At 72.1% G+C, this 55,385-nt stretch carries 59 protein-coding genes (2 of these 59 cut by a window edge); 24 read left to right on the top strand and 35 right to left on the bottom strand.

Annotated elements, in window-relative coordinates; translation table 11 throughout:
• From trpC to ABEA10_RS25000, 8 genes are all read right to left on the bottom strand, one after another.
• On the bottom strand, nucleotides 1–365 hold the start of the coding sequence (trpC, locus tag ABEA10_RS25035) for an indole-3-glycerol phosphate synthase TrpC (RefSeq protein ID WP_345468009.1). It extends 442 nt beyond the left edge of the window; 365 of the gene's 807 nt are visible here — the first part of the coding sequence; the start codon lies at nucleotides 363–365; the stop codon falls past the left edge of the window.
• A 189-nt stretch (nucleotides 366–554) separates the two neighbouring features.
• Nucleotides 555–974, bottom strand: coding sequence for a DUF2752 domain-containing protein (locus tag ABEA10_RS25030; protein WP_345468007.1), 420 nt, complete (start codon nucleotides 972–974; stop codon nucleotides 555–557).
• Between the two features lie 155 nt (nucleotides 975–1,129).
• Complete coding sequence (locus tag ABEA10_RS25025; protein ID WP_345468005.1) at nucleotides 1,130–1,783, bottom strand: winged helix-turn-helix domain-containing protein; 654 nt, start codon at nucleotides 1,781–1,783, stop codon at nucleotides 1,130–1,132.
• Nucleotides 1,784–1,881: 98 nt separating this feature from the next.
• Nucleotides 1,882–2,445 carry a Trp biosynthesis-associated membrane protein gene (locus ABEA10_RS25020; protein WP_345468003.1) on the bottom strand — a complete coding sequence of 188 codons (564 nt, stop codon included), beginning with the start codon at nucleotides 2,443–2,445 and terminating at the stop codon, nucleotides 1,882–1,884.
• Entirely contained in the window at nucleotides 2,442–2,810 is a 369-nt protein-coding gene (hisI, locus tag ABEA10_RS25015; RefSeq protein ID WP_329258502.1) for a phosphoribosyl-AMP cyclohydrolase, read from the bottom strand. Before hisI ends, ABEA10_RS25020 begins: the two co-directional genes overlap by 4 nt.
• A 333-nt stretch (nucleotides 2,811–3,143) precedes the next feature.
• Complete coding sequence (locus ABEA10_RS25010) at nucleotides 3,144–3,347, bottom strand: cold-shock protein (RefSeq protein ID WP_285566422.1); 204 nt, start codon at nucleotides 3,345–3,347, stop codon at nucleotides 3,144–3,146.
• A 306-nt stretch (nucleotides 3,348–3,653) separates the two neighbouring features.
• A complete protein-coding gene (locus ABEA10_RS25005; protein WP_425550957.1) occupies nucleotides 3,654–5,486 on the bottom strand; it encodes an ABC transporter ATP-binding protein in 1,833 nt (610 codons plus the stop codon).
• Nucleotides 5,487–5,604: 118 nt separating this feature from the next.
• Nucleotides 5,605–7,386 (bottom strand): ABC transporter ATP-binding protein, encoded by a 1,782-nt coding sequence (locus ABEA10_RS25000; protein ID WP_345467993.1) that lies wholly within the window; start codon nucleotides 7,384–7,386, stop codon nucleotides 5,605–5,607.
• A 99-nt stretch (nucleotides 7,387–7,485) separates the two neighbouring features.
• Between ABEA10_RS25000 and ABEA10_RS24995 the strand changes: the two genes are divergently transcribed.
• On the top strand, nucleotides 7,486–8,124 hold the full coding sequence (locus tag ABEA10_RS24995; RefSeq protein WP_345467991.1) for a TIGR03085 family metal-binding protein: 639 nt from the start codon (nucleotides 7,486–7,488) through the stop codon (nucleotides 8,122–8,124).
• 221 nt (nucleotides 8,125–8,345) lie between these two features.
• On the opposite strand, the gene ABEA10_RS24990 is transcribed toward ABEA10_RS24995, so the two are convergent.
• On the bottom strand, nucleotides 8,346–9,818 hold the full coding sequence (locus tag ABEA10_RS24990) for an MFS transporter (RefSeq protein WP_345467988.1): 1,473 nt from the start codon (nucleotides 9,816–9,818) through the stop codon (nucleotides 8,346–8,348).
• Nucleotides 9,819–9,924: 106 nt separating this feature from the next.
• Here ABEA10_RS24990 and ABEA10_RS24985 point away from each other — a divergent pair, with 106 nt between their 5' ends.
• Both ABEA10_RS24985 and ABEA10_RS24980 read left to right on the top strand, forming a co-directional pair.
• A complete protein-coding gene (locus tag ABEA10_RS24985; RefSeq protein ID WP_345467986.1) occupies nucleotides 9,925–10,902 on the top strand; it encodes an Lrp/AsnC family transcriptional regulator in 978 nt (325 codons plus the stop codon).
• A 41-nt stretch (nucleotides 10,903–10,943) separates the two neighbouring features.
• Nucleotides 10,944–12,173: a HEAT repeat domain-containing protein gene (locus ABEA10_RS24980; RefSeq protein WP_345467984.1), complete on the top strand. Its 1,230-nt coding sequence runs from the start codon at nucleotides 10,944–10,946 to the stop codon at nucleotides 12,171–12,173.
• Between the two features lie 140 nt (nucleotides 12,174–12,313).
• On the opposite strand, the gene ABEA10_RS24975 is transcribed toward ABEA10_RS24980, so the two are convergent.
• Nucleotides 12,314–13,453 (bottom strand): FAD-dependent oxidoreductase, encoded by a 1,140-nt coding sequence (locus tag ABEA10_RS24975; protein ID WP_345467982.1) that lies wholly within the window; start codon nucleotides 13,451–13,453, stop codon nucleotides 12,314–12,316.
• A 106-nt stretch (nucleotides 13,454–13,559) separates the two neighbouring features.
• Between ABEA10_RS24975 and ABEA10_RS24970 the strand changes: the two genes are divergently transcribed.
• Complete coding sequence (locus ABEA10_RS24970) at nucleotides 13,560–14,117, top strand: TetR/AcrR family transcriptional regulator (RefSeq protein WP_345467980.1); 558 nt, start codon at nucleotides 13,560–13,562, stop codon at nucleotides 14,115–14,117.
• A gap of 3 nt (nucleotides 14,118–14,120) precedes the next feature.
• Here the strand turns inward: ABEA10_RS24970 and ABEA10_RS24965 are convergent, their stop codons facing one another.
• Both ABEA10_RS24965 and ABEA10_RS24960 read right to left on the bottom strand, forming a co-directional pair.
• Nucleotides 14,121–15,170: a glucose 1-dehydrogenase gene (locus ABEA10_RS24965; protein ID WP_345467978.1), complete on the bottom strand. Its 1,050-nt coding sequence runs from the start codon at nucleotides 15,168–15,170 to the stop codon at nucleotides 14,121–14,123.
• Between the two features lie 119 nt (nucleotides 15,171–15,289).
• Nucleotides 15,290–15,880 carry a TetR/AcrR family transcriptional regulator gene (locus tag ABEA10_RS24960; RefSeq protein WP_345467976.1) on the bottom strand — a complete coding sequence of 197 codons (591 nt, stop codon included), beginning with the start codon at nucleotides 15,878–15,880 and terminating at the stop codon, nucleotides 15,290–15,292.
• A gap of 89 nt (nucleotides 15,881–15,969) precedes the next feature.
• Here ABEA10_RS24960 and ABEA10_RS24955 point away from each other — a divergent pair, with 89 nt between their 5' ends.
• Both ABEA10_RS24955 and ABEA10_RS24950 read left to right on the top strand, forming a co-directional pair.
• Entirely contained in the window at nucleotides 15,970–16,395 is a 426-nt protein-coding gene (locus ABEA10_RS24955; RefSeq protein ID WP_345467974.1) for a nuclear transport factor 2 family protein, read from the top strand.
• Nucleotides 16,392–17,240 (top strand): NAD(P)H-binding protein, encoded by an 849-nt coding sequence (locus ABEA10_RS24950; protein ID WP_345467971.1) that lies wholly within the window; start codon nucleotides 16,392–16,394, stop codon nucleotides 17,238–17,240. Before ABEA10_RS24955 ends, ABEA10_RS24950 begins: the two co-directional genes overlap by 4 nt.
• 14 nt (nucleotides 17,241–17,254) lie before the next feature.
• Here ABEA10_RS24950 and ABEA10_RS24945 read toward each other — a convergent pair whose 3' ends face one another.
• The 13 genes from ABEA10_RS24945 to ABEA10_RS24885 form a co-directional block, all read right to left on the bottom strand.
• Nucleotides 17,255–18,166 (bottom strand): helix-turn-helix transcriptional regulator, encoded by a 912-nt coding sequence (locus ABEA10_RS24945; RefSeq protein ID WP_345467968.1) that lies wholly within the window; start codon nucleotides 18,164–18,166, stop codon nucleotides 17,255–17,257.
• 410 nt (nucleotides 18,167–18,576) lie between these two features.
• Nucleotides 18,577–19,590, bottom strand: a complete 1,014-nt coding sequence (locus tag ABEA10_RS24940) for a protein kinase family protein (RefSeq protein ID WP_345467965.1) — start codon at nucleotides 19,588–19,590, stop codon at nucleotides 18,577–18,579.
• 281 nt (nucleotides 19,591–19,871) lie between these two features.
• Nucleotides 19,872–20,381, bottom strand: a complete 510-nt coding sequence (locus ABEA10_RS24935) for a hypothetical protein (RefSeq protein ID WP_345467963.1) — start codon at nucleotides 20,379–20,381, stop codon at nucleotides 19,872–19,874.
• Nucleotides 20,382–20,510: 129 nt separating this feature from the next.
• Nucleotides 20,511–22,085 (bottom strand): MFS transporter, encoded by a 1,575-nt coding sequence (locus ABEA10_RS24930; protein ID WP_345467962.1) that lies wholly within the window; start codon nucleotides 22,083–22,085, stop codon nucleotides 20,511–20,513.
• Nucleotides 22,086–22,181: 96 nt separating this feature from the next.
• Nucleotides 22,182–22,934 (bottom strand): imidazole glycerol phosphate synthase subunit HisF, encoded by a 753-nt coding sequence (hisF, locus tag ABEA10_RS24925; protein WP_345467960.1) that lies wholly within the window; start codon nucleotides 22,932–22,934, stop codon nucleotides 22,182–22,184.
• Nucleotides 22,931–23,653, bottom strand: a complete 723-nt coding sequence (priA, locus tag ABEA10_RS24920; protein ID WP_345467958.1) for a bifunctional 1-(5-phosphoribosyl)-5-((5-phosphoribosylamino)methylideneamino)imidazole-4-carboxamide isomerase/phosphoribosylanthranilate isomerase PriA — start codon at nucleotides 23,651–23,653, stop codon at nucleotides 22,931–22,933. Before priA ends, hisF begins: the two co-directional genes overlap by 4 nt.
• A 2-nt stretch (nucleotides 23,654–23,655) precedes the next feature.
• Nucleotides 23,656–23,988, bottom strand: coding sequence for a hypothetical protein (locus ABEA10_RS24915; protein ID WP_345467956.1), 333 nt, complete (start codon nucleotides 23,986–23,988; stop codon nucleotides 23,656–23,658).
• Nucleotides 23,985–24,617, bottom strand: coding sequence for an imidazole glycerol phosphate synthase subunit HisH (gene hisH, locus ABEA10_RS24910; RefSeq protein ID WP_345467954.1), 633 nt, complete (start codon nucleotides 24,615–24,617; stop codon nucleotides 23,985–23,987). The genes ABEA10_RS24915 and hisH overlap by 4 nt, the downstream gene beginning before the upstream one ends.
• Nucleotides 24,617–25,219: an imidazoleglycerol-phosphate dehydratase HisB gene (hisB, locus tag ABEA10_RS24905; protein WP_345467952.1), complete on the bottom strand. Its 603-nt coding sequence runs from the start codon at nucleotides 25,217–25,219 to the stop codon at nucleotides 24,617–24,619. The genes hisH and hisB overlap by 1 nt, the downstream gene beginning before the upstream one ends.
• Nucleotides 25,216–26,301: a histidinol-phosphate transaminase gene (locus tag ABEA10_RS24900; protein ID WP_345467950.1), complete on the bottom strand. Its 1,086-nt coding sequence runs from the start codon at nucleotides 26,299–26,301 to the stop codon at nucleotides 25,216–25,218. Before ABEA10_RS24900 ends, hisB begins: the two co-directional genes overlap by 4 nt.
• On the bottom strand, nucleotides 26,298–27,605 hold the full coding sequence (hisD, locus tag ABEA10_RS24895) for a histidinol dehydrogenase (protein ID WP_345467948.1): 1,308 nt from the start codon (nucleotides 27,603–27,605) through the stop codon (nucleotides 26,298–26,300). The genes ABEA10_RS24900 and hisD overlap by 4 nt, the downstream gene beginning before the upstream one ends.
• 81 nt (nucleotides 27,606–27,686) lie before the next feature.
• Nucleotides 27,687–28,511: a PhzF family phenazine biosynthesis protein gene (locus ABEA10_RS24890; RefSeq protein WP_345467945.1), complete on the bottom strand. Its 825-nt coding sequence runs from the start codon at nucleotides 28,509–28,511 to the stop codon at nucleotides 27,687–27,689.
• Nucleotides 28,512–28,563: 52 nt separating this feature from the next.
• Nucleotides 28,564–28,740 carry a hypothetical protein gene (locus ABEA10_RS24885; RefSeq protein ID WP_345467942.1) on the bottom strand — a complete coding sequence of 59 codons (177 nt, stop codon included), beginning with the start codon at nucleotides 28,738–28,740 and terminating at the stop codon, nucleotides 28,564–28,566.
• A gap of 326 nt (nucleotides 28,741–29,066) precedes the next feature.
• On the opposite strand from ABEA10_RS24885, the gene ABEA10_RS24880 reads away from it, so the two are divergent.
• The 4 genes from ABEA10_RS24880 to tuf all read left to right on the top strand — a co-directional run bounded on the left by ABEA10_RS24880 (nucleotide 29,067) and on the right by tuf (nucleotide 33,004).
• A complete protein-coding gene (locus tag ABEA10_RS24880; RefSeq protein WP_345467940.1) occupies nucleotides 29,067–29,729 on the top strand; it encodes an LON peptidase substrate-binding domain-containing protein in 663 nt (220 codons plus the stop codon).
• Between the two features lie 13 nt (nucleotides 29,730–29,742).
• Nucleotides 29,743–30,243, top strand: a complete 501-nt coding sequence (ybaK, locus tag ABEA10_RS24875) for a Cys-tRNA(Pro) deacylase (RefSeq protein WP_345467937.1) — start codon at nucleotides 29,743–29,745, stop codon at nucleotides 30,241–30,243.
• 635 nt (nucleotides 30,244–30,878) lie between these two features.
• Entirely contained in the window at nucleotides 30,879–31,562 is a 684-nt protein-coding gene (locus ABEA10_RS24870; protein WP_345467935.1) for a DUF6882 domain-containing protein, read from the top strand.
• Between the two features lie 260 nt (nucleotides 31,563–31,822).
• Complete coding sequence (tuf, locus tag ABEA10_RS24865; RefSeq protein ID WP_345467932.1) at nucleotides 31,823–33,004, top strand: elongation factor Tu; 1,182 nt, start codon at nucleotides 31,823–31,825, stop codon at nucleotides 33,002–33,004.
• A 71-nt stretch (nucleotides 33,005–33,075) separates the two neighbouring features.
• On the opposite strand, the gene ABEA10_RS24860 is transcribed toward tuf, so the two are convergent.
• The 3 genes from ABEA10_RS24860 to ABEA10_RS24850 form a co-directional block, all read right to left on the bottom strand.
• A complete protein-coding gene (locus ABEA10_RS24860) occupies nucleotides 33,076–33,801 on the bottom strand; it encodes a rhomboid family intramembrane serine protease (protein WP_345467930.1) in 726 nt (241 codons plus the stop codon).
• Nucleotides 33,802–33,915: 114 nt separating this feature from the next.
• Nucleotides 33,916–34,584: a GOLPH3/VPS74 family protein gene (locus ABEA10_RS24855; protein WP_345467927.1), complete on the bottom strand. Its 669-nt coding sequence runs from the start codon at nucleotides 34,582–34,584 to the stop codon at nucleotides 33,916–33,918.
• A 55-nt stretch (nucleotides 34,585–34,639) separates the two neighbouring features.
• Entirely contained in the window at nucleotides 34,640–35,923 is a 1,284-nt protein-coding gene (locus ABEA10_RS24850) for an MFS transporter (protein WP_345467925.1), read from the bottom strand.
• Between the two features lie 71 nt (nucleotides 35,924–35,994).
• Between ABEA10_RS24850 and ABEA10_RS24845 the strand changes: the two genes are divergently transcribed.
• The 8 genes from ABEA10_RS24845 to ABEA10_RS51260 all read left to right on the top strand — a co-directional run bounded on the left by ABEA10_RS24845 (nucleotide 35,995) and on the right by ABEA10_RS51260 (nucleotide 43,266).
• Nucleotides 35,995–36,963, top strand: coding sequence for a GlxA family transcriptional regulator (locus ABEA10_RS24845; RefSeq protein WP_345467923.1), 969 nt, complete (start codon nucleotides 35,995–35,997; stop codon nucleotides 36,961–36,963).
• Nucleotides 36,964–37,004: 41 nt separating this feature from the next.
• The gene (locus ABEA10_RS24840) at nucleotides 37,005–37,793 is read left to right on the top strand and encodes an RNA ligase family protein (protein WP_345467921.1); all 789 of its coding nucleotides are present in this window, start codon (nucleotides 37,005–37,007) and stop codon (nucleotides 37,791–37,793) included.
• Nucleotides 37,777–38,901 carry an AAA family ATPase gene (locus ABEA10_RS24835; protein ID WP_345467918.1) on the top strand — a complete coding sequence of 375 codons (1,125 nt, stop codon included), beginning with the start codon at nucleotides 37,777–37,779 and terminating at the stop codon, nucleotides 38,899–38,901. Before ABEA10_RS24840 ends, ABEA10_RS24835 begins: the two co-directional genes overlap by 17 nt.
• A 417-nt stretch (nucleotides 38,902–39,318) precedes the next feature.
• Nucleotides 39,319–40,764: an MFS transporter gene (locus ABEA10_RS24830; RefSeq protein ID WP_345467916.1), complete on the top strand. Its 1,446-nt coding sequence runs from the start codon at nucleotides 39,319–39,321 to the stop codon at nucleotides 40,762–40,764.
• 227 nt (nucleotides 40,765–40,991) lie between these two features.
• Nucleotides 40,992–41,426 (top strand): DoxX family protein, encoded by a 435-nt coding sequence (locus tag ABEA10_RS24825; protein WP_345467913.1) that lies wholly within the window; start codon nucleotides 40,992–40,994, stop codon nucleotides 41,424–41,426.
• Nucleotides 41,427–41,456: 30 nt separating this feature from the next.
• Nucleotides 41,457–42,356 (top strand): GTP cyclohydrolase I, encoded by a 900-nt coding sequence (gene folE, locus ABEA10_RS24820; RefSeq protein ID WP_425550956.1) that lies wholly within the window; start codon nucleotides 41,457–41,459, stop codon nucleotides 42,354–42,356.
• 40 nt (nucleotides 42,357–42,396) lie between these two features.
• On the top strand, nucleotides 42,397–42,879 hold the full coding sequence (locus ABEA10_RS24815) for a dihydrofolate reductase family protein (protein WP_345467910.1): 483 nt from the start codon (nucleotides 42,397–42,399) through the stop codon (nucleotides 42,877–42,879).
• Between the two features lie 18 nt (nucleotides 42,880–42,897).
• Nucleotides 42,898–43,266 (top strand): dihydrofolate reductase family protein, encoded by a 369-nt coding sequence (locus ABEA10_RS51260; RefSeq protein ID WP_425550955.1) that lies wholly within the window; start codon nucleotides 42,898–42,900, stop codon nucleotides 43,264–43,266.
• On the opposite strand, the gene dnaE is transcribed toward ABEA10_RS51260, so the two are convergent.
• Nucleotides 43,202–46,729, bottom strand: coding sequence for a DNA polymerase III subunit alpha (gene dnaE, locus ABEA10_RS24810; protein WP_345467907.1), 3,528 nt, complete (start codon nucleotides 46,727–46,729; stop codon nucleotides 43,202–43,204). The two genes, ABEA10_RS51260 and dnaE, sit on opposite strands and share 65 nt — an antisense overlap.
• Before the next feature lie 283 nt (nucleotides 46,730–47,012).
• Here dnaE and ABEA10_RS24805 point away from each other — a divergent pair, with 283 nt between their 5' ends.
• The gene (locus tag ABEA10_RS24805) at nucleotides 47,013–48,476 is read left to right on the top strand and encodes an amino acid permease (RefSeq protein WP_345467905.1); all 1,464 of its coding nucleotides are present in this window, start codon (nucleotides 47,013–47,015) and stop codon (nucleotides 48,474–48,476) included.
• Here ABEA10_RS24805 and ABEA10_RS51255 read toward each other — a convergent pair.
• The gene (locus ABEA10_RS51255; RefSeq protein ID WP_425550954.1) at nucleotides 48,412–49,293 is read right to left on the bottom strand and encodes a chorismate mutase; all 882 of its coding nucleotides are present in this window, start codon (nucleotides 49,291–49,293) and stop codon (nucleotides 48,412–48,414) included. The two genes, ABEA10_RS24805 and ABEA10_RS51255, sit on opposite strands and share 65 nt — an antisense overlap.
• Before the next feature lie 277 nt (nucleotides 49,294–49,570).
• Between ABEA10_RS51255 and ABEA10_RS24790 the strand changes: the two genes are divergently transcribed.
• The 3 genes from ABEA10_RS24790 (at nucleotide 49,571) to ABEA10_RS24780 (ending at nucleotide 51,584) form a co-directional block, all read left to right on the top strand.
• Entirely contained in the window at nucleotides 49,571–50,389 is an 819-nt protein-coding gene (locus ABEA10_RS24790; protein WP_345467902.1) for an AraC family transcriptional regulator, read from the top strand.
• A gap of 99 nt (nucleotides 50,390–50,488) precedes the next feature.
• Nucleotides 50,489–51,223: an AzlC family ABC transporter permease gene (locus ABEA10_RS24785; protein WP_345467900.1), complete on the top strand. Its 735-nt coding sequence runs from the start codon at nucleotides 50,489–50,491 to the stop codon at nucleotides 51,221–51,223.
• A 49-nt stretch (nucleotides 51,224–51,272) separates the two neighbouring features.
• Nucleotides 51,273–51,584: an AzlD domain-containing protein gene (locus ABEA10_RS24780; protein ID WP_345467898.1), complete on the top strand. Its 312-nt coding sequence runs from the start codon at nucleotides 51,273–51,275 to the stop codon at nucleotides 51,582–51,584.
• Between the two features lie 302 nt (nucleotides 51,585–51,886).
• Here the strand turns inward: ABEA10_RS24780 and ABEA10_RS24775 are convergent, their stop codons facing one another.
• Both ABEA10_RS24775 and ABEA10_RS24770 read right to left on the bottom strand, forming a co-directional pair.
• Nucleotides 51,887–52,066: a hypothetical protein gene (locus ABEA10_RS24775; RefSeq protein ID WP_345467896.1), complete on the bottom strand. Its 180-nt coding sequence runs from the start codon at nucleotides 52,064–52,066 to the stop codon at nucleotides 51,887–51,889.
• A 15-nt stretch (nucleotides 52,067–52,081) separates the two neighbouring features.
• Entirely contained in the window at nucleotides 52,082–52,252 is a 171-nt protein-coding gene (locus ABEA10_RS24770) for a hypothetical protein (protein WP_345467893.1), read from the bottom strand.
• Between the two features lie 45 nt (nucleotides 52,253–52,297).
• Here ABEA10_RS24770 and ABEA10_RS24765 point away from each other — a divergent pair, with 45 nt between their 5' ends.
• Entirely contained in the window at nucleotides 52,298–52,897 is a 600-nt protein-coding gene (locus ABEA10_RS24765; protein WP_345467891.1) for a DUF5666 domain-containing protein, read from the top strand.
• Between the two features lie 14 nt (nucleotides 52,898–52,911).
• Nucleotides 52,912–53,727: a MauE/DoxX family redox-associated membrane protein gene (locus ABEA10_RS24760; protein ID WP_345467889.1), complete on the top strand. Its 816-nt coding sequence runs from the start codon at nucleotides 52,912–52,914 to the stop codon at nucleotides 53,725–53,727.
• A gap of 134 nt (nucleotides 53,728–53,861) precedes the next feature.
• On the opposite strand, the gene ABEA10_RS24755 is transcribed toward ABEA10_RS24760, so the two are convergent.
• The 3 genes from ABEA10_RS24755 to ABEA10_RS24745 form a co-directional block, all read right to left on the bottom strand.
• Nucleotides 53,862–54,419 carry a hypothetical protein gene (locus ABEA10_RS24755; RefSeq protein ID WP_345467887.1) on the bottom strand — a complete coding sequence of 186 codons (558 nt, stop codon included), beginning with the start codon at nucleotides 54,417–54,419 and terminating at the stop codon, nucleotides 53,862–53,864.
• 201 nt (nucleotides 54,420–54,620) lie between these two features.
• Nucleotides 54,621–55,253, bottom strand: coding sequence for a TetR/AcrR family transcriptional regulator (locus ABEA10_RS24750; protein WP_345467885.1), 633 nt, complete (start codon nucleotides 55,251–55,253; stop codon nucleotides 54,621–54,623).
• A 38-nt stretch (nucleotides 55,254–55,291) separates the two neighbouring features.
• Nucleotides 55,292–55,385 carry the end of a class I SAM-dependent methyltransferase gene (locus ABEA10_RS24745; protein WP_345467883.1) on the bottom strand. It continues 743 nt past the right edge of the window, so 94 of the gene's 837 nt are visible here — the last part of the coding sequence; its start codon lies off the right edge, out of view; its stop codon occupies nucleotides 55,292–55,294.

Below are 55,385 nucleotides of genomic sequence, written 5' to 3'. Positions count from 1 at the left end.
GACGTGACGATGAAGTCCTTGCGCAGCACCGGCACGTCGACCCGGTTGCGCACCTGGGCGAGGTCGTCGATGTCACCGCCGAACTTGCGGCGCTCGGTGAGCACGCTGATGACGGAGGCGCCACCGGACTCGTAGTCGGCGGCGAGCGCGGCCGGATCGGCGATCGCGGCGAGCGCGCCCTTGGAGGGGCTGCTGCGCTTGACCTCGGCGATCACGGAGACGCCCTGACCGCGGAGTGCGCCGTAGCCGTCCTTGGCGGACGGCGTGTGGACGGCCATCTCCTTCAGCGCGTCGAGCGAAACCGCCTGCTGGCGCTCCGCAAGGTCGACACGAACCCCATCGAGGATCTCGTCGAGAACGGTCACTTGGCCTCCTCGCCTGCACGGGAGTGAGCGGAGCGAGCGATCCGGCGGGGGCGGCGCTCGCGGAGCCGACATGAGCGGGCCCGAACGGCCCTTCGGTCCGCTCCCAACGTGATCGATCCCCCTCGTTCGTGACGTCGTGTCTCACGATCGTAGCCCGGTCGGAACGCCGCCCCCGCCCCGGGTGCTCGGTCAGGGAGCGAGAGCGTGCCCGGCGGGGAGGTTACGGACGACCCAGAAAACGGTGGCGACCACCGAGAAGATGATGATCACCCAGGGACGGAGGACGCCGGCCCGCAGCGGCCGCCCGCGCCGTACGGCGACCGCCCACCGGACCCACAGGTAGGCGAGGAACGGCAGCGTCACGAACGTCAGCGCGTTGCGGCCGAACGCCTCGGCCACGTGCCCATGCGTAAGGGCGTGGATCATGCGCAGCGATCCGCAGCCGGGGCAGTAGTAGCCGGTGAGGCCGTAGAAGGGGCAGGTCGGGTAGTGGCCGGGCCGACTGGGGTCGACGAGCGCGAGGTAGCCGGCGGCGCCCGCGACGGCGGCCAGCACCGCGTACGGCGCCCAGCGGCTCTGGCTCCCTCGGAACGTCCGCACGGTGGTCACGCCCCAAGGTTAGGCCGCCGCGGCGGGCCATGGGCGGCGGTTCGCGCGGCGACCGGACCTGGCCGCTACGGCCGGCGGGGTAGCGGCCCGGCCGAAAACAGGGCCATGCCCGCGCACGAAGATCCGGCCGAAAGCGGCTTTCGTCCTGCGCTCGATCAGGGGTCGGCGGCGTAGCCGATGCCGCGGACCGTGCGCAGCGGGCTGAGGGCGCCCAGCTTGGCGCGGAGCTGGGCGATGTGCACGTCGACGGTGCGTGTGCCCGCCGACTCCGCCGAGCCCCACACCGCCGCGAGGAGCTGCTCGCGGGTGAACACGCGCCCCGGCCGTTCCATCAGGAACGCCAGCAGGTCGAACTCCGTGGCGGTCAGCGACTTGACCGAGCCGGCGGCCGCGACGGTGCGCGTGGCGGTGTCGAGCGTGACCTGTCCGGCGCGCAGGACTCCCTCGCGCGGAGCCTCGGGCGCCTGGCCGCGCAGCGCGCGGGCGACCATCGCGACGAGGACGCGCGGGCTGAACGGGCGGGGCACGGTGTACGGGCTCGCGCCCGTCTCACCGTCCGGGACGACGCAGACGACCGGTGTGGCACCCACCTCGCGGGTGAGCTCCTCGCGCACGCCCGTGGACAGGTCGAGCACGACGGCGTCGGGCCGCAGCCGCCGGGCCTCGGCGACGGCCCCCGCCGGCTCGGTCACCACGTGCACGTCGAAGCCTTCGCGGGACAGGTACAGCCGTGCGAGGTCGGCGACGCCGGGATCATGCTCGACGACGAGCACGACCCCGTCACGGTCGGTCTCCGCCGGGGTGTCCATCTCGGCCCTCCGTCCGGGTGCGGCCGGGCGGCGAGGCCTGAAGAGTACGCCCGGAACCCCGTGCTCTGCCGCGACGGGCGAGGGTGCCGGGCGGTCTCTCAGGTGGGGTCGTCGCCTCGGTCGAGTGCCTTCCACAGCGACGCGGGGTCGTCGCCGGCGGGTGGCGCGGCACCCGGGCGATCGTACCGGGCGGACATGCCCGGCCAGCGGCGTCCGCGCACGATCGTGAGCAGACCGGCGGCGGCCAGCAGGACGCCGCCCGCCAGCGACAGGATCCACCAGGCGCTGACGTGGACCGCGACCTCACCGCCCAGCCGGGCCAGGTTGCTCTTCTCGCCGGCGGCCGCGATGACGTGGGCGTGGCGTACGGCGGCCGGCGAGGCGATCGCGACGATCACGCCGAACGCCGCGAGCAGCACGCCGACGGCGACGCGCGCCCAGCCGCGTGTCGCCAGGAGCGCGGCGATCCCGGCGAGGCCCGCCCAGCCCAGGGCGGCGATGACGCCGCTGAGGGACCGCCCGGAGAGCCGCTGGTTCATGGCCTCCAGGCCGCCCGCGTGCTCGGCGACGGTCGCCCAGGTGCGGCCGGCGAACCCGACGATGACGGCCGCGCCCGCCGCGCCCAGCAACGTGGCGGCGGCGAGTTCGCGGCGGCCGGTCACTGGGGGCGCTCGCCCACGACCGGCTCGAGGACGTCGGCGTCCCAGCACGTGCGGTCGCCGGTGTGGCACGCGGCGCCGACCTGGTCGACCTTGACCAGGATGGCGTCGGCGTCGCAGTCGAGCGCGACCTCCTTGACCCACTGCTGGTGGCCGGACGACTCGCCCTTCACCCAGTACTCCTGGCGGCTGCGCGACCAGTAGGTGGCGCGGCCGGTGGTCAGCGTGCGGTGCAGGGCCTCGTCGTCCATCCAGGCGAGCATGAGCACCTCGCCGGTGTCGTACTGCTGGGCGATGGCGGGGACGAGACCGTCGGAGTTGCGCTTGAGACGATCAGCGATCTTAGGGTCCAGGGACATGACATCCATTGTGCCGGTACTCCGCGGGACAACGTCGCTGGGGTGCGCGGACACGAGATCACCGGGTGCCGTCACGAACGCCGGGGGCTTCCCGAACACCGCCAGAACACCAGATAATTCCTTACCGAAAATTAAGATCCGTGCGGATAGGGCGCGTGGCGAGCGGCGTTCGGGTGGCGTACGGCAAGGCGGAGGCGGAGCCGGCCGGGGGCCGACGACAACGCGGCCGGACGCCGCGCGGTGGCGCAGTTCCGATCCGCGTGGGCGCTAAGGAAGGCGCGCGGAAAATGAAGAGGCCCGCGCCGAGAACGGCACGGACCCCAACGGGTGGATGTCTGCGAACTACAGCGGGCGGACCTGGTCCGCCTGCGGGCCGCGGTCGCCTTGGACGACCTCGAACTCCACACGCTGATTGTCCTCGAGCGAACGGAAGCCGGAGGTGGCGATCGCCGAGTAGTGCACGAAGACATCCGGTCCGCCGCCGTCAATGGCGATGAAGCCGAAGCCCTTGTCGGCGTTGAACCACTTCACGGTGCCCTGCGCCATGCCTTACTCCTTGTGGGACAAACAGACCCACACTTCATGGGCCACTTAACGGTTGCTGCGGAAGCGCGTGTGTCCCTGAGAAGCAAACACGCCCGCTAGTCATCGGTCCGCGGGCGTCTGGCAAACGAACGCTGGAACTACGACTACAACCGCTGGGGAGCCTACCAACATCACGGCCCTCTCACACATGGCCGGGCGAAAATCGGCTTTTCGCCGTCTCTCCCCACCCGCGAAACCGGCCGCCCACCAGTCCCGATTTATATATCCGCAAATAGTTTTTTTCACCCCTGGACGACGGCCGCCCGGTCAGGAGCGGAGCTGGGCGGCCCAGGAGGCGTACAGCTCGGCGTACCGGCCCGGCCGCTCGACGAGCTCCGCGTGCGGCCCCCGCTGCACGATGCGGCCCCGGTCGAACACGATCACCTCGTCGGCGGCCTCGGCCGTGGACAGCCGGTGGGCGATGGAGATGGCGGTACGGCCGCGGGTGATGCCCTCCAGCGCCCGCTGGAGCCGTACCTCCGTGGCCGGGTCGACGGCGGAGGTCGCCTCGTCGAGCACCAGCAGGTCGGGATCGGCGAGGTAGGCGCGGGCCAGGGCGACGAGCTGCCGTTCACCGGCCGACAGCGACTCCCCGCGCTGGCCGACCGCGCTGCCGAGCCCGTCGGGCAGGCCCTCCAGCCAGTCGGCCAGGCCGAGCTCGGTGAGGGCGAGCAGGACGTCCTCGTCGGTGGCGCCGGGGCGCCCGTACCGGATGTTGTCGGCGAGCGTGGCGTCGAACAGGTATCCGTCCTGCGGCACCATCACGATCCGCTCGCGCAGCGAGGAGAACCGCACCTCCGGCAGTGGCACGCCGTCGATGCTCACCCGGCCCGACGTGGGGTCCATCAGGCGGGTCAGAAGTTTGGCGAAGGTCGTCTTGCCGGAGCCCGTCTCGCCCACGATCGCGACTCTCGCCCGCGGCGCGATGTGCGCGGACACCTCGTGCAGCACCGTGGGGCCGCCCGGATAGGCGAAGGAGACGTCCTCGAAGGCCACCTCGATCGCGCCGCGCGGCAGCTCGACGCCGTCCTCGCCGGGGTCGGCCACGTCCGGCTCGGTGTCGAGGACGTCGAGGACGCGCCGCCAGCCGGCGATGGCGTTCTGCGCGTCGGTGAGCACCTCGGTGGCCACCTGCATGGGGCTGACGAAGAGCGTGACGAGGAACAGGAAGGCGACGAGACGGCCGGCGGTCAGGTGGCCGCCGACGCCCATCGCGGTGCCGCCCACGACCACGGCGGCGGTCGCGAGCGCGGCGACCAGCTCGGTGGAGGGGAACGTCGCGGCGACGAGCGTCTGGGCCCGGGTCTGGGCGTCGCGGTAGGCGTCGACGGACGCGTCGATGCGGCGGGCGGTGCGGTCCTCCGCCCCGTACGCGCGGATCACCGGGGCGCCGACGACCGACTCGCCGACGGCCGACAGCATCTCGCCGACCCGCTCGCGCACGACGCCGTACGCCCGCGACAGCCAGCGCTGGAAGTACCGCAGCGCGACCGCCAGCGGCAGGAACACCGCCCACACGAGCAGCGCCAGCGGCCAGGAGTAGATCAGCATGAGGACGCTGGCCACCACGAGCTGCCCGCCCGCGATGATGATCATCAGTCCGCCGTACTGCATGAACTGGCTGATCTGGTCGACGTCGGTGGTCACCCGGGAGACCAGGCCGCCGCGCCGCTCCGCGCTCTGGGTCAGCGTCGACAGATCGTGGACGTGCCGGAACGCGCGGACGCGCAGGGCCGCCAGGCCGCTCTCGCTGGTCCGGTAGAGGCGGACGTTCATCCGGTACGCCGCGAGCGCGGTGACGAGGACGGCGGCGCCGCAGATCAGCACGGCGGTGCGGATGAAGCCGATGTCCGGGCCGCCGGGCGAGGTCAGCCCGCGGTCGAGCGTCTGCTGGACGGCCACCGGGACGACGATGCGTCCCACGGTGGCGACGAGCGCGAGCGCCAGCGTCACGCCGATCCCCCGGTGGAACTCCGGGGTCAGGCGCAGGCCGGTACGCAGCGTGGCCAGGCCGGAGACCGTTCCCGTCTCGATGCCGGGTCCGCCCCGGCGGTGCGCCGTCGTCTCGGCGTCGTCGGCCCCGGTATCCGTCACCGTCACGGCGCCTCCTCCGCCTCACCCCACGAAAACGCTCCGCAAGCTCCGCGTTTCCGCGGGGGCCCCAGGCCCGGGGGCGTGACGACCGTGCTGTGCTTGCCGGTTCCCTCGCTTCGCTCGCTCACGCGGGTACCCCTTCGCTCTCGTCGTCCTCGTCCCGCTCGTAGGCGGTCACGAGGTTGCGGTAGCCCTCGGAGCGTTCGAGCAGCTCCGTGTGCGGGCCCTGTCCGGCGACCCGGCCGCGTTCGAGGTAGATGACCTCGTCGGCGAGCTCGATCGTCGCCTTGCGGTACGCCACGACGACCACGGTCGCCTCCGAGTCGCGCAGGCCGCTGAGGATGCGCGCCTCGACCTGCGGGTCCACGCTGGAGGTGGCGTCGTCGAGGATCAGCAGGCGGGGCCGGCGTACGAGGGCGCGGGCCAGGGCCAGCCGCTGCCGCTGCCCGCCGGACAGGGTCGCGCCGCGCTCCCCCACCCGCGTGTCGAGGCCGTCCTCCATCGCCGAGACGAAGCCGTCGGCCTGGGCCAGCCGGAGCGCCTCCCACACGTCCGCGTCGGGGACGTCGAGGCCGAGCGTGACGTTGCCGCGCACCGTGTCGTCGAACAGGTAGGTCTGCTGCGGGACCACCGCGGTCGTACGGGCGAGGCCTCCGCGCTCCACGTCGCGCACGTCGACGCCGTCGAGGAGCACGTCGCCGCTCGCCGGGTCGACGAGCCGTACGAGCAGGTTCGTGAGGGTGGACTTGCCCGAGCCGGTCGGGCCGACCAGGGCGATCGTGTGGCCCGGCTCGGCGGTGAAGGCCACGTCGTGCAGGACGTCGCCGTCGGTGTAGCCGAACCGGATGGCGCGCACCTCGAGACGCGCCGGGCCCTCGCCGGTCAGCCTCCGGTCGCCGTACGGGAGCTCACCGGTGGCGTCCAGGACGCCGCGGACGCGGTCCCAGCCGACCACGCTGCGCGGCACCTCGGCGAGCACCCAGCCGAGCGCGCGGATCGGGAAGGCCAGCAGCGTGAACAGGTACGCCACGTGCACCAGGTCGCCGGCGTTCATGTCGCCGGCGCGCAGGCGGATCGAGCCGACGAGCAGGACGGCGAGGACGCCGAGGTTGGGCAGCGCCTCCAGGACCGGGTCGAACAGGCCCCGCACGCGCCCGACCGCCACGTTGGCGTCGCGCAGCTCGCCGGCGACCACGGCGAACCGCTCGGTCTCGGCGGCCTCGCGGCCGAGGGTCTTGACGACGAGGGCGCCGTCGAAGCTCTCGTGCGCGACCTCGCTGACCTCCGCGCGCAGCTGCTGGGCCCGTGCCGCGATCGGCGCGAGGCGCCGCTGGTAGACGACGTTGAGCCCGGCGATCGCGGGGAAGACGAGGAAGCCGACGACGGCGACCATGACGTCGGTGGCGAGGATCTCGATCGCAGCGATGAGGAGCATGAGGACGACGCCGGTGGCCATCGGCAACGGCGCGATCGGCGCCCAGGCGGCCTCCACGTCGGCGTTGGCGTTGGACAGCAGCTGCCCGGTGGGGTGGCGGTGGTGCCAGGCGAGCGGCAGGCGGAGGTACTGGCGGGTGACCGCGCGGCGGTAGGTCGCCTGCATGTTGTACTGCATCATCCCGGCGAACAGGCGCCGGCCGGCGACGCCGAGGGCCTTCAGCGCGGCCACGCCGGTGATGGCGAGGGCCCCGAGCGTCAGCGCTCCGGCGGTGGTGTGGCCGCGTTCGAAGGCCGGCAGGACGACGTTCTCGGTGACGCGGCCGAGGACCCAGGCGCTGGCGACGGTCATCGCGGCGTACAGGCCGCTGAAGACGACGGCGAGGACGAAGAGAAGGGGCTCGGCCCGGATGGCGACTCCCAGCACCCGCATCCCCTTGCGCAGGATGTCGGATGTCACCTTTTGCGGCATCAAATCCCCTCTCACGGCTGGTAACGGGGCCGATAAGACCTATCACGCGAAACGGCTCGGTTATTCCGCTGCCGGACGACGGGGCTTACGATCACGAGGGTGGCGAACCAGAACTGGGCACGCGCCGAGCGCGAGGCGCTGTGCGACCTGCTGGCCGAGACCGGCCCGGACGCCCCGACGCTCTGCGAGGGCTGGACCACCGGTGATCTGGCGGCCCACCTGCTGTTGCGCGAACGCCGCCCGGACGCGGCGCCGGGCATCATGGTGCCGCTGCTGGCCGGGTACACCGCGCGGGTCCAGCGGCGGATCACCGCCGAGACGCCCTTCCCCCGGCTGGTCGCCCTGCTCCGCCAGGGGCCGCCGGCCTGGTCGCCGATGGGGCTGCCAGGGGTCGAGGGCGCGGCCAACACGGTGGAGTTCTTCATCCACCACGAGGACGTACGCCGGGCGCGGCCCGGGTGGGAGCCCCGTGAGCTGCCCGCCGCCCTGGAGGACCAGCTGTGGCGCCGGCTGTCGGTGGGCCGGTTCCTCCTGCGGCGGGTCCCGGTTCAGGTCACCCTGGCCGAGCCGGAGGGGCGCACGCAGCGCCTGACCAAGAACGGCAAGCAGGCCCGCGTCCGCGGCCTGCCGAGCGAGCTGACGCTGTGGACGGCGGGCCGCGGGAAGGTCGCGCGGGTCGAGCTGACCGGCGAGGCCGAGGCCGTGAACGTGCTGTCGCAGTCGCGCTGGCGGATGTGACCGGCACCCGCGTGAGCGGTCCCGTGAACGGGGCACCACATAACCCGTGAACGGGGCACCACATCAACGGCCCCCGTGAGCAGCACCCACGCGAGCAGCCCCGTGACCGTGTCCCCGTGACCGGCCCGGCGCGGCGGGCCGGTCACGGGCCGGTCATGAGCCTCCTTCGTCGGAGGGAGTGACCACGGGCGCGTGCCTTTTGATTCCCTCGCTTCGCTCGGTCATGCGGCGACGGCCTCGCGGTCGGGTTCCGGCGCCGCCGACGGCTGCGGGGAGCGCACCAGCAGCAGGACGATGACACCAGCGGCCAGGCCCAGCCCGGCCGAGACCGCATAGACCGTGTCCAGGCCGGAGGCGGCGGCGGAACGCACGATCGGCAGGTGCGGCGCCCGCCCGCCGCCGACCGCACCGGCCATGCCGTGCGGGTCGGGCACGTGACCGGTGAGGACGTGCTCGACGCGCGCCCGCATGAGCACGCCCAGCACCGCGACGCCGAGGGCGTACCCGAGCTGGCGAGCGGTGTTCAGCGCGCCTCCGGCCATGCCGCCGCGCTCGTGCGGGGCCGCCGCCATCGCCGCCGACGACAGCGACGGGATCGCCATGCCCACGCCGACGCCACCGACGATCAGGCCCGGCGTGATCGCGGTCCAGGTGGATCCGGCCGACAGCACGCCCTGCAGGCCCGCCCCGGCGCCGATCAGCAGCAGGCCGATCCCGATGGTCAGGCGCGGCGGGACGCGGTGCAGGACCCGCGCGCCGGCGGCGGAGACGACGAACGACGTCGCCGCCATGGGCACCACGGCCAGCCCGGCCTTCACCGGCCCGAGCCCCAGGACGGCCTGGAGCCAGACCGAGGTGAAGGCCAGGCAGGCGAACGCCGAGGCCATCAGCAGCGCGCCGCCGAGCATGATCGCGCTGAAGGAGGGGCTGCGGAACAGCGCCAGGTCCAGCAGCGGACGGCGGGCGCTGCGCTCGACGGCGACGAAGACGACCAGGGCCACGGCGGCCAGGCCGAACATCAGCAGCGGGACCGCGGCGCCGAACCCGTCGCCGCCCGCGCGGATCAGCCCGTAGGTCAGCGCGCCCGCGCAGACCGTGAACGAGCACAGGCCCGCCACGTCCGGCCGCGCGCCGGGCGTGCGTCCGGTCTCCCGGACGCAGGCGAGCGTGAGGGCGATGGTCACGGCGGTGACCGGCAGGTTGACCAGGAAGATCGCCCGCCAGCTCACGTGTTCGGTGAGCAGGCCGCCGAGGATCGGACCGCCGGCCGCGGCGACGCCGTTGACCGCACCCCACACGCCGAAGGCCACGCCGCGGTCCCGGCCGTGGTAGGTGCTGCCGAGCAGCGCCAGCGTGGTCGTGAACATCGCCGCGCCGCCGACGCCCTGCAGGCCGCGGGCGGCGATGAGGGTCGCGGCGTTCGGGGCGAGACCGCAGGCCAGCGAGGCCGCGGCGAAGAGGACGAGCCCGGCCACGTACACGCGCCGCCGGCCCAGCAGGTCGGCGAGGGCGCCCGCGCCGAGCAGCAGCGCGGCGAGCGAGAGGGCGTAGATGTCGAGCACCCATTGCAGGCCGGAGAAGGAGGCCTTCAGGCCCCGGGCCATCTGCGGCAGCGCGACCGTGACGATCGTGACGTCCACGAGCAGCATGAACGCCCCCAGGCAGACCGCCACCAGGGGCAACCACTTGCGCATCGGTGTTCCTTTCCTCCGTCGGGGCTCCCACGATCCCGGCTTACGGCGTTCTTCCATAGCCAACTGACGTCCCGCGGCTGATTCCGACGCGAGATAGGCTGTCGCGGTGGAATCCGTCATATTGGATGAGCTCGATCGGTGCCTGGTGCACGCTCTGGCGATCGACGGGCGGGCGCCCTTCGGCCGCATCGCCGAGGTGCTCGGCGTCTCCGACCAGACCATCGCGCGCCGCTACCGGCGGCTGCGCACCGCCGACGTGCTGCGCGTCGTCGGCTCGGTGGACGCCCCGCGCCTCGGCTACACCTCATGGGCGATCCGGATGCGGTGCGCCCCGGACGCCGCCGGGCCGATCGGCGCCGCGCTGGCCCGGCGTACGGACACGTTCTGGGTTCATGTGCTGTCCGGTGGCACGGAGATCACGTGCGGCACGCTGACGCGCACCGCGGAGGAGCGCCGCGCGCTGCTGCTGCAGCGGCTGCCGCGCACCGGCCGGGTGTCGTCGGTCACCGCGCACTCGCAGCTCCACCTGTTCGTGGGCGGCCGGACGAGCTGGCCCGGCATCGCCGGCGCGCTGTCGGCGGAACAGGCCGAACGGCTACGGCCCGATCCCCTGCCGGCCCCGGACGACGGGCCGGTGATCCTCGACGACGGCGACCGGGCCCTGCTCTCCGCGCTGGCCTTGGACGGGCGTACCGGCCACGCCGAGCTGGCCGCCGTCACGGGGTGGTCGGAGTCGACCGTCCGGCGGCGCATGGACCGGCTCGTCACCAGCGGGGCGCTGTTCTACGACGTCGACATCCCGGCGGAGGCATTCGGCTACCACGTCGAGGCACGGCTGTGGATGTCGGTACGGCCGGCCGAGCTCGCCGCGGTGGGCCGGGCGCTCGCCGGTCATCTCGAGGTCACCTTCGCCACCGCGACGACCGGCCCGACGAACCTCATGGCGGGCGTCGTCTGCCGCGACGACCAGGCGCTCTACCGCTACCTGACCGAACGGATCGGCGCTCTGGAGGGGGTGGAGCGGCTGGAGACGGCGCCGGTGGTCCGTACGGTCAAGCGGGCGGGGACGGTCCTGAAGCCGTAATTTGCTTGCCCGTTTTGTAGTCGGGTGCGCATCCTGCGATCGTGACAGACATCGTCCTTCATCCAGCGGAATCGCTGCACGGCCGCCTGCAGCGCGGGCGGGGCTGCGCGGCACGCCGCGCCGCCGGCACACCCGGTACGGGCGAGCTCGTCTACGACTGCGTCTTCCACGATCCCCGGTGGGATACGCTCGAGGACCGCGGCCTGTACTACGCGCGGCTGATATGTGATCTCGAACTCGGCCTCGGCCCCCTCGTCGCCCACCTGTTCGATCCGGTGGACCACGACGACCCCGACGAGGACCGGACCAACCTGACCGTCGACGTCCTCGCCCGGCTGGTGCGGCTCGGCCGGCTGGAGGCGGCCGTGCCCCTGCGCCGGTACGCCCGCGAGGGCGGCAACTGGTACGCCGCGCTCGCCGAACTCGTCGAGCTGGACGACCCGACGCTGGCCGAAGGGCTGGACGAGGTCGCCGCGGCCCGGTGCGACGACCACGAACTGGCCTGGCTGTGCGGCGTCGACGGGGCGGTGACGCGAAAATGGGCCGCGCGCCACCCGCGCATCGCCGCCGCCCGCAGGCCCGACGTACGCCCGCACGAGCCACGGGCCGCGCTGTCCGGGCGTACCGACGACGACCTGGCCGCCCTCGCCCGCGGGCACGGCGAGGAGGTGACCGCGGCCATCCTCGAACTCGGCCGCCGCCGCAGCCCGCTCGTCCTGGACCTGGCCGAGGAACTCCTGCCGGGCGGCGCCCACGACGGCCCGCTGTGTCGGGCCGTACGCGACCTGGGCGCCCGCGCGCTCCCCCGGGCCCGCGAGTGGACCGCCGAGTGTCGCTCCTACCAGGACGTCGGCATCGACGTGCTCGCCGCGCACGGCACGGACCGGGACGTGCCGCCGCTGCTGGAGGCGCTGGAGACCTGCCTCGCCGACGAGGACTGGGACCTGGCCGCCGTACCCGCCGACGGGCTCGGCCGGCTGCGGTCACGCCGGGCGATCCCGCCGCTGCTGCACGCCTGGGAACACAGCGCGAGCTCGGGCCTGCGCGTCCACGTCCTCGGCGCGCTCACCGCGATCGACCCGCACATCGCCGAGCCGTACCTGCTGGAGGCCCTGTGGGACTGCGAGGACGGCGCGCGCCGGATCGCCGCCGGGGCCGTGCCTCTCGAGGGCGAGGCGCGGGACCGGCTGCGGCGCCTGCGGCATGAGGACGCCGAGGAGCCGTGCGTACGGTCCGCGGCGGCCGGCCGCCTGGTCGGCGGCCGGCGCTGAACCCGCGCGGACAGGGGCACGCGTAGCGAGCGGCGTTCGGGTGGTGCCTGGCGGACCGAGCCGGCCTGGGCTTGCGGTCAGGCGCCGCCTGAACGCCGCGCGGCAGCGCGGTCCCTGTCCGCGCGGGCTACGGGCGGTTCCTATCCGCGCGCGGTCTTGAGCTCGGACAGGCGCATCGCGAGCGTGCGGCGCACCGCGGAGTTGTGGCCGGCGACCGTCAGCAAAGTGTTGCGGATCGCGCGGGCGGCGGCGTTGTTCACGGTGGCGGCGCGGGTCATCCGGTCGGTCATGGCGACCACGTCCTCCGCGACCGGGCGGCGCACCGCCTCATAGCCGTCCTCGGTGCCGTCGAGGAGGCGCCGGGCGAGCTCGGCGGCGTCCTGGATGCCGGTGTTCATGCCCTGGCCGCCGGCCGGGCTGTGCACGTGCGCCGCATCGCCGGCGAGGATGATCCGCCCCTCGCGGTAGCGGTCGGCGATCCGGTGGTGGACGTGGAACCGCGAGGTCCACAGCACCTCCCGTACGCGCGCCGGGTCGGTGCGCGGGCCGCGGGCGTCCAGGAGCGCCTGCACGTCCTCCAGGCCGGGGTTCTCCGGCGCCTCGTCGACGGTCGCGACGAACCGGTGCCGGCCGCCCGGCATCGGCGCGACGACGACGAGCCCCTCCGCGCCGAAGAAGAGCTGGACCTCGTCGCCGGGGAGGGCCCAGTCCAGGCGCGTGTCGGCGAGCACGAACGTCTGTTCGTAGCTGCCCCCGGCGAAACCGATGCCGGCCTGCTCGCGGACCACGCTGTGCATGCCGTCGGTGCCGACAACGTGACGGGCGCGGATCCGCTCCCCGGTGGCGGTCGTGACCGTGGCGCCGGTGTCGTCCTGGGTGACCGAGACCACCTCGTGCGGCCGGTGCACCTGGCCGCCGAGGGCGTGCAGCCGGGCGAGCAGCACCTGCTCGGTGACGTTCTGCGGGATCATCAGCGTGTACGGGTACGCGGTGGGCAGCCCGTCGAAGGGCACGGTCAGCAGCACGCGGTCCCGGTCGCGGACGGTGAAGACCGGCGTGATCAGCCCGCGGGCGACCAGCTCCCCGGTGACGTCCAGCCCTTGCAGGACCTCCAGTGTGCGGGCGTGCACGACGGCGGCGCGCGAGGTGTTCGCGCCCTCGGCGACCCGGTCGAGCAGGACCACGTCGCCGCCTGCCTGGGCGAGGAACGCGGCGAGCGTGAGCCCGGTGGGGCCGGCGCCGACGACCACGACGTCGGCGGTGGCGGGAAGCTTCGACATCTCGACTCGACCTCCTAAGGCCAACCGTTGGTGGCCAACGCTTGTTGGCATTGACTGTACGCCTGGTCCCGGCGTTTGCCAACACGTGTTGGCCTACACTTGTGGCATGGCCTTCACCCAGCGCTCGGAGGACACCCGCAACGCGATCCTCACCGCCGCACGCCGCCGCTTCGCCGCGGACGGCTACGAACGCGCCACGATCCGCGCGATCGCGGCCGACGCGGGCATCGACCCGTCGATGGTGATGCGCTACTACGGTTCGAAGGACGGCCTGTTCGCCGCGGCCGTCGACGTCGACCTGGAGGTGCCCGCCGTCGGCGACCTGCCGCCCGAACGCCGCGCCGAGGTCCTCGTACGGCATTTCCTCTCGATGTGGGAGGGCGAGCGCTCCAGCGGTGTGCTCACCGTGCTGCTGCGCTCGGCCATCACCAACGAGGCCGCCGCCGAGCGCATGCGCGCCGTCTTCGCCACCCAGGTCGGCACGACGCTCGGCCCGCCGACGGAGGAGGGCCCGGTGCGCGCGGCGCTCGTCGCCACCCAGCTGCTGGGCGTCGCCCTGTGCCGCTACATCCTCCGGCTGCCCCAGATCGTCGCCCTGGACACCGAGGAGCTCGTCGCCTCGCTCGCGCCCACCGTCGAGCGGTACCTCACCGGACCGCTGTAGTGATCACTGAAGGTCGATGACGACCTTGATCTCTTCCCCGCCCTGCTCGAACGCCTCCTGGGCCCGCTCCAGCGGGATCCGGCGGGTGACCAGGCCGGACAGCCACGCGTGGTCGGCCTGCCCCAGGGCGCTCACGGCCTGCCGGTAGTGGCGGTGGTTGGCGTTCACCGTGCCGAAGACCACGTCGTTCTGCAGCACGATGTCGCGGTTGAGCGAGCCCGCGTCGACCTCCACCGGCCGCCCGGTCGGCGACACGCCGGTGAGGCAGACCACGCCCGCCGCCGCGTTGTTGGCCATGGCGTCGAGCACCAGCCGCGGGACTCCGGTGGCCTCGATGACGATGTCCGGCTCGGCCTTCGCCGCGGCCTCCGGGATCGACCCCGTGTGGTACGTCGCGCCGAGTGCGGACACCAGCTCCGGTTTGGGCCCGCGCTCCACCCGGTCCAGGACGTGGACGTCCAGGCCGCGCTGGGAGCCCAGCAGCGCGGCGAGCAGCCCGATCGGCCCCGCGCCGGCGACGAGCACCGAGCGCGGCTCGAACCAGGCGCGCCGCCCGATGTGCTCGATGTGCTCCCACGCCTTGGCCACCACCGTGGTCGGCTCGACCAGCATCCCGACGTCTTCCAGCGACGGGTCGAGGCGTACGGCGTAGTCGGCCTCGACGGTCCACCGTTCCGAGCCGTAGCCGTGGATCTCCTTGATGCCGTGCTCGCTGTACCGGCCGTTGCGGCACATGTCGAACTCACCGTGCGCGCACGCGCCGCAGGGCACCGGGTCGGGCCGCCGTACGACGCCGACGACCAGGTCTCCGGGGGCGAATCCGCTCCCGGCGGGCGCCTCACGGACCCGGCCGAGCGACTCGTGGCCGAGGATGAGACGCTCCTCGCCCGCCGGCGCCCAGCCGTACTGCCCGCCGGCGATCTCCCGGTCGGTACCGCACACGCCGAGCGCGAGCCCGTCGACGAGCAGCTCGCCCTCCCCCGCCACCGGGTCGGGCACCTCCGCCACGGCGAGCGAACCGGCCTGGTGCGGCACGATGGTCAGAGCACGCATGATGATCCCCTCCGCGCTTCATCATCCCGAACCGCCGAACCTAACGCCCACGGGGTACCCGGGATGGCCGACTTGGGAGATTCGTGACTCTGCTCGGCGAGCGTCCCGGCGCCGGGCCGTCAGTCGGTCGCGGGTGAGCCCAGCACTCTGGCGGTGAAGTCCGCCAGCCGGGCCCGCATCCTCTCCCGGGGCACACCTTCCCGGCCGGCCAGATGTTCGACGAGGTCGGCTCGGACGGCGGCGAGCAGCGCGTGGGCGGTGAAGTCGCCGTCGGCCGGCTCGGGAATCCGCTCCAGCACACCCCGGAGCAGGCCGTGCCACCGCTCGTAATGCCCGGCCTGGTAAGGGCTGCCGCCTGCGGTTCCCTCCAGGGCCAGCGCGAGGGGACGGTTGTCGAGCTTGAAGCACAGGAGGGCGTCGAGCAGGGCGGGCACGCGCTGAAGCGGCGGGGTGGCGGGCCCCAGGGGCGGGGGACCCGCTTCGACGGCGTCCATGATTGGTTCCAGCCGCGCCTCGTACAGTGCGCGAATCAACCCGGTGCGGTCGCCGAAGGCGCGGAAGAGCGTCCCCTTGCCGACGCCGGCCGCCGCCGCGACGTCGGCCATGGTGACGTCCTCCGGACTCTCGCAGCGGGCGAAGAGGGCGTCGGCGGCCGCGAGGACGGCCGTCCGGTTACGAACGGCGTCCTTGCGGGGTTTGCGCTCGGGCACGAGATTCCTCCGGTTGCAATGCGGACCCCGGGTCCGTATCGTGCAAGTTCCGGACCCAGGGTCCGGATATTACGAGATGGAGGATACCCGTGTCCGCACACACCTCTCCCGCCGATCTGTACCGCCACGGTTTGCGACTGCTGCTGGCCAAGGACATCCCCGGCTGGGTCGGCCTGTGGGCCGAGGACGGGGTCATGGAGTTCCCCTTCGCCCCGCGGGGCTGGCCCGAGCGTCTGGCGGGCAAGGAGGCCATCGCCGCCTACATGCGCGACTACCCTGACCACATCGACCTGCACGACTTCCCTGACCTGCGAATCCACCAGACCACCGACCCACGGACCATCGTGGTCGAGATGCGCGGCGTCGGCCGCCTGGTGCAGACCGGCGATCCCTTCGACATGACCTACATCGCCGTCGTGACCGTCCAAGGCGGACGCATCACCTTCTACCGCGACTACTGGAACCCCCTCGCCGTCCTGCGGCCCGGCGCCGACTTCGCCGGGAGCACCCGATGACCGTCACCGGCACCACTCTGGTCATCGGCGCGACGGGCACCACCGGCAGCCGCGTCGCCGCGCGGCTGACCGCCGCCGGCCACCGGGTCAGGGCGGCCGGCCGTCGCGCCGCCCCGGTCCCCGGCGCCGAACCGGTCCGCTTCGACTGGTACGAGCCCGCCACTCATCTCGACGCCCTCGACGGAGTCGACCGCGTCTACCTCATACCGCCCCTGGGCGACTCCGACCCGGCGGCGGTCATGCTGCCCTTCCTCCGGCGGGCCCGCATCGCCGGAGTACGCCGCGCGGTGCTCCTCAGCTCCTCGGCCATACCCGAGGGCGGCCCGGCGGTCGGCAGGGTGCACCAGGCCCTGCCCGGCCTGTTCGAGCAGTGGGCGGTGCTGCGGCCGTCCTGGTTCATGCAGAACTTCACCGGTACGCACGCCCACGCCCTCAGCATCCGCGAGGAAGGCGTCATCTGGACCGCCACCGGGAGCGGTCGTGTCGGCTTCGTCGACGCCGAGGACATCGCGGCCGTCGCCGTCCACGCCCTGACCGACGACCATGCCCCCGGAACCGACCTCGTCCTCACCGGACCGGAGGCGCTGAGCCACGACGACATCGCCACGGTCATCACCGAGGTCACCGGCCGGCCCGTGATCCATCGCCGGCTGTCGCCTGAGCGGATGCGCGATCGGCTCGCGGCGCACGTCCCGCCGGAGTTCGCCGCGATGCTGGCCGGCATGGACCGCGCCATCGCCGAGGGGGCCGAGGACCGCACCACCGACGTCGTCCAGCGCCTCACCGGCCGGCCGCCGCGCGGCTTCCGCGCGGTCGCCGAACGAGAGATGACACGAAGCGGATGAGGCGTGCCACCGGCTCATGCCTTGGCGCGGATCTCGGTGGCCGTCTGGCCGAACTCCCGCCTCAGGGCACGGCTCAGGTGGGCGGCGTCGCGCAGGCCCCACCGGGCGGCGATCGCCCGGTCGGTGCGGGTGACCATGGCCGGGTCCCGCAGATCCCGGCGGACGCGGGCCAGACGCTCGTACCTGACCCACGCGGCGAAGGCGATGCCCCGCCGCCGGAACAGTTCGTGCAGGTGACGCGGGGAGATGGCGAACCGGCGGGCGACGGACTCCACGCACAGCTCCGGATCGCCCAGGTCGGCGAGCACGTGGGCGCGGATCCGGTCGAACAGGTCGGTCGTCGCCCCGGCGCGTTCGGTCGTCGCCCCGGCGCGTTCGGTCGTGGTCTCGACGCGTTCGGTCGTGGTCTCGGCGACGGCCGTGACGAGCATGCAGACCAGCGCGTCCGCCAGGTGCTCGCCGGCCGTGCCGGGCAGGTCGTCGAGGTGATCGGCCAGCCTGGACAGGAAGGCGGCCAGGACCGCGCGCGTCCCGGACTCGCACGGCTGCGGCCTCCCCACGGTGCGCCGGACGAGGCCGGCGCCCGCGCCCAGCATGGTCCCGGGCAGGGCGACGACCACGACGTCACGAGCGTCGATGACCGCGGGGTCGTAGGGCCGGTCGTGGTCGAAGACGACGAGGTCGCCCGGCTTCGCCCGGGGTCTGTGCTCGTCTCGTCCGGCCTCCGCCAGGCCGGCGTGGTACAGCGCCGCCGTGAGCAGGTCACGGTCGACGGCGCCGATCCGGCGCACCTCGTCGGCCACCAGGCGTGGCAGGCCACGAACACGGGCGACGGTCACCCTGCCGGCCCGCATCGTGACCACCTCCGCCCGCGCCTTCGCATCCGCGGGCGTGGCCGCGCTCGTACGTGCCAAGGCCGATGACACTCGCGACTCCTTGATCTTCCGGCGCTCCAGGCGGAGGACGACAAGGGATCATCATGGGCGGGTGCGGGCGTACCGACATCGGTAGTACTACCGAGTCCGATACCGATCCGAACCTTCGCCGCGACACCGCCTGCCGCCGGCGGTCCGCCTGCCGCCCGGCTCACCGTCCTGGCGAAGGCCGGGCTTCAGCGCCCGCCCGGAGATCGCGCTCGGAGCAACGCCGCTGAGCCGCCTCCGGCCCAGCGGCGACCGGCAGTTCGAGAACCAGACGAGTAGTCCCGTTGTCCGAGCCGTCGCGCGGGTTCGATGTCGAGTGCGTCCGTGGTCGGGCCGGGGCCGTGCGCCGGGGTGCTGCCGGAGGCCGACGTAAGTTGACTGATCCATGTCGAGCGCCGGCCTCCCGGCGTCCGTCAGTGAATGGAGGAGCCGGCCGTCCCGCCAAGCCGGCGGATCTCCTCCAGCGGGTAGGGGGTCTGCCTGCTCTGGCGCTGGAACTTGCGGTTGAAGTCGGACATCACTGCGGCGATCGGCGCGTGCCGGGCGAGGATCGCCGCGGCCTCCTCGGGGATTCCTGTGGGGCGCTTGCCCTCCGCGTAGGCGCGCACCAGCGCGTAGCGGCCCTCACTCTGGCATCCGTACAGAGCGGTGACCAGCCAGTTCACCAGATACGTGACGGTGTAGCAGCGGTCGTAGGTCTGGTGCCGGTCGAAGAAGCCGGCCTCGTCCTGCGACAGCTCGAACCCGGAGGAAATGGCGAGGCCATAGTCCGCGAAGTAGAGGCGCCGGCCGTCGGTCAGGATGTTCGCAAAGTGCGCGTCGAAGTGAAGGAGCCCGCGGTCGTTCATGAATGAGGTGCCGACCGCCAGTTCCCTCTCCACCATGGCGCAGGCCCGGTTGGCGGTTTGGTCTCCCGCGGCGACCTGCGTGCCCAGCCACTGGTGCAGGTTCTGCGGAATGTACTCCAGGAACAGCGCGACGCTCGCCGAGGACTGCTGGAGAGCCCGGATCCGGCGGCGCACCTGCGATCCGCCGCCCCAGTAGGCGACGGCCCGTTCGATGTCGGCCAGTTCTTCGGGCAGGGGCGTGGAGTCCGGCAGCACCCGCCAGTGGTACATCAGGGGGAAGCCCTCATGCTCCGCCGCGAGCACCCAGTTCGTCGTCATGGTGTGCACGGCGAGCTCTCTCCAGGCCCCGAAGCCCGGCCCGCCAATGGTGCCGATGCCGTACTGGCAGAAGACGGGCAGATCGAACAGATTCGCCGTGGACCGGACGTGCTCAGGTTGCCTCTCCGGATCGGTGAGGGGCACCCGCTTCACGAAGACGGGGGTTCCGGCGACCTCCAGCAGGCCCGACTTCCCGCCGATGCCGGATCCGATCGGCACGGCCGCGTCCACGAGTTCGCGCAGGGCACGATCACTGCGCAAGGCCAGGGATGTGGAGACGGCGCTGTGGGCGGTCAGACGCGCACCGCGCGACATGTCAGGGCACTTCGCCGCGACCTCCACCTGGGTGCCGACCTCGATTCTGCAATGGCTACGCAGTCCCGCCGAGCGTAACGACGCCGGCTCTGCGGTTCGGCCGCCGGAGCGGGCAGAGGGCCTTGGCCAACTCGACGATCGGCGTCACCCGCTCGCTGATCGCCTATGACCACTACTGCGCGGCGCCCAGGCGGCGCTCGCTACGGACGGGGACTCTGAGGCACGACCTACACGGACACGGCGGGCCGCTGACGTGAGCGCCTGGCCAGTACGGTCAGGTGGACGGCGTGCGCCGCGCCGAGCACCGTCGCGCAGATGACCAGGACGAGGCCGACGGTGCCCCCGTCGCTCAGGTGCGGCTTGGGAGTGTCGGTCCCCGGCTTGGTGATGAGCAGCAACACGATCAGCGCGGCGACGACGGCGATCGCCGACGGCAGCCCGGCGGACCGCGGCGGCGCGAACGTGGCGACGGCGAGCATCGCGACCAGCCCGAACAACAACGCCATGCCGATGACCGCCGGGCCTCCCCCGGGCCGGCGCGCCATGTCGAACACCGTCCCGTACGTATCCCGGACGGTGGCCGCACCGTCGTTGAACGTCACGTCGTCGAAGAGCGGCAGGAACGCGAGCGCCAGCGCCCCTAACGCCATCACCGGGTAGAACCTGGCGTAACGGTCGGCCACCGCGTACCCGTCCTGGACGGAGCGCACGTCCTCCGTCATTCCTCGGGGTGTCATCGCACTCTCCTCGCGGGGGATGGTGAGGAGCACACTAGGCCTCCGGGCCGCCTCGGGCGACCGCGTCATGCCGATCGGCGGTGGACCGGTGCCACGGGCTCGTCCCGCCCGGACGGCCGGATCGATCTCTCAGCCGGCCGGTGCTTCGGCGGCCTCCGCCTCCAGGGCGGTCGGCGCCTCGGACGGCTCCGGGGTCTCCCGCTCGCCGGCCGGGTGGACGTCCCGGAGCAGGGTCGCCACGGTCACGGCGACCGCGACCAACAGAAGCGCGCTGACGGTCGCGGCCATGTGCATGCCGCTCATGAACGCCTCGCGGGCGGAGGTGAGCAGTCCGGCGCCGACGCGGCCGGGCAGGTGGGCGGCCGCGGTGGTCGCGCCCGCCAGCGTGTCGTGGGCCGCCCGCGCGGCGCCGGCCGGAACGCCCGCCGGGACGGAGACGCGGGCCCGGTAGACGGCCGTGCCGAGGCTGCCCAGCGCCGCGATGCCCAGGGCGAACCCGAACTCGCCGCTCGTCTCGTTCAGCGCACCCGCCGAGCTCGCCCTCTCCAGCGGCGCCGAGCCGATCACCAGGTCCGTGCCCAGCGTCACCATCGGGCCGGCACCGAGGTTGGTGATCGCGAAACCCAGCATGACCGCGGCGAGGCCGGACGCCGCGCCGGCCTGGGCGATCAGCAGCAGGCCGCACACGGACACGCCCATGCCGCCGCCGATGAGGTACGCGGGCCGGACCCAGCGCGTGAGGTGCGGTGACACCAGGAAGCTCACCAGCGAGCCGCCCACGCCGGGCAGCATGCACAGCCCGGCCGTCAGCGGCGTGAGCCCGTGCACGAGCTGGAAGTACTGGGCGATGAACATCATCATCGCGCCCATGAGCATGGTGCCGAACATCATGCTGCCGAGCGCCGCCCCGAACGCGCGGCGGGCGAACAGGCGCACGTCCAGCAGCGGGTCCTCCAGCCGGCACTGGCGCCGTACGAACACCCAGCCGAAGACCGCACCCGCCACGACGGAGGCGGCCGGGACGGCGTGCCAGCCGCTGCGGGCCAGCTCCTTCAGGCCGTACACCAGGGGCAGGATCGCGGCCAGGGACAGGCCCACGCTGGGCAGGTCGATCCGCCCGGCCCCGGCGTCGCGGAACTCCGGCAGCAGCACCGGGCCGAGCACGAGCAGCAGCACCATCGCGGGCACGCCGACCAGGAACACCGACCCCCACCAGAAGTGGTCCAGCATGACCCCGGCGACGAGCGGGCCCAGGGCCGCGCCGGACATGAAGCAGGCCATCCACACGCTGATCGCCACCGCCCGGCGGCGCGGGTCGGTGAACATGTTGCCGATCAGGCCGAGCGTCGAGGGCGCCAGCGTCGCCCCCGCGACGCCGAGCAGCGCGCGTGCGGCGATGAGCATCGCGGCGCTGGTGGAGTAGGCGGCGAGCACCGAGGCGGCGCCGAACCCGGCGGCCCCGATGAGCAGCAGCCTCCGGCGCCCGATCCGGTCGCCCAGCGTGCCCATGGTGATCAGGAAGCCGGCCACCATGAAGCCGTAGACATCCATGATCCACAACTGCGCGGTGCTACCGGCGTGCAGGTCGGTGCTCAGGCGCGGCAGCGCGAGCAGCAGCACGAACACGTCGATGGAGACGAGAAGGGTGGGCAGCGCGAGAACGGCCAGCGCGATCCACTCCCGCCTCCCGGCGGTGGTGTTCATCGTGAGGACTCCCGAACGATCCGGCGCCCCGGTTGGGCGCTTTCACGAGGAAGTCGGAGCCCGCCCGGGAGTCTCGACACGTCCCGGTAGGGAATTTCAGCGGACCGGGTGGCCCGCCTGCCGCAGGGAGTCCTTGACGTCGGAGATCTTCAGCTCGCCGAAGTGGAAGACGCTCGCGGCCAGGACCGCGTCCGCGCCCGCCGCGATCGCCGGGGCGAAGTGCGCGACCGCGCCCGCTCCCCCGCTGGCGATCACCGGCACGCTCACGACGGAGCGTACGGCCCGGAGCATCTCCAGGTCGAAGCCGGCCTTGGTGCCGTCGGCGTCCATGGAGTTGAGCAGGATCTCCCCGACGCCGAGCTCCTCGCCGCGCCGGGCCCACTCGACGGCGTCGATCCCGGTGCCGCGCCGCCCTCCGTGCGTGGTCACCTCGAAACCGTCGCCGGAGCGGCGGGCGTCCACCGACAGCACGATGCACTGCGAGCCGAACCGGTGCGCGGCCTCGCGCAGGAACTCCGGCCGGGCGATGGCGGCGGTGTTGACCGACACCTTGTCCGCGCCGGCCCGCAGCAGCCGGTCGATGTCGTCCACGGTGCGGATGCCGCCGCCGACCGTCAGCGGGATGAACACCTGCTCGGCGGTACGGCGGACCACGTCGTAGGTGGTTTCGCGCTCGCCGCTGGAGGCGGTGATGTCGAGGAAGGTCAGCTCGTCGGCGCCCTCGGCGTCATAGCGGCGGGCCAGCTCGACCGGGTCGCCCGCGTCCCGCAGGTTCTCGAAGTTGACGCCCTTGACCACGCGCCCGGCGTCCACGTCCAGGCACGGGATCACGCGTACCGCGACACTCATCCCGCCACCGCCGCGAGGGCCTCCTGGAGCGTGAACGCTCCGGCGTACAGCGCCTTGCCGACGATGGCGCCCTCCACCCCGTCCGGGACGAGCCCGGCCAGCGCCCGCAGGTCGTCGAGCGAGGAGACCCCGCCGGAGGCGACCACGGGCTTGTCGGTACGGCCGCAGACCTCGCGCAGCAGGTCGGTGTTGGGGCCGCGCAGGGTGCCGTCCTTGGTGACGTCGGTGACGACGTAGCGGGGGCAGCCGTCGGCCTCCAGCCGGTCGAGCACCTCCCACAGGTCGCCGCCCTCGCGGGTCCAGCCGCGCGCCGCGAGCGTCGTGCCGCGCACGTCGAGGCCGACCGCGATCCGGTCGCCGTGCTCGGCGATGATCTTGCGGCACCACGCGGGGTTCTCCAGCGCGGCGGTGCCGATGTTGACGCGCGCGCAGCCGGTGGCGAGCGCGGCGGCGAGCGACTCGTCGTCGCGGATGCCGCCGGACAGCTCGACCTTCACCTCCAGCTTGCCGGTCACCTCGGCGAGCAGCGCGTGGTTCGAGCCGCGCCCGAACGCGGCGTCCAGGTCGACGAGATGGATCCACTCGGCGCCTGCGCTCTGCCAGGCCAGCGCGGCGTCGAGGGGCTCCCCGTACGACGTCTCGGTGCCGGCCTCCCCCTGGACGAGGCGCACCGCCTGCCCGTCGGCGACGTCGACGGCGGGCAACAGGACAAGCGACATATCTACGACCTCCGGTCGAAGGCGAGCGTGATGAAAACCGGGACCAGGAACACCGACAGCACGAACACGGCCAGGCGCGCGGTCCACGATGAGAGTGACATCCAGGCCAGCACCTGGACGAGCAGGAACGCCACCGCGACGATGGCGTTCTGCTCACGGCGACGGCGCGCGAGCAGCCCGCCGGGCCGCCCGGAGCGCCGCGGCAGCAGGCGGGAGATCCGGGCGACGCGCGCCCGGCGACGCGCCCGGCGGGCGTTGCGACGGTCGTTCTCCGCCGCCGCCCGGGCACGCTCGGCCTCCAGCGCGGCCCGCCGTCGCTGGCGCTCCTTGCTCATGACAGTGTCGAGAGCCAGTTCTTGAGCACCTCGGCTCCGGCGTCGCCGGACTTCTCCGGGTGGAACTGCGTCGCGCACAGCGGGCCGTTCTCCACCGCCGCGACGAAGCGCTCCCCGTGCTCGGCCCAGGTCACCAGCGGCGCCTCGAACCGGCCCGGCTCCATCTCCCAGTGCCGGGCGGCGTAGGAGTGCACGAAGTAGAACCGCGTGCCGGCGTCCAGGCCCCGGAACAGCACCGAGCCCGCGGGCACCTCGACGGTGTTCCAGCCCATGTGCGGCAGGATCGGCGCGTTCAGCCGCTCCACCGCACCGGGCCACTCGGCGCAGCCGTCGGTGGTGATGCCGTGCTCGACGCCCTTCTCGAACAGGATCTGCATGCCGACGCAGATGCCCAGCACCGGGCGGCCGCCCGCGAGCCGGCGGCCGATGATCTGCTCGCCGCGGACCCCGCGCAGGCCGTTCATGCACGCGGCGAACGCGCCCACGCCGGGCACGACCAGCCCGTCGGCCTCCAGGGCGGTGTCGAAGTCGGCGGTGACGGTCACCTCCGGGCCGAGCCGGGCGATCGCCCGCTCGGCCGACCGCAGGTTCCCCGACCCGTAGTCCAGCACGGCGATCTTCGGAGACATCAGAGCGCGCCCTTGGTGGACGGGATGCCGTGCGCCCGCGGGTCGTGCGCGCACGCGTCACGCAGGGCCCGGGCCAGCGCCTTGAACTGCGCCTCCACGATGTGATGCGCGTTGCGCCCGTACGGCACGTGGATGTGCAGGCAGACCGCGGCGTTGAAGACGAACGCCTCGAAGATGTGCCGGGTCATGGTCGTGTCGTAGTCGGGCCCGATCATCGGCGCGATGCCCTCGGGCTCGGTGTGCACGAGGTACGGGCGGCCGGACAGGTCGACGGTGACCTGCGCGAGCGTCTCGTCCAGCGGCACGCTCGCGTTGGCGAACCGCTGGATGCCCGACTTGTCGCCCAGCGCCTCGCGGAACGCCTGGCCCAGCGCGATCGCAGTGTCCTCGATCGTGTGGTGGCTGTCGATGTGCAGGTCACCGGCGGTCTTGACGGTCAGGTCGAACGATCCGTGCTTGCCGAGCTGGGCCAGCATGTGGTCGAAGAACCCCACCCCGGTGGCCACGTCGACCTGGCCCGTGCCGTCGAGGTCGATCTCGACGCTGACCTGGGTCTCCTTGGTCCCCCGCTCGATCCGGCCGGTGCGTTTCCGCTCGCTCAAAGACTCTCCTTCAGGGCGGTACGGAACGCCGCCATCTCCTCGGGGGTGCCCACGCTCACGCGCAGCCACTCCGGCGGGCCGACCTCGCGGATCAGCACGCCACGATCAAGAATGCCCTGCCAGACCCGGTGCCGATCGGGGAACCGGCCGAACAGGACGAAGTTCGCGTCGGAGTCGGCCACCGTGAGGCCTTCTCCGCGCAGCCAGGCGACCAGGGCGTCGCGCTCGTCCCGCAGCGCCCGGACCGCGCTCAGGAGTTCCTCCTGGTGGGCGATCGCCGTGCGCGCGACCGCCTGGGTGACCGCCGACAGGTGGTACGGCAGGCGGACGAGCAGCAGTGCGTCGACCACGGCCGGGTCGGCGGCGAGGTAGCCGACCCGCGTGCCGGCCATCGCGAACGCCTTGCTCATCGTGCGGGTCACGATCAGCCGCGGGTTGCCGGGCAGCAGCGACAGCGCGCTCGGCGTGCCCTCGCGCCGGAACTCGGCGTACGCCTCGTCCACGACGACCATGCCCGGCGCGACGCGCAGGACCGCCTCGATCGCCTCCAGCGACAGCGCCGTGCCGGTCGGATTGTTCGGCGAGGTGAGGAACACGATGTCGGGCCGGTGCTCCTCGACCGCGGCGACCGCGCGCTCGGCCTCCAGCCCGAAGTCCTCGTCGCGGTGGGCGTTGATCCACCGGGTGCCGCTCACGGCGGTGATGATCGGATGCATGGAGTACGACGGCTCGAAGCCGAGCGCCGAGCGCTCCGGGCCGCCGAACGCCTGCAGGATCTGCTGGATGATCTCGTTGGAGCCGTTCGCCGCCCACACCTGCCGCCCGGTGACGCCGTACCCGAGGTAGTCGGCCAGGTCCTTGCGCAGCTCGACGGCGTCGCGGTCGGGGTAGCGGTTGAGGCCCCCGGCGATGTCCGCGATCGCCTCCGACAGGGCCGCGACCAGGCGCGGCGACGGCGGGTAGGGGTTCTCGTTGGTGTTGAGCCGGACCGGCACGTCGAGCTGGGGCGCGCCGTACGGCTCCTGCCCGCGCAGGTCGTCGCGGAGCGGAAGGTCGCTCAGCGAGATGGTGCTGTCGGTCACTCGGGGATCCCCCACTCGAACCTCGCTTTAAGGGCGGCCCCGTGGGCCGGCAGGTCCTCGGCCTCGGCCAGGGTGACGACCCGGCGGGTCGCCTCGGCCAGGGCCGCCTCGTCGTAGTCGACGACGTGGATGCCGCGCAGGAAGGTCTGCACGGACAGCCCGCCGGAATGGCACGCGCAGCCGCCGGTCGGCAGCACGTGGTTGGAGCCGGCCAGGTAGTCGCCGAGCGACACCGGCGCGTGCGCGCCGACGAAGATCGCGCCGGCGTTGCGCACCCGGGCGGCGACGGCGGCGGCGTCCGCGGTCTGGATCTCCAGGTGCTCGGCGGCGTAGGCGTCGACGACCTTCAGCCCGGCCGCGACGTCGTCCACGAGCACGATGCCGGACTGCCGCCCGGCGAGCGCCGCGGTGATGCGCTCGGTGTGTTTGGTGCGGGCGACCTGGTCGGCGAGCTCACGCTTGACCGCGTCGGCGAGCTCGGTGGAGTCGGTCACCAGCACGGAGGCGGCCAGGGTGTCGTGCTCGGCCTGGCTGATCAGGTCGGCGGCGACCAGCACCGGGTCGGCGGTGGCGTCGGCGAGGATCGCGATCTCGGTCGGGCCGGCCTCGGAGTCGATGCCGATCACGCCCTTGAGCAGCCGCTTCGCCGCCGCCACGTAGATGTTGCCCGGCCCGGTGACCAGGTCGGCCGGGCGGCACTCCTCGGTGCCGTAGGCGAACATCGCGATCGCCTGCGCGCCGCCCACGGCGTACACCTCGTCGACACCGAGCAGCGCGCACGCCGCAAGGATCACCGGGTGCGGCAGCCCGCCGAACTCACGCTGCGCGGGCGAGGTCACCGCGAGCGAGCCGACACCGGCCTCCTGCGCGGGCACGACGTTCATGACCACGCTGGAGGGGTAGACGGCCTGGCCGCCCGGGACGTACAGCCCGACCCGCTCGACCGGCACCCACCGCTCGGTGACCGTGCCTCCGGGCACGACCTGGGTGGTGACGTCGGCGCGCCGCTGGTCGCGGTGGACGAGGCGGGCCCGGCGGATGCACTCCTCGAGCGCGTCGCGCACGCCCGGGGTGAGATCGTCGAGGGCGCGGCCGATCGCCTCCGCGGGCACCCGCGCGGACGCCAGGGCGACGCCGTCGAAGCGCTCGGTGTAGTCCCGCACCGCCGCGGCTCCGCGATGTCGAACGTCGTCGCAGATCGGCCGGACCTTCTCCAGGGCGGCCTCGACGTCGAGCTCGGCTCGCGGCAGCACGGAGCGCAGGTCGCCGGGGAGGGACCCGCGCAGATCGATACGGGATATCACCTGATCAGTCTACGGAGGACGCTCGGCGGCCCGGGCGCCGGTCTCAGGTATTGAGACCGGATTGCCGGAGTTTTCGAGACATTAACCGCATTCGGGAACTCTTCCGGACGGCTCCGCGCGGAGCGTGCCCTCGATCATGGTGACGGCCTCGCCGAGGAGCAGGACGCGGTCGCCCCGCACCCGGACGCGGACGTCGCCTCCGCGCGCCGAGGCCTGGTGGGCGCGCAGGTCCGTACGGCCGAGGCGCTCGGCCCAGAACGGCGCCAGCATGCAGTGCGCCGACCCGGTCACCGGATCCTCCGGTACGCCGACGGCCGGGGCGAAGAACCGCGAGACGAAGTCGTGGGAGGAGTCCGGCGCCGTGACGCAGATCCCCCGGGCGTCGTACCCGGAGAGCGCGGACAGGTCCGGAGCCAGCGAGCGCACGGCCCCGGTGTCGTCCAGGACCGCCAGAATGTCGTTCTGGACGTTACGCCCGGTCCAGGACGGCGTCGCGCCGAGCGCCTCGGCCAGGCCCGCGGGCGGGTCGATCTTCTCCGGCGGGCAGGCCGGGAAGTCCATCACCAGCAGGCCGCCCTCCCGCCGTACGGTCAGGACACCGCTGTGCAGGGTGCGGAAGCGGATGGGCCGGTCCGCCGGCACGGTGCCCGTTTCGTACAGCACGTGGGCGGCGGCGAGCGTCGCGTGCCCGCACAGGGCGACCTCGACCGCCGGGGTGAACCAGCGGAGTTCGAAGTCGGCGCCCGGGTCCTCGACCGGGCGCGGGAACGCGGTCTCGGACAGGTTCAGCTCCATCGCGACCCGCTGCATCCAGGCGGGGTCGGCCGGTCCCGCGAGGACGCAGACCCCCGCGGGGTTGCCGGCGAACGGCCGGCCGGTGAACGCGTCGACGACATGGATCCGCATGCCGTCACCGTACGGCTCGCCGCCTCGGAGGAGAACCGCGCTCCCCCGCAGGTCAGGCTCGCCGGGCGAAGGAGCCGGCGTCCGTCTGGTCGTCGTCCGGCTGGGGAACGGTCGTCCGGGGGGCGTTCGCGACGAAGACGCCCCAGCGTCGCGGCCGGGCCACCACCCAGCCGAGGATGAAACCGACGCACAGGCACGCGATGACGAGGAAGATGAAGTTCAGCCACATGATGGGCCTCCCAGCGGGAGAGCAAGCGGCGGTGTCGTCTTCGGCTTCGACCCGCCGGGCCGCGCGCCGCCTGCCGCGCGGACGGTCCGACGTTAACTCCGCGGCTTCCGGGGCTGTGTGCAGGTTGACGCGATCTAGCTCAAGGTGACTAGCGTCACACCACCCGGTGATAGCGCCGCCCGCCCGGACGCCACTCACGCGGGCCTCGCCCGTACACCGCCGGGGCGTTCGGACGGCGTCGCCGAGGGTCCTTCCGCGCCCGCGCCTTTACATTGTAGATCAATAAGTGAGCAGCGGAGATCGCCGAGAGGTCGTACTCTGGCGCGGTGACCGAACGGCTGCCGATCTTCCCGCTGGGGGCCGTGCTCTTTCCCGGGCTCGTCCTGCCCTTGCACGTGTTCGAGGAGCGCTACCGCCTCCTGATGAGCGATCTGCTCGCCCGCGAGGAGCCGCGCCGGTTCGGAGTGGTCTCGATCGAACTCGGCCACGAGGTCGGCCCCGGAGCCGCCCGCCGGCTCGCCCCGGTCGGCTGTACGGCCGAGATCCGCGACGTTCAGGAGCATGAGGACGGGCGGTACGACGTCGTCGCGACCGGCGGCACCCGGTTCCGCGTGGAGGACGTCGACGACTCGCTCGCGTACCTGTGCGCCGAGGTCACTCCCCTGCCGGAGGAGGACGGGCCGGGCGCGCAGGACGCGGTCGCGCCGGTGACCGACCGGTTCCGGCGCTACTGCGACCGGCTCGTCGCGCACGGCGCGCAGGTCGCCGACCTCGACGACCTGCCGGCCGAGCCGGGTCCGCTGTCCTACCTCGTGGCGGCCTCGCTGGTCCTGGACCGCACGGACAAACAGCGCCTCCTGCAGGCCGACCACGCCGCGGCGCGGCTGCGGCTGGAGTACGAACTGCTGAGGCGGGAGAATCTTCTGCTCGAGACGTTTCCGACCGTGCCGGCGTCGGAGTTCCTCGGCGGAGGCGTCAGCCCGAACTAAGGAGTCACGGCCGGTGGGATCGAAGAAGAACGGCGGCAAGGGCACGCCCGCGACGGTCGCGGCGACCCGTGCCGGGGTCGCCTTCACCCTGCATCCGTACGAGACCGGCGGCGGCGAGGAGTCCTACGGTGAGGCCGCCGCCGACGCCCTCGGCGTGCCGCGCGACCGGCTGTTCAAGACGCTCGTGACCGAGGTCGACGGCGATCTGACCGTCGCGGTTGTGCCGGTGTCGGCCACGCTCGACCTCAAGGCGCTCGCCGGCGCGGCGGGCGGCAAGCGCGCGGCCATGGCCGACCCGGCGGCGGCCGAGCGCGTGACCGGGTACGTCCGCGGCGGCATCAGCCCGCTGGGGCAGCGCAAGAGGCTCCCGACGGTCGTGGACTCCTCCGCGTCAGGGTTCTCGACGATCTATGTCTCCGCCGGGCGGCGGGGCCTGCAGATCGAACTGGCCCCCGCCGACCTGGTCACGCTGACCGGGGCCACCACCGCGGGCATCGCCCGCCGTCGCGCGTGACTCGCGCCGGGCGACGTCCAGCGCCTCGAGCAGTCCGAACACCACGATCGCGATCAGCGGCCAGGCGATCACCACGCCCACCGCGTGCAGGTCGAGCGCGCCCTTGGCCGCCGTGCCGTCGCGGGCCGTCCGCACCATGTGCTGGAAGGATGACCGCCCTATCATGCTGCCGGTCCACCAGGCGATGAGGCCGGCGGCGACGCCGCCGGCGCCGAGCGCGGCGAGGAGCCCCATCTCGCGCAGGCGTCCGGCCAGGACGTAGGCGACGACACCGCACAGCAGCCCGGCGCAGGCCGTCAGCACGGCGAACCAGCCGTCCGCGGCGATGAGCGTCTGGCTCTCCGGATCGCCGAGGAGCGCCTTGCCGCCCGCGATCACGTACGTCGTGCGCGGCGCGACCGTGGTCCACAGCAGCCCGGCGGGAACGCCGAGTACCGCGATCACGAGAGTCGCCGCCACTCCGATCCGAAGCTGGCCGGCCATCCGTACTTCCCCCCGCCTCTCGCCGATGATCGCAGCGTAGCGCCTGACCGAGGCGTGGCCCGCCGTCGCTCCACGGCGCGACGCCACGCGGCCCCCGTCCGTCACACGGGAGGGCATGGGGCTCGACCGGTCTCTGAGATAGTGTGCCCGCCATGTCTGGATTCAGCCCGGCGTTCGACCGGCTGGGAGCGGCGTACGCGGCGATCTCGGCCCAGCAGCAGGAGGCACTCGTCGACTTCCTGCCCGCCGCCGACTGGAGCGCCGACCTGGCCACCGGCACGTACACGCAGGGCGAGGTCACGCTGAAGGTCGCCCTTCTCGGCAGCTACGCCGAAGAGAACCGCAGCTGGCTGTGGGGGTGGGCGAACCCGCAGTTCGGCCCCGACCACCCGGCGGTCGTGAACCCGACGGAGATCGGGGCGCGCCTCGCCATCGCCGAACTGACCGCGCGGGAGCTGGACCTGTCCTGGTACGACGGTCCCGCGCGGAGCGGCGGCGACATCGTGGCGATGGCCGCTACCGGTCTGATCGGCTCGCCGGGCACGATCCCCGGCAGCTACGAGGGCGGCGTCGCCTACTTCGCCATCCAGGACGCCTCCGCGCCGGTGCCCGGGTGGGACTCCCTCACCGCCCCCCGGATGATCACCAGCGGACTGACGCTCTTCCCGGCCGACCACCGGCTGACGGTGGCGCGGTTCTTCAGCCACCACCGGCTGGCCTTCCGCGAGGACGAGACCTCGATCGTCGCGACGCTGCCCGAGGGCGGCGCGTGCGTGGCCCGGTTCGACGCCGAGGACCGCTTCGTCTCCCTGTCGATGGAGCTGGTCGCGCGCTGAGAGAGGCGCGTACCGGGAAAAATCGCTGGACCGTTCCGTACGGGCGGCCGTACCGTACCTGGCATGTTCGGCATGGCCGCGTTCTGCTCGCCCGCGCACCTCGATGCGCCGGGCGCCGCGACCGTGCTCTCCGACGGCCTGCGACGCTGACCCTCCTCCGCCCCGTCCTTCGAGAACCCGCGGAGGAGGGTGGCACGGCGGTCCCCTGCGCGGGACCGTCCGGGTTCTCACGTCCACTTCTTCCGACGCGAGGACACATCATGGCCAAGCGGTTGTACGAACGCGGCAAGCCGCATCTCAACATCGGCACCATGGGGCACGTCGACCACGGCAAGACCACGCTCACCGCGGCGATCACCGCGGTGCTGGCCCGGCAGGGGCTGGCGAAGGTCGTGCCGTTCGAGGGCATCGACCGGGCTCCGGAGGAGCGGGACCGCGGCATCACCATCAACATCGCGCACGTCGAGTACGAGACGCCGACCCGGCACTACGCCCACGTCGACATGCCCGGCCACGCCGACTACGTCAAGAACATGGTCACCGGCGCGGCCCAGGTCGACGGGGCGATCCTGGTCGTGTCCGCGCAGGACGGCGCGATGCCGCAGACCCGCGAGCACGTCGTGCTCGCCCGGCAGGTCGGCGTCCGTCACATCGTGGTCGCGCTCAACAAGGCGGACACGGTCGAGGACGCCGAACTCCTGGACCTGGTCGAGCTGGAGGTACGGGAGCTGCTGACCCGGTACGGGTTCCCCGGTGAGGAGATCCCGGTGGTCCGGGTGTCCGGGCTGCGGGCGCTCGAGGGCGACCCGTACTGGGTCCGGCGGATCGAGGACCTCCTCGCCGCGGTCGACGCGTACGTGCCGGTGCCGGCCCGGATCCTGGACCGGCCGTTCCTGCTGCCGATCGAGAACGTCCTGACCATCACCGGCCGCGGCACCGTCGTGACCGGGGTGGTCGAGCAGGGCACCGTCCGGCTCGGCGACCACGTCGAGGTGGTCGGCCTGGGCGCGACGGTCGCCACGGTGGCGACCGGCCTGGAGACGTTCGGCCAGACGATGGACCACGCCGAGGCCGGCGACAACACGGCCGTGCTGCTCCGCGGCGTACGGCGCGAGCAGGTGCGCCGCGGCCAGGTCGTGGCCGCGCCGGGCGCGATCCGGCCGCACACGCGGTTCCGAGCCGAGGTGTACGTGCTCGGCACGGACGAGGGCGGGCGCAGCGGCCCGTTCTTCACCGGGTACCGGCCGCAGTTCCACCTCCGGACGACGGACGTGCCGGGCGAGATCGAGCTGGGCGAGGGCGGCATGGCGCTGCCCGGCGACACGGTCACGATGACCGTGAACCTGGGCCGCGCGGTGGCGCTGGACGAGGGGCTGGGCTTCGCGATCCGCGAGGGCCGCCGCACGGTCGGCGCCGGCACCGTGACCGCCTTGCTCGCCTGAACCGGCCATGGGGGACCCCTCTTCGGCGGGGTCCCCCACGCGCCGAACACCGACGCGCGGCGGGTGGGGTGCTACAGGCCGAGGTCGTCCAGTTCCTTGAGCAGGTCCGCGCGGGAACCGGGGGTCGTCTGGCCCGCACCGGACGGGAGGGGGCGGGTGCCGCCGTCCGTGGCGGCGCGGGGGCGGCGCTCGCGGAGGATCCAGCCGCCGGCGATGCCCGCGACGAAGCCGAACAGGTGGCCCTGCCAGCTGATGCCGCGGTGCGGCAGCAGCACGGCGAACTGGTACGCGAAGCACAGCGCCATGACGAGCCCGACCACGATGTCGATCCGGTGCCGGTCGAAGAACCCGCGCACGATCACGTACCCGAAGTAGCCGAACACCACGCCGCTCGCGCCGGCCGTCACGGTGTTCGGCCCGGAGGTCAGCCAGGCGCCCATGCCGCTGACCAGCACGATCAGCACCGTGAGGCTCAGGAACTTCTTCACGCCGCGGAAGGCGGCCAGGAAGCCGAAGATGAACAGGGGCCCGGAGTTGCCCTCGATGTGCGCCCAGCTCAGGTGCAGGAACGGCGCCGTCACCACGCCCGTGAGGCCGGTGACGTCCCGCGTGTGGATGCCGTAGTGCAGGCTGAGCCGGTAGCCGTCCGCCCAGTTGACCGCCTGGACGACCCAGATGACCGCGAGCACCCCGACCATCACCCAGAACGCCCTCAGCGCCTCGGCCAGCACCGCCTCGGCGTCACCCGGCCGCCCGTCCCCGCTGCCCATCTTCACCGCGCCCCTCCGGCCGAACATGTCCTCCCCGAAAGATAGCCCCGTCGGTGACGGTCGCGCGCGTGGAAGGGAGGACGACCGGCCGGCGTGGTCGCGCCGACGGAGAGGCCGGACAGGTCACACCGCGCGCACGGGTCAGACGGTGGCGTTCCGGTGCTCGGGGAGGAGGGCTCGGCGGACGGCTTCGGCCGCCCAGTCGTCCGCGGTCTTCTCGCGGATGCGGCTGCCGAGGACCTTCCAGTCGCCCGAGGTGGCCAGCAGGACCTTGGCCAGGCCCGCCGCGGCGGAGAGGGCGCCCAGGGCGAGGGTCCGGCGGTCGGGCGCCAGGCTCGCGGTGGCGGCGTCCACCACCCGCTGGTGGGCCTCCCAGAGCGAGACGATGTCGCGCACCGGGTACCAGGTCTCGGGGAACAGGCCGTAGTTCCGGTGCTGGTCGATCTCGACCTGGCCTCCGTCGACCATCCGCGTGAGCAGGCGTTCGGTCAGGCCGGTGCCGCGCAGCCGGGTCACCCACGCGAGGGGCGTACGGGGCGTGGCCGCGATCGCGTCGAGCAGTTCGTCGAGGACGGCGTCGCCGGTCGGCGATTCACCGGACGCCACGACGCCGGGGCCCCCGGTCCGCGCGTCACCGACCGGTACGAGGACGGACCCATCGGCCCGGTCCACCGTGACGCGGCCGGTCAGGGCGAGTTCGGACAGCAACCCGCCGACCACCCCGCAGTCCATCGCGTTGGGGGCGATGCGGCACTTGCCGCGGATGTCGTGAGCAAGGAGCAGCAGTTCCTCTGCCAGCGTCTCGGGCACGTTCGGAACGCTAAACGCCCCGATTGTCGGCTCGGTGAACAGAGGGCGAAGTGTTTCAGGCGGGGTCCGCGGCCAGGGTATTGACCCGCCGTACCCGGATCGACAGCACCGCCGCGATCAGGCAGAGCGCGCCCGCGCCGTACCACGCCGCGGCGTAGTCGCCGAGCCGGTCCCGTACGACACCGGCGGCCTCGGCGGCGATCGCCGCGCCGACCTGGTGCGAGGCGAACACCCAGCCGAACACCACCGGCCCGGACATGCCGAAGTTCTCCCGGCACAGCGTGACCGTCGGCGGCACGGTCGCCACCCAGTCGAGGCCGTAGAAGATGATGAAGACCAGCATGCTGGGGTGGGTCGTCCGGGCGAACAGGCTCGGCAGGATGAGCAGCGAGCAGCCGCGCAGCGCGTAGTAGACGCCGAGCAGCACCCGCGAGTCGACGCGGTCGGTGAGCCACCCGGAGAAGATCGTTCCGACGACGTCGAAGACACCGACGAGGGCCAGCAGGCTCGCTGCCGTGGTCTCCGGCATGCCGTGGTCGTGCGCCGCGGGGATGAAGTGCGTGCCGACCAGGCCGTTGGTGGAGGCTCCGCAGATCGCGAAGCTCCCGGCGAGCAGCCAGAACACCGGTGTCCGCGCGGCCGTGTCGAGCGTGCCGAGCGCGCGCCGGGCCGCACCGGTCGACCGCACCTTCGGTATCTGCTCCGTCGCACCGTACGGGAGCATGCCGACGTCGGCGGGGTGGTCGCGCAGGAACAGGACGACGAGGGGCACGACGGCCACGGCGGCGACGCACACCGTCACCGAGGCGGACCGCCAGCCGTACGCGTGGGTCAGGTGGGCCAGGACCGGCAGGAACACCAGCTGACCGGCCGCTCCCGCCGCGGTGAGGACGCCGGTGACGATGCCGCGGCGCGCGACGAACCAGCGGCTCGTCACCGTCGCCACGAAGACCATCGCCATCGACCCGGTGCCCAGGCCGATCAGCACGCCCCAGCAGGCGATGAGCTGCCAGGGCGCGGTCATGAAGACGGTCAGCCCGCTGCCGACCGCCACGAGCAGGAGCGCGACGGAGACGACCTTGCGCATGCCGAACCGGTCCATCAGCGCGGCCGCGAACGGCGAGGTCAGGCCGTACAGGACCAGGTTGACCGAGACGGCGGCGGAGATCGTGCCGCGCGGCCAGCCGAAGTCCTGGCTCAGCGGGTCGATGAGCACCCCGGGGGTGGCGCGGAATCCGGCGGCGCCCACGAGGGCCACGAGCGCGACCGCCGCCACGATCCAGGCACGGTGCAGACGCGGGCGAGTCTTGGGCGGTGTGTCGGGGATTGTCGCAGTCACACGATGATCCTGGTGGAGGCGGCGTTCGCCGGGCGAGTGGCCCGAGAGCCATCATCTGAAATAATCGGGCCATGATCCACCATGAGATCGCCGTCCTCGCGCTGAACGACGTCGTGGCGTTCGACCTCGGCGTGCCGACGCAGATCTTCGGCGCGGCCCGTGACGACGACGAGCGGCGGCTCTATCGCGTACGCGTCTGCACGCCGGACGGCGCGCCGGTCCGTACGTCGGGCGGGTTCCTGGTCCAGCCCGGCGAAGGACCGGAGGTGCTGGCCGAGGCCGACACGGTGGTCGTGGCCGGCATCCATGGGGGCGCGCCGATGACGGAGGGCCGGCTGGAGCCCGTCGTGGCCGAGGCCCTGGCCCGGCGGCGCCCGGACGCGCGGCTGATGTCGATCTGCACGGGCGCGTTCGTGCTCGCGGCGGCGGGCGTCCTCGACGGCCGCCGCGCCGCGACGCACTGGTACCACGCCGACCGGTTCCGTGCGCTCTATCCCAAGGTGCGCCTGGACGCCGACGTGCTGTTCGTCGACGACGGCGACGTGCTCACCTCGGCGGGCGTCGGCGCCGGCATCGACCTCTGCCTGCACGTGGTCCGCCGCGACCACGGTACGGAGGTGGCCAACCGCGCCGCGCGGCGCTCGGTGGTGCCGCCGTGGCGCGAGGGCGGGCAGTCCCAGTTCATCGAACGCCCGCTGCCCGACCCGACCGGCACGTCGACCGCCGCCACCCGCGCCTGGGCACTGGGCCACCTGGACGAACCCCTGAGCCTGACCCGGCTGGCCCGGCAGGCGGGCATGAGCGTACGGACGTTCACGCGCCGGTTCCGCGAGGAGACGGGGGTCAGCCCGGCGCAGTGGCTGCTGGGCCGGCGGGTGGAGGAGGCACGGCGCCTGCTGGAGACGACGGACCTGCCGATCGACCGTGTCGCCGCCCGCGCCGGCTTCGGCACGGCGACGTCGATGCGCCAGCACCTGCACGCGGCCGTGGGCGTCTCCCCGACCGCCTACCGCCGGACGTTCGGCCGTACGGGCGGATAACCCGTTGGTGGGGCGGGGACCGATCCGTTACAACGGACGTCATGCTCCGCAAATACCCGAGAACCCCTCATATCGAGGGTTCTCGGCTACAGCCCGGCGACTTCGACCTGGCGGCCGTGCCGTTCGTGGAGATCGCCGGTCGGTACCTGGTCGTGGAGGAGAAGCTGGACGGGGCGAACGCCGCGATCAGTTTCTCCGCCGACGGCGGGCTGCGGCTGCAGAGCCGCGGCCACTACCTGACCGGCGGCCCGCGGGAGCGCCAGTTCGGTCCGCTGAAGGCGTGGGCGGCGACGGTCCAGCACCTGCTCTGGCCGCGGCTCGGCGACCGCTACGTCATGTACGGCGAATGGCTGTACGCCAAGCACACCGTCTTCTACGACGCGCTCCCCCACTATTTCTGCGAGTTCGACGTCCTGGACCGGCGGGAGGAGGTGTTCCTCTCGACCGAACGCCGCCGCGCACTGCTGGCCGGCACCCCGGTGGTGTCGGTGCCGGTCCTGCGCGCCGGTCCGATCGACCGGCTGGAGACGCTGACGTCGCTGGTCGGCCCGTCGACGTGCCGGACGCCGGGCTGGCGTGACGCACTGGCCGAGGCGGCCGTGGAGGGCGGCGCCGACCCCGGTCAGGTGCTGGCCGAGACCGACCTGTCGGAGGACATGGAGGGCCTCTACATCAAGGTGGAGGAGGACGGCGAGACCGTCGGCCGCTACAAGTGGGTGCGCCCGGGCTTCCTCACGGCGGTGCTCGACTCCGGCAGCCACTGGCTGGACCGGCCGATCGTGGCGAACCGCCTGACCGACCCGGAGGCGCTCTATGCCACCGTTCGATGACCTGTGCCCCGCGCCGCCGCTGTGGACCGTGCCCTGGGCGCGGATCGAGGCCGCGTTCGCGTGGGTACGGCGCATGTCCGGGGTGCCGCAGGACAAGGAACATCACGCCGAGGGTGACGTCGCCACCCACACCCGGATGGCCTGCGAGGCGCTCGCCGCGCTGCCGGAGTGGCGGGCGCGTCCGCCCGCCGAGCGGGTACGGCTGTTCGCGGCCGTGCTCCTGCACGACGCGGCCAAGCCGGACTGCACGAGCGAGGACCCCGACGGGCGGATCACCGCCCGCGGCCACTCCCGGCGTGGCGACCTGATCGCCCGGCGGGTGCTGTGGGAGCTGGGCGCCCCCGTGCCCTGGCGGGAACACGTGGCCGCGCTCGTCCGGCATCACCAGGTCCCGTTCTGGGCGCTGGAGCGGCCCGACCTGGAGCGCATCGCGTTCCGGTCGAGCCTCGTGGCGCGCAACGACGATCTCGCGATCCTGGCGACGGCCGACATCCTCGGCCGGATCTGCGGGGACGCCGCCGAGGTGCTGGAGAACATCGCCCTGTTCCGGGAGTACTGCGCCGACCAGGGCTGCCTGGACCGGCCGCGCCGGTTCCCCTCCGAGCACGCGCGCTTCTGGTACTTCCGCACCCCCGGCCGGGATCCGGGCTACGCGGCGTACGACGACACCCGGATGACCGTGACCGTCCTGTCGGGCCTGCCGGGCTCCGGCAAGGACCACTGGATCACCGAGCACGGCGCGGGGAGACCGGTGGTCGGCCTCGACGCGCTGCGCGCCGAACTCGGCGTGGACCCGGCCGGCGACCAGCGGCCGGTGGTGGACGCGGCGTACCGGCTGGCGCGGGAGCATCTGCGGGCGGGCCGGGCGTTCGTGTGGAACGCCACCAATGTGTCCCGGCAGCTGCGCGAGCGGTGCGTCGGCCTGGCGGCGGGCTACCGCGCCCGCGTCGAGCTGGTCGCGCTGGAGGCCCCGCCCCAGGTGCTGCGGAGGCGCAACCGGGAACGGCGCAACCCCGTGCCCGAGCCGGTGGTCGACCGCCTGATCGGCCGCTGGGAGACCCCGGACCCGACCGAGGCCCACACCGTCCGCTGGGTCGTCACCGGCTGAGAGACCGTCCGTGCCCCACCCGTCGCGCGGCGGCGCGTGAGGCGCGGGCGGGGGGATCCGCGGTGCGAACCGGCGGGCCCGTCCAGGGTCCACGGCATGACCGCCCTCCTCGCCTACGGGCCGTACGACCGCCACCGGCCCGGCGGTTACCGGCTGGGAGCGGGTAGGGAGATCCCATAACTGGACTGATGCCCGAGAAGCCATGCCGTACTGGGGTAGGCGAGGAGACGAGACCAACGGCCGAATGGTGAATTGCCTTCGTGCGGGAGCCCTCAGTCCATTCCGGATGGTCGGAGGATCTTGAGTACGTATGGAAGGGGTTGACTCGGTGTGGTCTTACGGTGGAAATAGTCAGCGGCACGTGACGCCGCCGGGGCGGGATGGGGGTAATGGTGCGTTGCTCGGGTGTTTGATCAGATGAGTGACGGCGCCCCCGCAGACGGGGCGCCCGGCGTGCACGGGCGGAATCCTGCGCACCCCCGCCGGTGGAAGGCGCTGGCCGTCTGCCTGATCGCCGGTTTCATCACATGGTTGGACATCAGCATCGTCAACGTGGCACTGCCCTCTATCCACATCGCGTTGCACGCCTCGACAAGCGACTTGCAGTGGGTCGTTTCCGGATACGCTTTCGCCTTCGGGCTACTACTGATACCCGCCGGACGGTTCGGCGACACACACGGCCGGCGCAACGTCTTCGTCTTCGGCATGGCGCTTTTCACATTGGCCAGCGCCGCGGCGGGAGCCGCCCCCGGAGCGGATTGGCTGATCGTGACGCGGGTCGCACAGGGGGCTGCCGCAGGTGTGACCGCTCCGCAGATCAGCGGCCTTATTCAGCAACTTTTCCGGGGGGCGGAGCGGGGACGGGCGTTCGGACTGCTAGGCGCCACGATCAGCATCTCCACGGCAGTCGGCCCACTACTCGGCGGTCTGCTCATCCAATTCAGCAGTGCAGGGGCAGGCTGGCGTCATGTCTTCCACGTCAGCATACCGATCAGTATCATCGCCATGTTCTTGGCGTACCGCTACATACCTGGACGGGAAGGCGAAAGGCGGCAACTGGAGAGCATGGATCCTGCTGGAGTATTACTGCTGGCCGCCGGCGTGTTCATCCTGCTATTGACGATCGTGGAAGGACGGGAGTGGCGGGCACAGAGCAGGTGGCTGTCGGCGCTGGCCGCCTCCGCCGTACTGGCCGGGTTCGTACGATGGGAGCGCTGGTACGGGCAGCGGCACAACCCGATAATGGACCTTTCTCTGTTCCGTAGGGCCCCCTATGCCCTTGGCGCATTGCTCGCGACGCTGTATTTCGGCGGATTCACCGCAATCTTCTTCATCGTCACCCAGCACCTCCAAGAAGGCCTACATTATTCCGCTCTACGGGCAGGTTTGGTGAGTGCGGCTTTCGCGCTGGGATCGGCGCTCAGCGCCGCACTGGGCGGTCAACTCGTCATCCGGTTCGGCCGCCCGCTCGTCGCATTCGGACTAGTGCTGGTCACGGTTGGATTGGTCGCCACCGAACCGGCCGTGCGTATCGCTCCCGGTCACAACGCCGCCTGGGTGATCGCCGGCGCGTTGTTCGTCGCAGGACTGGGAAACGGTCTGATCGTCTCGCCAAACCAGACGCTCACCTTGGCGGCGGTTCCCGTCGTGGAGGCCGGCGTTGCCGGCGGCATGCTCCAGACCGGACAGCGGATCGGCGCCTCCGTCGGCCTTGCGGCGGTGGGCTCGGCTCATGGCATTTATGGGAGGGCGTTCCAGCATGCTCTACTGGTCAACATCATGTTCGTGTTGGCCGCGCTGGCCGTGGCCCTTGTGGACGTGCTGGTGGAGCGTCGCGCCAACCGGGGATCGGACCGTCGCTGAGCGGGGAGGCTCTGGCGGGCATCCGGTCGGCGTCAGCGCCGCGCGGTCCGAGTGGGATCTGTCCGGTTATCGGCGACATGCCACCGCGTGGATGACGGCGGACCCGCGCCGAGCGTGTCAGGCAAACCACCCAAGGGTATTGATGCCCCGCCCGCGCCGCTCACGCCGTCGCGGCCTCATGACGTTGGGCGTTCGACAAAAGACCCGCTATCAAAGAAAGCCTTCCGATGTCCCGCCAGATCCCGCCACCCGTTGTCGATGGTGTCCTTCTATTCGCACGCGTAGCGGTCGGGATCATCTTCTTCGCCCACGGCTGGAACCACCTGTTCACCACGGGCATCGAGGGCACGCAACACGAGTTCAAAAGCTTGGGCGCTCCCGCCCCGTCGTTCTCCGCATGGTATGCGGGCATCGTGGAACTGATCGGTGGAGTCCTGCTGATCGTCGGCGTACTCATACCTCTCGCCGCCGTGCTGCTCTTCCTGGACATGGCCGGCGCCTTCTTCTTCGTGCATTGGCGCAAGGGCATCTACGTGTCCAACGGTGGTTACGAACTCGTTTTGGCCCTCGGCGCCGCCGCCCTGGCCCTCGGCGCGGTGGGCCCAGGACGCTACAGCATCGCGGGCCTGCTCGGCCACCTGCGAGGTGGCCGCCGTGGATAGCTCCGCCGACTTCCCAGGCGATGCGTAGGCGTGCGACGACGCCAGGATGTATCGCTGCTGACGCGCCGCCCGACGCCGTCGTTCATTTCGCGCCCCGCATTGGCGGCGAGCGCCGTGTTCGGGGACGGCGCCGATGCCGACCACGACCCGCATCCGTACCGGTCCGGGGGCTGGATGGTCCAGCGTTGGGGCGGTGGGCCCACGGGGAAGGAGAGGGAGGTGGGTAACCAGCGGCGGTCATCCGGCGAAACGCCGAAGGTCAGGGGCCTTGCCGGTGACGACATGGGGTACGACGGCAACGAGTGGTCCGGGGTCCACCCCCGGCGGATCACCCCGGATCAGTGGGAGCGGTTCGAGGGGCACATGCGGGAGATCTTCACCGCGCTCGGCATGCCGGCTGACATGGCCTCTACCGCCGACACCCCGCAGCGGTTCCTGCGCGCGCTGTATGAGGCGACCAATGGATATGAGGGGGACGAGAACCTGGTCACGGCGTTCCCGACCGAATGCCGCGGCGGCCCGGACTGCCGCATCAGCCAGGTCGTGGAGGGGCCGATTCCGTTCTTCTCCCTGTGCGAGCATCACAGCCTGCCGTTCTTCGGCGCCGCCTATGTCGGGTACGTCGCCCATGAGCACATTCTGGGGCTGTCCAAACTCACACGGCTGGTCCGGTTGTTCGCGCGCCGCTTCTCCGTGCAGGAACGCATCGGCCAGCAACTGGCGGACGCCCTTGAGCGCATCCTGGCCCCGCATGGCGTCGCCGTGTACCTGGAGGCGGTGCACCTGTGCATGCAGATGCGCGGCGTGCGCGAGATCGAGTCCAGCGCCCGCACTACGTACTGGCGCGGCATCTACGACACCGAGGACGCGCTCCGTACGGAATTCTTCGGGCTCTGCGGGCCCGCAGGCGTGACGCGTGGCCGGGCGTGACAGACCACCGGGCACTGGACCACCGCAGGCCGAGCCCTTGGTGCCGCTGTCCGAGGAACCCAGCCTGCCGCGCTGGCGCCCGCCACCGGCTCTGGCCGCCCTCTACGGCGGCGACCTGGGATTCACCGAGCCGTGCGTCTACGCCAACCTCGACGGCGTTGTCGCTCTCGGCCCCGAGCACCCCCATTCCGGCTCCACCATCAGCGGGCGGGAACCCGCCGACCGCTTCGTCATGGACCTGCGGCGGGCCTGCGCTGATGCCGTCGTCATCGGAGCCGGGACGCCGCGTGCCTCGCCCCGCCACCATTGGACGCCACAACACGTCTACCCGGCCGCCGCGAACCACTTCGCACAGTTGCGCCGAGGACGCCACCGAGCCGCCGACCCGGAACTCGCCGTGGCCACCACGCGCGGCGACCTCCCGATCAACCACCCCGGCCCCAGACAGGCGCTCTCGTCATCACCACCGCCGCAAGAGCCCAGAGCCGGCACGGTCGCCTTCCGGCGAGTTGCGCCCTCCTGACCGCCGGGCAAAGGCCCCGTGCTGTCGACGACCGACGTGCTCGACCTCATGCGTGCCCGCGGACACCGCATGCCGCTCACCGAAGGCGGCCCTCACCTGGTCGGACAACTCACAGCAGAAGACCTGCTCAATGAGCTGTTCGTGACCATCGCGCCCTCCTTGCCGACCGCGACGACATACCCCGGCCGGGCATCGCCGCGCAGGAGATCCTGCCCGCACAACATCACCCGGCGGACCTGGTCACGCCAGACGACGAAGGTCTTACCTGTTCCTGCGCTACCAGTTCCACCGCTCCCTCACCCGCTGAGCGCCCGGCCGTGCCTCAGGTCAGGCAGGCCGGGCCGAGGAGCTGCTTCAGGTCGCCCATCAGCGCCGGGGACGCGGTGACGCGGAGCTTGTCGTCGAGGCGGACGACCGTCGTGCGGGGGCCGTTCTGCAACTGGAGGTGGACCTCCGTCTGGCCCGGGTGGGTGCCCAGGACCTCCTTCAGCCGCTGCACGACCGGCGGGGTGACGCGGGTGACCGGCAGGGACACCGTCAGGGGACGGCCCGCGTCGCTGACGGTGAGATCCGGCTGGGTGACCTCCATCGCGATCAGCTTCGCGGTGTCCTCGCGCTTGTCCAGACGGGCCTTGACGACGATGATCGCGTCTTCGGCCAGGAGCGTGGAGCACAGCTGGTACGCGGACGGGAAGATCATCAGCTCGATGGCGCCCTCGAGGTCCTCCAGGACGGTCAGCGCCCACGAGTCGCCCTTCTTGGTGACCTTGCGCTGCAGGCCGGTGATCAGGCCGCCGACCGTGACGATCTGGCCGTCGGGGCGCTCGTCCGCGGTGAGGGCGGCGATGGAGCAGTCGACGTTGGCCGACAGGATGTGCTCGATGCCGAGCAGCGGGTGGTCGGAGACGTACAGGCCGAGCATCTCGCGCTCGAAGGCCAGCAGCGTCGTCTTGTCCCACTCCCCCTCCGGGATGGCGACGTCGAAGGTCGTGTCGACCACGCCGTCGTCGGCCCCGCCGAACAGGGAGTCCTGGCCGATCGCCTCGTTGCGCTTGATGTCGATGATCGCGTCGATGGCGGCCTCGTGCACCATCACCAGGCCCTTGCGCTCGTGGCCGAGGGTGTCGAAGGCGCCGGCCTTGACGAGCGACTCGACGACGCGCTTGTTGCAGACCTGCGGCGGCACCTTGCGCAGGAAGTCCTGGAAGTCGGTGAAGCGGCCCTTCTCCTTGCGGGCGGCGATGATCGCGTCGACGACGTTGCCGCCGACGTTGCGGATCGCGGTCAGGCCGAACAGGATCTCGGTGTCGCCCTTGGGGGTGAAGTCGGCGTCGGACTCGTTGACGTCGGGCGGGAGCACCTTGATGCCCATGCGGCGGCACTCGTTGAGGTAGAGCGCGCTCTTGTCCTTGTCGTCCTTGACCGAGGTCAGCAGCGCCGCCATGTACTCGGCCGCGTAGTTGGCCTTGAGGTAGGCGGTCCAGTACGAGACCAGGCCGTAGCCCGCGGTGTGCGCCTTGTTGAAGGCGTAGTCGGAGAAGGGCAGCAGGATGTCCCACAGCGCCTTGATCGCCGCGGGCGAGAAGCCGTTCTCCCTCATGCCGGACTCGAAGGTGGCGTACTGCTTGTCCAGCTCCGCCTTCTTCTTCTTGCCCATCGCGCGGCGGAGCAGGTCGGCCTGGCCGAGCGTGTAGCCCGCGACCTTCTGCGCGATCGCCATGACCTGCTCCTGATAGACGATCAGGCCGTAGGTCGTGTCGAGGATCTCCTTGAGCGGTTCCTCCAGCTCGGGGTGGATCGGCGTGATCGGCTGCTGGCCGTTCTTGCGCAGCGCGTAGTTGGTGTGGGAGTTGGCGCCCATCGGGCCGGGCCGGTAGAGCGCGAGGGCGGCGGAGATGTCCTCGAAGTTGTCGGGGCGCATCAGGCGCAGCAGCGAGCGCATGCCGCCACCGTCCAGCTGGAAGATGCCGAGCGTGTCACCGCGGGCCAGCAGCTCGTAGGCCTTCTTGTTGTCGAGCGGCAGCTCGAGCAGGTCGATGTCCTCGCCCTTGTTGAGCTTGATGGCCTTGAGACAGTCCTGCATGATCGTCAGGTTGCGCAGGCCCAGGAAGTCCATCTTCAGCAGGCCGAGCGTCTCGCAGGTCGGGTAGTCGAACTGCGTGATGATCACACCGTCGCTGTCACGGCGCATGATCGGGATGTGGTCGGTCAGCGGCTCGGCCGACATGATCACACCGGCGGCGTGCACGCCGGTCTGGCGGATCAGGCCCTCCAGGCCCTGCGCCAGATCCATGATCTGCTTGACGTCGGTCTCTTCTTCGTACAGCTTGCGCAGCTCACCGGCCTCGCCGTAGCGGGGGTGCTTCTCGTCGAAGATCCCCGACAGCGGGATGTCCTTGCCCATGACGGCGGGCGGGAACGCCTTGGAGATGCGGTCGCCGAGCGCGTACGGGAAGCCGAGGACGCGGCCGGCGTCCTTGATCGCGGCCTTCGCCTTGATGGTGCCGAAGGTGGCGATCATCGAGACCTTGTCGGCGCCCCACTTCTCGGTGACGTAGCGGATCGCGTCGGCGCGCCCACGTTCGTCGAAGTCCACGTCGATGTCGGGCATGGAGACACGGTCGGGGTTGAGGAACCGCTCGAAGATCAGTCCGTGCGGCAGCGGGTCGAGGTCGGTGATGCCCATGGCGTACGCGACCAGGGAGCCCGCCGCGGAGCCACGGCCCGGCCCGACCGCGATGCCGTTGTTCTTGGACCACATGATGAAGTCGGCGACGACGAGGAAGTAGGAGGGGAACCCCATCTGGCAGATGACGTTCATCTCGTACTCGACCTGCTTGCGGTGCTCCTCGTCCACTCCCTCGGGGAAACGCCGCTCCATGCCCTTCCAGACCTCTTTGCGGAACCACGACTCCTCGGTCTCACCCTCGGGGACCGGGAAGCGGGGCATGAGGTTGCGGTATTCGAACATCCCCGAGGAGTCGACCTTCTCGGCGACCAGCAGCGTGTTGCGGCAGCCCTCGACCCAGATGTCGGAGGTGTCGACCGCCCGCATCTCGTCGGCGGTCTTGAGGTAGTAGCCGGACCCGCTGAACTTGAAGCGGCCCGGGTCGGACAGCTGCTTGCCGGTCTGGATGCACAGCAGCGCGTCGTGCGCGGAGGCCTCGGCCTCGCGCGTGTAGTGGGAGTCGTTGGTGACGACGGGCGGGATGCCGAGCCTCTTGCTGATCTCGATGAGGCCGTCACGGACCTGCTTCTCGATGTCCAGGCCGTGGTCCATGACCTCGAGGAAGTAGTTGTCCTTGCCGAAGACCTCTTGGTATTTGGCCGCCGCGGCGAGCGCCTCGTCGAACTGGCCGAGCCGCAGCCGGGTCTGCACCTCGCCCGAGGGGCAGCCGGTGGTGGCCATCAGGCCCGCCGAGTGCTCCTGGAGCAGCTCGAAGTCCATGCGCGCCCACTTGCGCACGAACCCCTCGGTGTAGGCGCGGCTGGTGAGCTTGAAGAGGTTGTGCAGGCCCTCTTTGTCGCGGGCCCAGATGGTCTTGTGCGTGTAGTGACCGCCACCGGAGACGTCGTCGCCCTTCTGGCTGGGCTCGCCCCAGCGGACGGGCTGCTTGACGAAGCGCGAAGCGGGCGCGACATAGGCCTCGATGCCGATGATCGGCGTCACCTCGGCGGCGGTGGCCTGCTTGTAGAAGTCGTACGCGCCGTGGGTGTTGCCGTGGTCGGTCATGGCCACCGCGGGCATGCCCTGCTGGCTGACCTCGGCGAACATCTCCTTGAGACGGGCCGCCCCGTCCAGCATGGAGTACTCGGTGTGCACGTGTAGATGCACGAACGAGTCACTCATGCGCGGCGCCTCCTTAGGGCATGCGAAACCAACGCGTGCCGGGGACACGCGCCGTCGTCGCAAGGGTTGTTCGTCTCTTGGACCACCGATCGCACGGCGGTCCCATGAGACTAACGCGTCCCACCGACGAGTTCGGGACTCGACACTCAAGATGTCCGGAACGCCACGTTCGTGGGCGTGATCACATCCGTGACGGCCCGCGCACTCTCCGACGTCTTGTATGGTCAGGCGCAGATTCGGGCATCAAGCCAGTCCATGCGGACGCTGATTTCGGAGGCGGGACGTGTCGAGGACGATGGATCCCCCGGGCACGCTCGCCGGCGGCCCGGGACATGAGGGCGACGAGGACTACGCCAAGTCGCTGAGCAACCGCCAGGTCCGGATGATCGCGATCGGCGGAGCCATCGGCGTCGGGCTGTTCCTCGGCGCGGGCGGCAAGCTCGCGCAGGCCGGCCCCGGCCTGATCCTCTCGTACGCCATCTGCGGGGTCGCGGCCTTCTTCGTCATGCGGGCGCTCGGCGAGCTCGTGCTGCACCGGCCCACCGCCGGCAGCTTCGTGTCGTACGCGCGGGAGTTCATCGGCCCCTGGGCGGGCTTCGCCAGCGGCTGGCTCTACTGGCTCAACTGGGCCATGACCGGCGTCGCGGAGACGACCGCCGTGGGGATCTACGTCCACCGGTGGCTGCCCGGGGTGCCGCAGTGGATCGTCGCGCTCGCCGCCCTGGTGGTGCTGCTCACCGTGAACCTGCTGTCCGTACGGCTCTTCGGAGAGCTGGAGTTCTGGTTCTCCGTCATCAAGGTGCTGGCGATCGTCACCTTCCTGGTCGTCGGGCTCGGCCTCGTACTCACCGCCGCCGGCGTCGGGCACGAACACGCGGGCCCGGCGAACCTCACCTCACACGGCGGATTCATGCCGCGCGGGCTGCCCGTCGTCCTCATGAGCCTGCAGGCCGTCGTCTACGCCTACTCCGGCATCGAGATGGTCGGCATCGCGGCCGGGGAGACGCAGAACCCCCGCCGGGTCATGCCCCGGGCGATCAACGGGGTGATCTGGCGAATCGGCATCTTCTACGTCGGCTCGGTGATCCTGCTCGCCATGGTGCTGCCCTGGACCGCCTACAGCGCCGGGGAGAGCCCGTTCGTGACCGTCTTCTCCCGTCTCGGCGTACCCGGCGCCGGCGACATCATGAACGCCGTCGTGCTGACCGCGGCCCTGTCGTCGTGCAACTCCGGCCTGTACGCCACCGGCCGCATCCTGCGCTCCCTGTCGAGGCGCGGCGAGGCCCCGGAGTTCGCCGGCCGGATGAACCACCGGCACGTCCCGTACGGCGGGATCCTGTTCACCGCGATCGTGCTGACCCTCGGCGTCGGGCTCAACTACGCGGTGCCGAAGATGGCCTTCGACATCGCCACGTCGGCGTCCGCCCTCGGCGTCGTCGCCGTCTGGGGGACGCTGGTGTGGTGCCAGCTCCGGCTCCGCGCCGCCGCCCAGCGCGGCGAGGTCGCCCGGCCCTCCTTCCGCATGCCCGGCGCCCCGGTCACGAACTGGCTCACCCTCGCCTTCCTCGCCGTCGTGGTCGGGCTGATGCCGTTCGCCGACGAGGCGAACCAGATCGCGTTCTGGTGCCTGCCGGCGGTGGTGGCGGTGCTGTTCGCGGGCTGGCGCGTCGTACGGCGCCGGCTCACGCCGGCGACAGGTCCCGTTCCTCCGACGCCTGCAGGCCCGCCTCGATCACCGCGGTCATGATGCGGGCGATCCGATCGGCGCCGAGCCGCGGCGCGCGTACGGCCATCGCCTCGACGATCTGACGCTCCCGGTCCAGGTCGCGGCCCGCGAACCCGCCCACCGGCTTGAGCCGCTGGACCAGCCCGGCCAGCTCGGCCCGGCGGTCGAGGAGCGTGGCGAGCGCCGCGTCCACCCGGTCGATCTCGGCGCGCGCGCCGGCCACGGTGGCAGGCTCGTCGTCGGCGAGCAGCGGCGCCAGCAGGGCCGCGCGGGCCCGCGCCCCGGCCACCTGCCCGGCCTCGGCGTCCTCGCCGAGCAGCAGGCCGCGCGCCCCGGCGGACAGGGCCGCGGTGGCCAGCGCCGGGTCGGAGGACACGTCCACGTACACGGGCCGGTGGCGGCCGGCCTCCCGTACGAGGGCCAGGTCGAGGGTGTGGTGCGGCAGGTGGGTACGCGTGCCGGTCTCGCAGAGGACGACCTCGTGGTTGCCCTCGGCCACGCAGTACTCCGCGGCCGACAGCCACTCCTCCAGCGTGGCCGCGGGAGCCCGCTGGATGACGACCGGACGGCCCGTACGGGCGACCGCTCGCAGCAGCTGGAAGTCCTGCATCCAGGCCGCGCCGACCAGGACGCCGTCGGCGTGCTCGGCGATCGCGGGCAGGTCGAGGGCGGAGAACGGCTCGACGAGCAGCGGCCCGGCGTACGACCCGCGCAGCGCGGTCAGCTCGGCGGCGGCGTCCACGAGACCGTGGCGGTGGCGGAGGCTGGTCATCGCGACGTCGGGTTCGGCGGCGATCCCGGCGATGACGACGGCGTTGCCCGGGTCGATCAGGTTCATGGTGTGTCCCTCCGGGCGGCCGGTCCTCCCGGAGCCGAGCCGCCCACGCTGGTGAGTGAGAAAAGCGAAAGGCAGAGCCCCGTGGGCTCTGCCTCGTTGCCGGCTCGGGAAGGTCGTCGCGGTCAGGTCACGGCGACCGGCTCACCCGGAGCCGGCGACGTAAACGCGAAATAGCGACGATCCATGTGCCGATGGTAACCGGCCGCGCGCCTCGATCGCCATCTGCCGGACCTCGCCGTCTCACGATTCGAGATGCACGACTCGATATCCTGCTGGAATGGACCGGGAAGTGGCGAATTACCGGCAGCATCCGACGGAACCCGGCGTGGACCTGCTCAGCGCGCGCTACGTCACCCATCGCTACACCCGGCACGCGCACGCGACGTACACGTTCGGGCTGATCGAGTCGGGGGTCGAGGAGTTCGAGCACGCCGGGAGCCTGCTGCGGGCGGCGCCGGGCCAGGTGGCCCTGCTGAACCCGGAGGTGGTGCACACGGGCCAGGCGGGCGTGCCGGAAGGGTGGCGGTACCGGGTGCTGTACCCGGCCGTGGACGTGGTGCGGGAGGTCGCGGCCGAACTGGGCGCGCCCGGCGGCATGCCGTTCTTCCCGGCGACGGTCGTGGACGACCCGGCGGCGGCTCGGCTGTTTCGCTCGGTCCACGCCAGCGCGGCGCGCGGCGACGCGCTCGCGTCGTCGTCCGCGCTGCGCACCGCGCTCGCGTGGGTGCTGAGACGACACGCGGCCCGGCCGCCCCACGCGGATGACGAGGGCGCGGCGCCCTGGGCGGTGCGTGCGGCGCGCGACCTGTTGCACGAGCGGCTGGCGTCCCCGCCGTCGCTGGACGAACTCGCGGCGGCCGTGGGAAGCGGCCCGTTCGCGCTGCTGCGCGCGTTCCGCGCGGCCTACGGCCTGCCGCCGCACGCGTACCTGACGAACCTTCGCGTGCAGCGGGCCCGTGCCCTGCTGGACGCGGGCCTGCGCCCGGCCGAGGTGGCGGCCAGGGTCGGCTTCACCGACCAGGCCCACCTGACACGCCACTTCAAACGCGTCGTCGGCGTCCCACCCGGCGCCTACGCCCTCGGCCGTACCGCCTGAGCCCGGCCCGCGCCTCCCGGGCGCGCGGAGCGGCGCCGTGGGGCGAGGGGGTGCAATTTCGTTCAAGACGGTGACCCGGCCGGTTTCTAGGGTCGGGGCATGGATTCGACGACGCGGCCCGCGGTACGGGACGGGCTGGGGGTGGGATTCGCGGTCGGGCTGTCCGGGGTGGCGTTCGGGGCCGCCGCCGTGGCGGCCGGGCTCAGCGTCGCGCAGGCCTGTGCGCTGAGCCTGGTGGCGTTCTCCGGGGCCTCGCAGTTCGCGCTGATCGGCGTGGTGGCCGGTGGCGGGAACCTGATCGCCGGGGCGCTCGGCGCCGTACTGCTCGGCGGGCGCAACACCCTGTACGGCCTGCGCCTCGCCGGGACGCTGGGGGTCCGCGGCTGGCGCCGGCCGCTCACCGCGCACGTCGTCATCGACGAGACGACGGCCGTGGCCACCGCGCAGGACGGCCGCCGCGCGGCGCGGGCCGGGTTCTGGGCGACGGCGATCAGCATCTTCACGGTGTGGAACCTGATGACACTGGTGGGCGCGGTGGGCGCCTCGCAGCTGGGGAACCCGGACACGTACGGGCTGGACGTGGTGGGCCCGGCGGCGTTCCTCGCCCTGCTGTGGCCCCGCCTGCGGACCGGCGCCGCCGAGCGGCGGGTCGCCGTCCTGGCCGCGATCGTGGCGGTCGCCGCCACTCCCCTGCTGCCGCCGGGCGTCCCGGTGATGCTCTCCGCGGTGGCCGCCCTCGCCGGCGTCCCACGGCGCCGCCCACGACCGCACGACACGGGCGACTCCGCACCAGAGCCCGCCCTGACCGGCGGCCCCGGGGACGAGACGCCATGACTCCCGAGAACGCAGCACGCCCGGTCCCGCCTCGGACGAGGGAGGTCTCTTGAACGTTTGGATCGCCGTGATCGCGACCGGGTTGGGGTGCTACGGGCTCAAGCTGGCCGGGCTGGTCGTGCCGCAGCGGGTGCTGGACGACCCGCGGGTGCGGCGCTTCAGTGAGCTGGTGCCGGTCGCCCTGCTGACCGCGCTCGTCGTGGTGCAGGTGCTGGCGAGCGGCCGGACGCTCGAGCTGAACGCCCCGCGGCTGGCGGGCCTGGCCGCCGCCGTGGCCGCGCTGCTCCTGCGCGCGCCGTTCCTCGTCGTCCTCCTCTCCGCCGCCGTGCTCACGGCCGGCCTGCGCTTCCTCGGCGTCTGAGCGAGCCTCCGTCGCGGCGGGACCGGCGCGGTTCTGGCCGGGTCAGGCCAGATGTGCTTGCGGTCCCGTCGCCCGGGGTGCGCTTCGCCTTCGATGCGGCACCTCGGTGACAAGCGGCGCCCCGTCATTCTGCTAACGCGACGCACTTTGCTTTGTAGAAAACTTACCTTTGACTGCCTTGTTGACAACGTAAGTTTCCTTCTTCACCCTCGGGGGCACCCCGGCAGGCCTGCCACGTCCCGTCCCTCTCGGATTCACCGAACGGAGGCAGTCATGGGTTGCTCTAACAGCGGCGCACCCGCCTACGGCGAGATGTCGTGGTTCTGCTGTGGTGCCGCCTGGGGTCCGTGCGGCAGCGCCGGCGGCGGTGCCTGCGGAACCTGCAACTCCAGCTCCCACCAGTGCGCCTGGCCGAACGCCTCGGACGCCTGCTTCAACATCACCCGGCCCGACCAGTGCGGTGAGGGCCTGGCCCGGCGCACGTGCGGTCACGTCTTCTACGTCACCAGCCGGTGCAGCGGTTCGTGCGTCAGCGTGTCGATCGCCGACTGCGGTCCGGACACCAACTCGTTCTGCGGCGAACGGACCTGCTGCGGCTCGGCCTGCGCCAGCAACCGCCTCATCGACCTGACGCCCTCCGCGTACAGCGCGATCGCCAGTCTCTCCACCGGTCTCTCCCCCGTACGCATCGACAGCTAGCCGGAGGCCCCGCCATGCCAAGTACCGACCGCCGCCGGTTCCTCACCTCCGCGGTGCTCGGCGGCTCCGCCGTCGCCGGCGCCACCGCGCTCGGCTCCCTCGCCCCCGAAACCGCGTTCGCCGCCCCCCGGATCGACCTGGAGCCCGGCGCCCGCGACCCGAACTTCGCCGAAGGCCGGATCACCGCGATCAGCGGTTCCCTGCTCAAGGTCTCCGGCTCCGACAAGGCGCTGCACCGGATCTACGTCACCCACGGCACGAGCATCTGGAAGCTGCGGCCCACGACGTTCGACGAGATCAAGGTCGGCGACGGCCTGTACGCCCGCGGCGTGAAGATGCCCGACGGCGCGCTCGCCGCCGACGCCGTCTGGGTCAACATCGTCAACCTGGACGCGGCGATCACCGCGATCGACTCGGGCCGGCTGCACCTGGACCACCACGGCAACAAGGTCGTCGGCCACGTGGTGAACGGCACGACCGCCGCGGTCTACAACCACACGCCGGCCATCTCGGACCTGTCCGGGCTGCAGGTCGGCAAGCACGTCAAGGTGATCGGCGCCTGGCGGCCCGATACCAACGAGGTCGACATCGCGACCGTCTACGCCGGCATCTGAGGAGGGAAATCACCATGATCGAGTGGCCGGCGTCGGTCCAGCCTCTGTTCATCGGCGGCACGCTGCTGTGGTCGGGCGGGCTGAAGTGCTTCGGCCGGTCCGCACGGCGATCGGCCGAACGCTCCGCGCTCCCCTCGCTGGTGGGCGAAGGCCGGGCCCTGGCCGCGTACCGGCTGACCGGGGCGCTGGAACTGGCGCTGGCCGCCGTGCTCCTGCTGCCGCCCGCCCGCCTCGTGGAGACGGCCGCGGCCGTCGTCCTCGGCGCGGGTTTCCTCGGGTACCTCACCTACGCCAAGGTGGTCGCCCCGGACTCCTCCTGCGGCTGCCTGAGCAAGCGGCGTACGCCCGTGACCTGGCGCTCCTTCGCCCGCGCCGGCCTGGTCACGGCGGCGGCGCTGCTGGGTACGCAGGCGGGCGGCTGGTGGGCCGGCGGGCTCGGCGCGGGCACCGCCGTGCTGCTCGCCGCCGAGGTGGCGGCCCTTCTCGCGCTGTCCCCGGAGGCGGACGGCCTGTGGCTGCTGCCGCTGCGACGGCTGCGGATCCGCATGCGCCACCCGCTCGCCGACCGGTCGTTCGAGATGCCCCTGGAGTCCAGCCTGCAGCAGCTGCTGGCCAGCCCGGCGTACCGGCAGGTCGGCCCGCTGCTCAGGTCGGGCCTGCGGGAGACCTGGGACGAGGAGGACGCGCGGATCCTCTGCTACACGGCCGAGTACGAGGGCACCGCCGCCACCGCGGTCTTCGCCGTACCGCTGCGGCACTACAGCCCCGAGGACATCCGCGTGGCCCTGGTCGACGAGTCGACCGAGTCCACACTCCTCGTCGGCGCCTGACCCGGAGCGGCGAGCCGACGAGCGAGCGGAGTGGACGGTGAGGGACGAGCCGTCCGCGTAGCGAGTGAGGAGGCGAGCCCGACCATCGAGACACTGCGGCGGTGACCCGCGGGCGCGGGTCACCGCCGCACGCGTCAGGCCAGGATCTCGAACCGGTCGACGATCTCGCCGAACAGGGCGGCGTCCTCCTCGGGCACGGACGAGCCGAGGCCGAGGCAGAAGTGGACGCCGTCGAGGGCGACGAAGTACTCACGGACCGCCCAGACCCGCCCCGCGTCGTGGAGCGCGCACTCCAGGAGGCTCCCCTCCCGGCCGCCGACGCGAGCCTCGCTGATCCGGAAGTCGGTGAACCCCGAGTTCTCCAGTGAGGTCTGCGCGGTCGATGCGAGATCGCCCGCGCTCCGTGCCCGCCGGTTCGGCGAGCGGAAGACGATCAGGCTGTGCCGGCGATCCGTACGCTGGCCGAACCGCGCCGTCTCCCACGGGCTGTTCTTGAGGTTCGGCGGCCGCTCGTCCCAGTCCTCGGGGACCTGGACGGCGTAGCCGAACTGGGGTTTCTCGATGCGCTGCCACGACATGGGCTGCTCCCTGACGTCCATCCGCCGAAGGTGCCTGAGCGCAGCGGTGTAGGACTCGCCGGTACGGCGAGCGCGTTCACGGACGCGGCGCTTGAAGTGCTTGTTCGCTGTCATCAGGGCCCTCGGCGCACCACGAACCCGACCCCCGGCGAGGAGCCCGTGGCGGGCGGATGACCAGCGATCCGGGAAGACCGGTCCCCTTTGCCTCCACCGGGCGGCCCTGCCGGGGAGGGCCGAGGGAGGTTCGGCGGTGGATCGACGCCGCAATGAGGATAACCCCTCGCGCGCCGTACGGCCATCCGGGAGCAGGCGGCCTCAGGCGGGGCCGATACCGCGCATGACCGTGGCGATCAGGCCGTCGGCGAAGCCGGGCGGGATCTCGATCTCGCCGGCCGGGACGCCGCGCAGGAGGCTCGGCAGGACCGTCTCGTGGCAGGCACCGACGATCATGGTGGCGGCGGCCTCGGGATCGGCGTCCGGCGCGAGGCGGCCGAGGTCGCGTTCCGCACGCAGGTAGTCCGCGAGATGGGCCCGCCCGCCGCGGCCGGCGGCCATGGGGTTCGGCAGGGCGGCGAACCGCGTGAGCACCTTCGGCTGGGCGAGCAGGCCCGCGAAGGCGGGCAGGATCGCGATGTGCAGCCGAAGGACGTGCTCGACGTAGGCCCGCAGGTTGTCCGCGACCTCGCCGACGCCGGCACGCGCCGGCGGGGTGCCCAGCGAGCGCTCGACGGAGCTCACGTGGGCGTGCAGCGCCTGGGCGAGCAGATCCTCCTTGTCGGCGAAGTGGTTGTAGAGGACACCGTCGGCCACCCTGGCCTCGCGGGCGATGTCGCGGACGGTCAGCCCGGCGGTGCCTCGCCGGGCCATGAGCGCCTCCGCGGCGGCGATCAGATGGTCGCGCAGGCTCTGGTCGCCGCCACGGAGGGCGGACGCTCTTCTCGGTGACATCACGTCGCATCGTATTGGCGCCGCGCGCCGGCGGAGGGTCAGGGGCGCGTGGCGGTGATCAGCCAGGCGGCGCCGCGCAGCCGTACCGCGCCGTCCTGCTCGAAGGAGCGCAGCGCCGTGGTCAGCGCCTCG

The organism is Actinoallomurus oryzae, from assembly GCF_039541955.1.
Taxonomy (GTDB): Bacteria; Actinomycetota; Actinomycetes; order Streptosporangiales; family Streptosporangiaceae; genus Actinoallomurus; species Actinoallomurus oryzae.
The sequence above is the reverse complement of the archived record's forward strand: the minus strand, read 5'-3'. Positions and strand labels throughout refer to the sequence as shown.

Coding starts and splice junctions, on each gene's coding strand:
- ABEA10_RS24930 (WP_345467962.1), bottom strand. CDS start 22,085: ATGAACACCACCGCCGGGAGGCGGGAGTGGATCGCGCTGGCCGTTCTC.
- ABEA10_RS51255 (WP_425550954.1), bottom strand. CDS start 49,293: ATGAACCTGATCGACCCGGGCAACGCCGTCGTCATCGCCGGGATCGCC.
- ABEA10_RS24975 (WP_345467982.1), bottom strand. CDS start 13,453: ATGTCGAAGCTTCCCGCCACCGCCGACGTCGTGGTCGTCGGCGCCGGC.
- ABEA10_RS24915 (WP_345467956.1), bottom strand. CDS start 23,988: ATGAGCAAGGAGCGCCAGCGACGGCGGGCCGCGCTGGAGGCCGAGCGT.
- ABEA10_RS24885 (WP_345467942.1), bottom strand. CDS start 28,740: ATGTGGCTGAACTTCATCTTCCTCGTCATCGCGTGCCTGTGCGTCGGT.
- hisI (WP_329258502.1), bottom strand. CDS start 2,810: ATGGATGTCATGTCCCTGGACCCTAAGATCGCTGATCGTCTCAAGCGC.
- ABEA10_RS24990 (WP_345467988.1), bottom strand. CDS start 9,818: ATGCGCAAGTGGTTGCCCCTGGTGGCGGTCTGCCTGGGGGCGTTCATG.
- hisH (WP_345467954.1), bottom strand. CDS start 24,617: ATGTCTCCGAAGATCGCCGTGCTGGACTACGGGTCGGGGAACCTGCGG.
- ABEA10_RS24840 (WP_345467921.1), top strand. CDS start 37,005: ATGCTCCGCAAATACCCGAGAACCCCTCATATCGAGGGTTCTCGGCTA.
- ABEA10_RS24765 (WP_345467891.1), top strand. CDS start 52,298: ATGCCAAGTACCGACCGCCGCCGGTTCCTCACCTCCGCGGTGCTCGGC.
- ABEA10_RS24860 (WP_345467930.1), bottom strand. CDS start 33,801: ATGTTCGGCCGGAGGGGCGCGGTGAAGATGGGCAGCGGGGACGGGCGG.
- ABEA10_RS24965 (WP_345467978.1), bottom strand. CDS start 15,170: ATGCGTGCTCTGACCATCGTGCCGCACCAGGCCGGTTCGCTCGCCGTG.
- ABEA10_RS24755 (WP_345467887.1), bottom strand. CDS start 54,419: ATGACAGCGAACAAGCACTTCAAGCGCCGCGTCCGTGAACGCGCTCGC.
- ABEA10_RS24845 (WP_345467923.1), top strand. CDS start 35,995: ATGATCCACCATGAGATCGCCGTCCTCGCGCTGAACGACGTCGTGGCG.
- dnaE (WP_345467907.1), bottom strand. CDS start 46,729: ATGAGTGACTCGTTCGTGCATCTACACGTGCACACCGAGTACTCCATG.
- ABEA10_RS24790 (WP_345467902.1), top strand. CDS start 49,571: ATGGACCGGGAAGTGGCGAATTACCGGCAGCATCCGACGGAACCCGGC.
- ABEA10_RS24760 (WP_345467889.1), top strand. CDS start 52,912: ATGATCGAGTGGCCGGCGTCGGTCCAGCCTCTGTTCATCGGCGGCACG.
- ABEA10_RS25025 (WP_345468005.1), bottom strand. CDS start 1,783: ATGGACACCCCGGCGGAGACCGACCGTGACGGGGTCGTGCTCGTCGTC.
- tuf (WP_345467932.1), top strand. CDS start 31,823: ATGGCCAAGCGGTTGTACGAACGCGGCAAGCCGCATCTCAACATCGGC.
- ABEA10_RS24870 (WP_345467935.1), top strand. CDS start 30,879: ATGTCTGGATTCAGCCCGGCGTTCGACCGGCTGGGAGCGGCGTACGCG.
- ABEA10_RS25000 (WP_345467993.1), bottom strand. CDS start 7,386: ATGCCGCAAAAGGTGACATCCGACATCCTGCGCAAGGGGATGCGGGTG.
- ABEA10_RS25010 (WP_285566422.1), bottom strand. CDS start 3,347: ATGGCGCAGGGCACCGTGAAGTGGTTCAACGCCGACAAGGGCTTCGGC.
- ABEA10_RS24750 (WP_345467885.1), bottom strand. CDS start 55,253: ATGTCACCGAGAAGAGCGTCCGCCCTCCGTGGCGGCGACCAGAGCCTG.
- priA (WP_345467958.1), bottom strand. CDS start 23,653: ATGTCGCTTGTCCTGTTGCCCGCCGTCGACGTCGCCGACGGGCAGGCG.
- ABEA10_RS24825 (WP_345467913.1), top strand. CDS start 40,992: ATGTCCCGCCAGATCCCGCCACCCGTTGTCGATGGTGTCCTTCTATTC.
- ABEA10_RS24785 (WP_345467900.1), top strand. CDS start 50,489: ATGGATTCGACGACGCGGCCCGCGGTACGGGACGGGCTGGGGGTGGGA.
- hisF (WP_345467960.1), bottom strand. CDS start 22,934: ATGAGTGTCGCGGTACGCGTGATCCCGTGCCTGGACGTGGACGCCGGG.
- ABEA10_RS24835 (WP_345467918.1), top strand. CDS start 37,777: ATGCCACCGTTCGATGACCTGTGCCCCGCGCCGCCGCTGTGGACCGTG.
- ABEA10_RS24935 (WP_345467963.1), bottom strand. CDS start 20,381: ATGACACCCCGAGGAATGACGGAGGACGTGCGCTCCGTCCAGGACGGG.
- ABEA10_RS24890 (WP_345467945.1), bottom strand. CDS start 28,511: ATGCGGATCCATGTCGTCGACGCGTTCACCGGCCGGCCGTTCGCCGGC.
- ABEA10_RS24830 (WP_345467916.1), top strand. CDS start 39,319: ATGAGTGACGGCGCCCCCGCAGACGGGGCGCCCGGCGTGCACGGGCGG.
- ABEA10_RS24950 (WP_345467971.1), top strand. CDS start 16,392: ATGACCGTCACCGGCACCACTCTGGTCATCGGCGCGACGGGCACCACC.
- ABEA10_RS24970 (WP_345467980.1), top strand. CDS start 13,560: ATGGCCTTCACCCAGCGCTCGGAGGACACCCGCAACGCGATCCTCACC.